This is a genomic window from Streptomyces sp. NPDC051180, from assembly GCF_040689545.1.
In the GTDB taxonomy this organism is placed as follows: domain Bacteria; phylum Actinomycetota; class Actinomycetes; order Streptomycetales; family Streptomycetaceae; genus Streptomyces.
On sequence record NZ_JBFBBC010000024.1, the window covers coordinates 1 to 55,485 of the forward strand.

The window sequence follows — 55,485 nt, forward strand, 5'->3', positions numbered from 1 at the left end:
TGAGGGCGCGAAGGAGGGCGGGGCGAATCCGGGAGGAGCGAAGGCCGGAGGACCCGCGGGCGGCGGGGCGAAGGCCGGCGGCGCGGAGGCCGGAGTGCCCGCCGCGTCGCCGCCGATGACCACCAGTCGTTCGCTCATACGGGAGACGCTACTTCCCGGAGAGCTCCGGGGGCTCCGGTGCCGGGGAGACCCCGGCGGCGTTCCGCACGGGCACGGGCTGACCGGGGCGGGGCACCTGCGCCGTCGCGGGACGCTCCGCGGCCCGGGCGGCCGCCCGGGCGGCGAGACGGGGCCGGACGAGCCGGCGCCACAGGACGAAGCCGACCAGCGCCACCGCCAGCCAGGGCGCGAGGGCGGCCAGCACGACGCCGAGCCAGGCCACCGCGGCGACCAGCGCGTTCCAGCCGCCGCCGAGGGCCTCCCCGAAGCCCGGACGGCCGTCCTCCTCGGCCGCCGCCGAGGGCTTCGCCTTCTCGGTCAGGTCGAGCGTGATCGTCGCCAGGGAGGTGCGGTCCTTCAGCGACGCCTGCTGGGCGAGGAGCGACTCCAGGTCCGCCTGACGGCGGCTCAGCTCGCCCTCCAGGGTCACGACGTCGGCCAGCCGCTCCGCCCGCTGCATCAGCGCCCGGACGCGTGCCACGCTCGCCCGCTGGGTGGCCACCCGGCTCTCCACGTCCACGACCTGCTCGGTGACGTCCTTGGCGTCGGCCTTGCGGGCGAGCAGCCTGCCGGTTCCCGCGAGGCCGGTGAGGACGGAGTCGTACCGCTCCTGCGGCACCCGCAGCACGAGGTGGGAGGTGACGGAGGCGTCGTCGACCCGCTCCGTGGTCTCGTTCTCGATGCGCCCGCCCGCGTCCGCCGCCACCTGCCGAGCCGTGGCCAGCGCCTTCGTCACGTCCGCGACCTCCACGGAGAGCGAGGCGGTGCGGATCACGTGCTGGGGCGCCGGCACCTTCGCCGTCGGCGCCGCCGCGCCCGAGGAGCCGTCGGCGGCGCCCCTGTCCGCGTCCGCCGCCGACCCGTCGGCGGGCTTCGCCGCGCTCAGGTCCGCCTTCTCGTCGCCGGTCGAGTCGGCCCCGGCGCCGCAGCCGGTCAGCACGAGCGAGGCGGCGAGCAGCGCCGCCGCCATCGATCCCGCCCGTGCCGTGGTCCGCGATCTCGCCGTCGTTCGTGCGCTCCGCATGGGTCCCCCCGAGGGTGGTGGGTGAGTGTCGCCGGTTTGACGTACGGGCCGGGGGAACGGGTTGCCCTCCGGCGGTAGCGATGCGGTCACGGTCCGGCCTCGGAAAGGGCGCGGCGGACGCAGCCCGAAGCCGCCCGGCGGTCGGGAGGAAGCGGGCGATTTGAGAGAGTGGTCCCATGAACGCGGACACCACGGGACCCCATGTCGTCGTCGCGGGAGGCGGAATCGCCGGACTCGCGGCCGCCCACCGGCTGGCCCTCGCCGGTCACCGGGTGACCCTCCTCGAAGCGGACGGCCGGGTCGGCGGCAAGCTCCTCGCCGGGGAGATCGCCGGAGCACCCGTGGACCTCGGCGCGGAGTCGCTGCTCGCCCGCCGCCCCGAGGCGATCGCCCTCGCCCGCGCGGTCGGCCTCGGCGACCGGCTCCAGGCGCCCGGCACCACCACCGCGTCCGTCTGGTCCCGGGGGGAACTGGTCCCCATGCCCAAGGGCCACGTCATGGGCGTCCCCGGCGACGCCCGCGCCGTCGAGGGCCTGCTCTCCCCGGAGGGCCTGCGGCGCGTCGGACAGGACCTGGAACTGCCGCCGACCGAGATCGGCGAGGACGTCGCCATCGGCGCGTACGTCGCCGAGCGCATGGGCCACGAGGTCGTGGACCGGCTCGTCGAGCCCCTCCTCGGCGGGGTGTACGCCGGCGACGCCCACCGCATCTCGATGAAGGCCGCCGTACCCGCCCTCTTCGAGGCCGCCCGGGTCCACCCCACGCTCACCGCCGCCGTGCGCGCGGTCCAGCAGGCCGGCGCGGCCGTCCCCGCCGATGCCGCGGGCGCCGCCACCGGCCTGGGCGGCGCCGCCTTCCTCGGCATCGACGGCGGCATCGGCACCCTCCCCGGCGCCGTCGCCGACGCGATCCGCGCCGCCGGCGGGGAGATCCTCACCGGCACGCCCGTCACCGGGCTGCTCCGCGTCGGCGACACCGGCTGGCGGGTCAGGACCCCGGACCGGGTGTTCGACGCCGACGCGGTGCTCCTCGCCACCCCGGCCGGCGCCGCCGCCGCGCTGCTGGAGGACCACGCCCCGGACGCCGCCGCCGGGCTCGCCGGGATCGAGTACGCCTCCATGGCCCTGGTCACCCTCGCCTTCCGCCGCTCCGACGTGCCCGACCTGCCGGGCTCCGGGTTCCTGGTGCCGCCGGTGGACGGCCACACCGTGAAGGCGTCCACCTTCTCCGCCCAGAAGTGGAACTGGGTCGCCGAAGGCGCCCCCGACCTGTTCGTGCTGCGCACCTCCGTCGGCCGGCACGGCGAGGAGCAGCAGGTCGACCGCGACGACGCCGACCTCGTCGCCGCCTCCCTGAAGGACCTGGCCGCCGCCACCGGGCTCGCCGCCCGGCCCGTCGCCGGCACCGTCACCCGCTGGATCGGCGGCCTTCCCCAGTACCCGGTGGGCCACCTCGCCCGCGTCGCCCGTGTCCGCGGGGCGCTCGCCGCCCTGCCCGGACTGCGCGTCGCGGGAGCCGCGTACGACGGCGTCGGCATCCCCGCCTGCGTCGCCTCGGCCCACCGCGCGGCCGACGAGATCGGCGAGGAGATCATCGCCACGTCGAAAAGGACCGACCCCGGTGCGGGGCACTCCTCGTGACGGGCGAGAATAGGCGTATGAGTGCGCCCGAAAAGATCCCGAACGCCGGTAAGAAGGCGAAGGACCTCAACGAGGTCATCCGCTACACCCTGTGGTCCGTGTTCAAGCTGCGCGACGTTCTGCCCGAGGACCGCGCCGGCTACGCCGACGAGGTCCAGGAGCTGTTCGACCAGCTCGCCGCCAAGGACATCACGATCCGCGGCACGTACGACCTGTCCGGTCTGCGCGCCGACGCCGACGTCATGATCTGGTGGCACGCGGAGACGAGCGACGAGCTCCAGGAGGCGTACAGCCTCTTCCGCCGCACCCGGCTGGGCCGCGCTCTGGAGCCGGTGTGGTCGAACATGGCGCTGCACCGCCCCGCCGAGTTCAACAAGTCGCACATCCCGGCCTTCCTGGCCGACGAGACCGCGCGCGACTACGTCTCGGTGTACCCCTTCGTGCGCTCCTACGACTGGTACCTGCTGCCCGACGAGGACCGTCGCCGCATGCTCGCCGACCACGGCAAGATGGCCCGCGGCTACCCGGACGTCCGTGCCAACACGGTCGCCTCCTTCTCGCTCGGCGACTACGAGTGGATCCTCGCCTTCGAGGCCGACGAGCTGCACCGCATCGTCGACCTCATGCGCCACCTGCGCGCCTCCGAGGCCCGGATGCACGTCCGCGAAGAGGTCCCGTTCTACACCGGCCGCCGCAAGAGCGTCGCGGACCTGGTGGCGGGCCTGGCCTGACGGCCGTACGAACCTGGTGGCGGCCCGGCTCCCGGCCGGGCGCGCCACCCCTCGACCCGGAAGATCAGACGGCAGGCGGGCACCATCCGCCGGCCGCTCCAGCGACACCGGGTCCGGCTCCGGGTGCGGCGCGCGTGCGCGCGCCGCACCGGCGTCATTCCGGGGCCTCTCCCCAGGGGCGCCCCGCCCCCTCGCTCCTCACGGCCGGTGCCGGGTGTCGTGTCCCCGGAAGGCCGCGCGGAGCTCCGGCTCCAGGGCCGCCGGCCCGCGCGTCGCCAGGGCCGTGAGCGGATCGGTCGCGCAGAGCCCGGAGAGCAGCCGCTGCCCGGCCGGTGAGGCCCAGCGGGTGTACGGGTAGCGCTCGAACGTCCCGATGAGCAGGCAGAGCCCCGATCCGGTCAGCGGCAGCGAGAACGCGGCGAGCACCAGGGTGCGCTCTGCGGCCGGCACGAGCAGCGCGGAGGCCGCCCCGAGGACCAGGCCCAGCAGGAAACCGGCCTTCACCGTCCGCACGCCGTCCGCGATCTCCCGGCGGCCCGACGCCGGCACCGCGAGCCCCCGGCCGACGAGCCGCTCCTCGACGGCCCGCACCGAGTCGTCCGCGGCGACCACCGGCCGGACGGCGGGCACCGGGCGCTGCCCGGCGGGCCCGATGGCGCCGACCACGGCCCGCTCCAGCGCGTCGCCCGCCGACCCGCCCGCGTCCACGACCGTGGCCCAGCCGGTGTGGGCCAGCAGCAGCCGCCGCGCCCGGTGCATCGTCACCAGCGTCAGGTCCGTGACCCGCAGCGGACCCCCGGCGAGGTACGCCGCCTCGCACAGGGTCAGCTCCGCGCCCGCGTCGGCGTGCCCGTCACCGGGGCGCGGCCGGGCGGCGGCGAGCGTCGCCCGGCAGACCCGCGCGCAGCCGAGCCCCGCCGCGACGCAGGCCACCAGGAAGAGCGGAACCCAGATCATGTCCGAGTTCTACGGCAGGACGGGCGGGCCCGCCACTCGAATGGGCGTGCCCGCCGTGCGGAGAACGGGTCAACTGCTGGAGCTGGAGCACGAGCTCCCGCTGGAACTCGAACACGAGCTGCTGCTGGAGCTGGAGCAGGAGCTCCCGCCGGAGCTGCCGCAGCTCGATCCGCCACCGGAGCAGGAGCCCGAGGAGCAGGATCCCGACGAGCACGAACCGGCCGAACAGGAGCTCCCGCCGGAACCCGTGTCCGACCCGGCGCCGCAGCCGCCGGCGCCCGCGCACCAGGTCGTGGCCAGGCCCAGGGCCGCCGCGTCCGAGGAGGAGTACGAGCCCGTCGACGGACGCCGCCCGCGTCCCCGGCGCGGGGTCCCGTGGACCCGCGCGGCGGCGAGGAGCTGCTCCCGCAGCACCGGGTCCGGCAGCGCCCGCAGCCCGTGCAGTGCCACCAGGTGCCCGGCGTCCGCGAGGTGGCCGTGCCCGCGGCCGTACGCCGACACGGCCCGCAGCCCGGCCGGGGTGATCCGCTTCGCGGAGACCGCCGCGCACGAGATGGCCGCGGCCCCGCAGGCGAGGAGCAGCGGCAGCGTCTTCACGAAGAGCGGCACGGACGCCTCGGTGCTCGTGGCGAAGTCCACGATCGTGAGGACCGCGGTGACGGGGAAGAGCAGGAAGGCGCCGAAGCCGAGCACGCCGCACCACCGGAGGATCGTCCGCCGGCTCGCCGGGTCCACGACCAGACCGCGCCCGGCGAGCCCGTCGCCGATCTCCTGCACGGCGGGGTGCCGCATGACGGCGAGCCGCAGGTGGTGCAGTGCCCCGTGCGGGGCGCTGCCGTGCTCCTGGAGCACCGCGCGCTCCACCGGGTCGTGCGCGGTGGGGCGGACGACGGCCACGATCCCGGGGCCGCCGATCGCCAGCCGGCCGTCGGCCTGCAGCGAGGCGAGCGCGGTGTCCACGACCCGCGCCGGACCGCCCGTCAGGAAGGCCGCCTCGTACCGGTCGTGGACCGGCCCGCCCGGGCCGCGGCGCGAGCGGACGACCCGGGCGACGAGCAGCGCGATGCCGGTGAGCCCGGCCGCGTAGAGGCCGAGGACGACGATGCCCATGGTCATCTCCTGACGAGTGCGTGACGGGCGGCCCGGACCAGCCGGGTCGCGCGGCCGGGCGGGCGGCTGCCGGAACGGTCCTGCCACCACTCCGTGAGCGCGCGCCGCGCCACGGGGTCCTCCGGGCGGTCGGCGAGCAGCAGGTGCTCCACGAAGTCGAGCGCGTCCCGGCGGTAGCCGCCGGTCATGGGGCGGGTCCGGGCGTACGCCAGGAAGGCCGGCCGGAAGCCGCCGCCGAGGATCTCCGGCAGCTCCGGTGCCACCTTCGCCACCACCCCCGCACGCTTCGCCGCGAGCGCCCGGCTCTGGACCCCGATCCGTCGGCTGTCGAAGCCCTCCGGCACCGGCGTCCCCGCCACCAGCGCCGACAGCAGCGACGCCTGGGCGACCCCCACCCGCTGACGGGCGGAGCCGTCGGGCGTGGCAGCCTCGGTCGCGGACCCGGCCCCGGTCAGGACCGGAGCGCTCGGCATCGGGCCGCCCGAGACGCGGGCCCCGGCGCCGATGAGCAGCGGCTGCGCCGCGGACGAACGGGGCGCGATGACGGCGTCCCCGCGCGCGCTTCCCTCGGCCCGGGCGGCCGTACGGGCCCGGGTCACCGTCCTGCGGATCGCCTCCAGTTCACCCGCCAGCTCCGGCGCGGCCGGGAAGTCGTCGTCGCGCTCCAGCAGCACCCCCGGGGGCGCCACCCGCGACGCGAGGTCGCCGAGCACGTCGAGGACCGCGGGCGGCACGGGGTGGGCGTGGGTGTCGTGCCAGACGCCGTCCCGCTCGACCCCGCCCGCCACGTGCACGTACGCGAGGGCGTCGACCGGCAGCTCGGACAGGGCCTTCGCCGGGTCCTCGCCGCGGTTGACGTGGTTGGTGTGCAGGTTGGCGACGTCGATCAGGAGCCGTACCCCCGTACGCTCCACCAGCTCCGCCAGGAACCGGCCCTCCGTCATCTCCTCGCCCGGCCAGGAGATGAGGGCGGCGATGTTCTCCAGGGCGAGCGGCACCGGGAGCGCCTCCTGCGCGATCCGCACGTTCTCGCAGAGCACGTCGAGCGCGTCCCGGGTCCGGGGGACGGGCAGCAGGTGGCCCGCCTCCAGGAGCGGGGTCGCGGTGAGCGGCCCCCCGGCCCGTACGAACGCGATGTGCTCCGTGACCAGCGGCGCCCCCAGCGCCACCGCCTTCTCCCCGAGCGCGGCGAGCCGCGCAGGGTCGGGCCGGTCGGCGCCCCCGAGCCCCAGCGAGACGCCGTGCGGCACGACCGTCACGCCGCGCTCGCGCAGCCGGGTCAGGGAGTCGGGCAGATGGTCGGCGCAGATGTTCTCCGCGACGACCTCCACCCAGTCGACGCCTGACAGCGCCTCCACCGCCTCCGCGATCTCGGGACGCCAGCCGATGCCGATGCCGAGTTCCGTCATGTCCCCCTCCTTCGGTCCCCAGTCCCCCACGTGATGGCCCGGGCGCGGACGTTCGAATCCAGGAAGGGGGACGTTCAGAGCTTCATTTGAGGTTCGCGCCCTCCCGGAGCGGTTTCGGGGGTCCGCGCCTACGGCCGCGGCAGGCGGAGGTGGGGGGCGAAGCGGGGGCTGCCCTCGGCCGCGACGGTCTTGCCGGGGGCGATCTCGGTGAAGCCGGCGTCGCGCACGACCGGGAGGTCGCTCGCCGCGAGGGCGGCCCAGTGCTCGGGGGTGGCGGTGCGGACGGCGAGCGGGAAGCCGGCCTGCTGCCAGGACGCGCGGTCGGCGTCGTCCATGGCCCACCAGAGGAGCTGGGCGCCGTGACCGGTCTGGGCCATCGTCTTGCCGGCCGACATGTCGAGCCCGGGGTTGAGCCAGAGCACGACGGCGCCGTCGGGCACGGGACCGGGCGGGGCGGGGTCGTCGAGGTCGGTGCCCGAGACCTGGAGCTTGGCGAGTTCCTTGGGCCAGCCGTCGAGCGGGACCGGCGGGAAGACCCGCACCTCCGCCTCCGCCCCGTCGACCGAGATGCCCGGGAGGGCGCCCGCGCGCCGCCACTCGGCGCCGCGGGCCCGGCGGACCACCTTGCGGATCCGGGCGTCCTGCCAGTCGGTCATCGCCTGCGCCCACTCCCCGTCGCCGACGGAGCGGTCGTCGGTGAGGATCTCCAGGACGGCCCGCGCGGCGGTCTCCAGGGCGTCGGTACGGGACGGGGGCGCGTCGCGCTCGATGCGGACGACCAGGGGGAGGACGAACTGGGGCTTCTCGTCGCGGAGATCGGTCTCGTTGCTGCTCACCGGGCAAGTCTGCCATCGCCGTGAGGGGTGAATCTTGTGGGAATCATCGCTTCCGGGCCAGGATGCCCCCCATGAAGAGTGATCTTTTCGCCGGCGAGCACCTCGCCGAGACGGCGGACTTCCCGGGGATGACCCTCCAGAACGCCAAGTCGGTCAAGTACACCGTGAACGGCGAGATGCACGCCCGGCAGGGCTCCATGATCGCCTTCCGCGGAGACCTCCGGTTCGAGCGCAAGGCCCAGGGCATCGGCGGCCTCCTCAAGCGGGCCGTCACCGGCGAGGGCCTGGCGCTGATGGCCGTGCGCGGCCAGGGCGAGGCGTGGTTCGCGCACGAGGCGCAGAACTGCTTCATCGTCGAGATCGAGCAGGGCGACGCGTTCACCGTCAACGGCCGCAACGTCCTCTGCTTCGACGCGACCCTCCACTACGAGATCAAGACCGTGAAGGGCGCCGGCATGACCGGTGGCGGCATCTTCAACTCGGTCTTCTCCGGCTACGGCAAGATCGCGCTGATGTGCGAGGGCAGCCCGATCGTCATCCCCGTCACCCCGCAGGCCCCCGTCCACGTCGACACCGACGCCGTCGTCGGCTGGAGCGAGCAGCTGCACACCTCGCTGCACCGCTCGCAGTCCCTCGGCTCGATGATCCGCGGCGGCTCCGGCGAGGCCGTGCAGCTCAAGCTGGAGGGCCAGGGCTTCGTCGTCGTCCGGCCCAGCGAGCTCACCCCGCAGAAGAACACCTCCGGCTGAGCCGGCGGCAGGGGCACGTGCGGACCGGGCGCGGCGGGGCGGAGACGGAACGGGGCGGCGGAGCGGCCGGGGCGGGCCCGCGGCTGGAACGGCTCGGGCGCCGGCACGGCCCGCGCGGGCCGTGGGTCCTGCGCGGGGTCGACCTCGTCCTGCCCGCCGCCGCCCTCGTGCGGATCACCGGTGTCAACGGAACGGGCAAGTCGACCCTCCTCCGGCTCCTCGCCGGAGTGGACGCCCCCACCGAGGGCCGCGTGACGGGCCGTCCGTCCCGCACCGCGTACGTCCCCGAGCGCTTCCCGGCCGCCCTGCCGTTCACGGCCGCCGACTACCTGGTCCACCTCGGGCGGATCCAGGGCCTCGGCCGCGCGGCCGCGAGGACCCGGGCGGGGGAGTGGCTGGAGCGCTTCGGCGCGTCCGGCCACGCGGGTACGCCCCTGGCCGCCCTCTCCAAGGGCACCGCCCAGAAGGTCGCGGTCGCGCAGGCCCTCCTCGCCGACCCCGCCCTCCTCGTCCTCGACGAGGCGTGGACCGGTCTCGACAGCGGGGCCCGCGCCGAGCTGGACACCGCCGTCCGCGAGCGCCTCGCGGCCGGTGCGACCGTCGTCTTCGTCGACCACGACCCGCGCAGGCTCGCGGGCGAGGCGGACGAGGCGTACGCCGTGGAGGCGGGCCGGGTGCGGCCGACCGGGCAGGACCCGGCGGACCCCGGACCGGCCCGTGCGCCCGGCGTGCTCGTACGGATCACCGCGTCCGGCGGCGGACCCCTTCCGGCCCGCCTGCCGGGCGATCCGGTCAGCTCGCCGGCCTCCGGTCCCGACGGCGCCGGTACGCGGGTGCTCACCGTGGACGCGGCGCACTCCGACGCCCTGCTCGGGGCGCTCCTCGCGGCCGACTGGCACATCCACCACCTCGACACCGAAGGCGTACGGGTATGACGGCGCTCCTGCGCTACCAGTCGGGCCTGCTGCTCCGCTCGCAGCGCTGGCTCGCGCCGCTCCTGCTGTACGTGGCCGTCGTCGGCGTCGGTGTGCGCGCGGGCGAGCCCGTGCTCGGCGCGCTCGGCTTCACCGCCGCCGCCGTCCTCCCGGTGGCGGCCTGGTCGGTGCGGATCTGCGTCACGCAGGAGCCGCCCGCCGCCCGGAACGTGGTCGCGGCGGCCGCCGGTCGGGGCCACGCGCATCTGGCCGCGCTGCTCACCGGCGCCGCCTGGCCGGTGGCGGTCGCCGTCGTCGCCGTCCTGCTGGTCACGGCGGCGGGCGACCGGCGGGGCGTCACCGCGTTCGCCGCGGCGTCCACCGGGCTCCTGGCGGCGCTCGCCTGCGCCCTGACGGGCGCGGCGGTCGGCGCGCTGTCCTCGCGCCCGTTCCTCGCGGCTCCCGGCTGGTCCCTGACGGCCCTCGTGCTCGGCTCGCTGCTCGCCCTGGTGACCACCGGGTCGCCGGCGCGGCACGCCGTGACGGCCCTCGTGACCGGGGCCCGCTCGACGACCGCCGACCCGCCGTGGCTCGCCTGCGCCGGCGCCCTGCTCCTCGCCGCGGCGACGGCGGCGCTGTCCTGCCGGGCGACGGCACGCCTGGAATGAGGACGGGCGGGGTGAGTAGGCTCGGTCACATGACCGAGTCCACGCCGTCCACGCCGGCGGAGTCGCCCCCGTCCACCGAGACCTCGGGGGCGTCCTGCGGCACGCCCGCGACGGGTCCGCGGCACGAGCCGGCGGCCGAGGGGCCGTTCGCCTCCTGCGTGCTGTGCCAGGAGCCGACCGAGTACGCGCGGTCGGTCAAGGGCATCACGCTCTGCCCGGTCTGCGAGTGGCAGGAGGCCCAGCGCAACGCCTGCTCCGGCTGACCGCGGTCAGCGGCTCATCAGCTCGGAGACCTTCACGAAGCGGTAGCCGCGGGCGCGCAGTTCCGGGACGATCCGGCGGATCGCCCGCTCGGTCACGGGAGCGGCGCTGCGGGTGCAGTGCATGACCACGAGCGAGCCGGGCCGCACGCCGTCGAGCACCTCGTCGGCGACGGCGTCCGCGTCGTGGGCGAAGGCGTCGCCGCTGACCACGTCCCACTGGACGGCCGTGACGCCGGCGGGGGCCAGGGAGCGCAGGGCGGTGTCGTCGTAGCAGCCCCCGGGGAAGCGGAAGTACGGGACGACGTTGACCGCGCCCGCGTCCCGGAACGCGTCGAACGCCCGCTGGACGTCGGCCGCCATGTCCGGCGCGGAGACCGTCGGAAGCCCGTAGCAGGGCGACGCGAAGGCGTAGTGGCTGTAGGAGTGGTTGGCGATCTCGAACCGGGGATCGCCGCCGATCGACCGGGCCTGTTCCGGGTACTCCTCCGCCCAGCGGCCGGTCATGAAGACGGTGGCGTCCACCTTCAGCCGCCGCAGCGTCGCGATCAGCTCCGGGTTGTCGAACCGCTCGCCCCGCGCCGCGCGCGGCCCCTGATCGGCCGTCATGTCCGCGTCGAAGGTCAGCGCGACGACCTTCTCCGTGCCCTTGGTCCGGCGCTTGAACACGGGAGTGAGCCCGCCGGGGCCCGGTGCCATGGTCGGCGGGGCGGCCGGCACGCGCGCGGGACGGGGTCCGGCGGCGGCGTCGGCCCGGGGCGGCGGGGTGCGCGAGACGGCGGACGGGTCCGCGGAAGGGGTGGGACCGCCCCCGCCGCCCCCGCCACAGCCGACCAGGGTGGCGCCCAACAGACCAAGCACCGCCAGTTTTCGTACAGAGATGTTCACGATCGGAAGTTAACCGATCAAAGTCGCCAGAGTGTGCGACGCGGCAGCAGCGCGGGGCCGCCATGACCGGACTGGCCGTGCGGAGCCGCCCCGCTCACGTCCGCAGCAGCCGCGCCCTGGACTCCGCCACGTCGAAGTCGCCCGGCGGGTAGGCCGGGTCCAGCGCCTCCAGGTGTTCCAGGAGCAGCGTGCTGACGGCCCAGTTCCGGTACCACTTCCGGTCGGCCGGGACGATGTACCAGGGGGCCGTCGGCGAGGAGCAGCGTTCGAGGGCGATCTCGTACGCCTCCTGGTACGCCGGCCAGAGCGCGCGCTCGTCGATGTCGCCGACGTTGAACTTCCAGTGCTTCTCCGGGTTGTCCAGGCGTTCGAGCAGGCGGGCGCGCTGCTCCTCGTAGGACAGGTGCAGGAAGACCTTGACCACCGTGACGCCGTCGTCGGCGAGGGACTGCTCGAAGCGCTCGATCTGGCCGTAGCGGCGGCCGAGCTCCGGACGGGGGACGAGCTCTCGGACGCGGGCGATGAGGACGTCCTCGTAGTGGGAGCGGTCGAAGATGCCGATCTCGCCGGGCTGGGGGAGGGCCTTCATCACGCGCCACAGGAAGGGGTGGTTGCGCTCCTCGGGGGTGGGCGCCTTGAAGGCGTGGATGCGGCAGCCGGACGGGTTGAAGAGCCCGATGACGTGCTTGACGGTGCCGCCCTTTCCGCTGGTGTCCATGCCCTGGAGGACCAGGAGGAGGCGCCTGCGGTCGCCGCCGGTGCTCGCCGCGTACAGGCGGTCCTGGAGGGCGGCGAGACGAGGGGCGAGAGCGGCGGTGGCGGCGACCCCGGCGGCCTTGCCCGCGGGGCCGGCCGGCGTGGCGGAGGGGTCGTACGAGGCGAGGGCTATCCGCTCGCCCTCGGGGGCCCGGAGCACGTCACGGAGCGCCTGCTGCCGGTGCCCGCCGCGGGCCTCGCGCTCCTCCTTCGTGCCGCCGCGCTTCTTCCGCCCGCTGTCCCGCTTCGGCACCTCGCGCCCCTTCCGCCGTCCGGCTCGTGTTCCTTCGATCCTGCGACGGAATCCGGCCGCCCGCGAGTGGTGCGGGGCGCGGGCGGGCGGCCGGGAGCGGAGTCCGCGCGGTTCAGCTCAGCACCAGGGCCCCGTCACCGCGAAGGTCGTGCCGGGCGTGTAGCAGTTGACGTACATCGTGGAGCGGTCCGGGGAGAAGGTGACGCCCGCGAACTCGCCCCACTCCGGGGCCTCCGGCGTGCCGATGTTCTGGGCGCCGCGGGCGACCGCGTACACCTCGCCCTTCCTGCTGACCCCGAAGACGTGCTGTGCCCCGTCGCCGTCCTCGCACACCATGAGGCCGCCGCTCGGGGCGAGGCAGATGTTGTCCGGCGACTCGCCCGGGAGCTTGGTGTCGGTCTCGGGGCCGAAGACGACGACGAGCGTGAGCCGCCGCCGGTGCGGTTCGTACTTCCAGACCTGGCCGAAGTGGGTGGCGGCGGAGCCGTCCCCCTGGCGGGCGAAGGACGAGACGAAGTAGACGGCCTGTCCGCCCCAGTAGCAGCCCTCCAGCTTCTGGGCGTGGGTGATGCCCTTCGGCCCGAAGTCCTGGAGCCTGATGGGCGTCCCGGTGGCCAGGGGATCCGGCACGGGGACCCATGTGACGCCCTCGAAGCGCGCGCCGGTCTCCTGGATCACGGAGAGGTCGGGGACGCCGGGGACCCGCATGGCCTCCAGCGCTCCGCCGGCCCGGAGCGATCCGGTGCCGCCGAGCGGCCTGTGCGGCAGGAAGCGGTAGAAGAGGCCGAAGGGACGGTCGAAGGCGTCCTCGGTCTCGTACACGATGCCGTTCGTCGGGTCGACGGCGATGGCCTCGTGCTGGAAGCGGCCCATGGCGGTGAGGGGGACGGCCCCGGTGCGGCGGGGGTCGGCGCCGTCGACCTCGAAGATGAAGCCGTGGTCCTTGGTGTAGCCGTTGGTCCCGGCCCGGTCCTCGGTCTCCTCGCAGGTCAGCCAGGTGTTCCAGGGCGTGGGGCCGCCCGCGCAGTTGACGGCCGTGCCGGCGATGGCGACCCGCTCGCCGAGGACGTCGTTCCGGCCGTCGAGTTCCAGGACCGTGCAGCCGCCCTTGGCGCCGGGGTCGTACGTCAGCCCGGGGACGGTGGGGACGGCGATCTTGCCGGTGACGCGGTTCTCGTGGTTGCGGACCAGGTGCACGCGGCCCCGGCGGCCGGCGAAGGCGCCCATGCCGTCGTGGTTGCTGGGCACGAGGCCCTCGCCGGAGCGGAGCGGATCGCCCTGGCGGGAGAGGACGCGGTAGCGGAAGCCGGCCGGGAGGTCGAGGAGGCCGTCCGGGTCGGGGACGAGCGGGCCGTAGCCGGCCCGGGCCCCGTCGGCCGCGGCGCTGCCGGCGAAGAGTTCGGAGAGGGCGCCGGTGAAGGCGATGCCGGCGACGGACGCGCCGGTGCGGGACAGGATCTGACGTCGTGTTGCGGACACGAGGCAACAACCCACTTCCTGTTGGCGGACAGGTGGTGTGTGACGTGTGACCCGCATGTGTGTATCACGCACCGTCGTGACACGTGAACCATGCGGGCCACAACGGCCTCGTGTGGCGCGCCGTCCGTCCGGCCGGCGGCCGTACCGGGGGTCAGGCCAGTTCGGCGGTGAGGGTGATCGTCGTGCCGGTGAGCGCCTGGCTGACCGGGCAGTTCTTCTTCGCGTCCTCGGCGATCGCCTTGAACTGGTCCGCGTCCAGGCCGGGGACCTCGCCGCGCACGGTGAGGTGGATGCCGGTGATGCCCTCGCCCGGCTGGAAGGTCACGTCGGCCTTGGTCTCCAGGCGGGTCGGCGCGTTTCCGGCCTTGGCCAGGCCGTTGGAGAAGGCCATCGAGAAGCAGGACGAGTGCGCGGCGGCGATGAGCTCCTCGGGGCTCGTCTTGCCGTTCGGCTCCTCCGACCGGGCGGGCCAGGAGACGTCGTACGAGCCGAGGCCGGACGAGTCGAGGGTGACGACGCCGGAGCCCTTGAGGAGGTCGCCCTGCCAGACGGTGTGTGCGTGACGCACGGTGGCCATGGTGGATCCCTTTCGCTGGGGTACGGCCACCAAGCTACTGCGGGAGGAGGCCCTTCGCGTCGCGGGCGAGCGCGGTGAGCCGGGAGATCGCCCGGAAGTACTTCTTGCGGTAGCCGCCGTTCAGCATCTCGTCGCTGAACAACCGGTCGAAGGGGAGTCCGGAGGCGAGCACGGGTATCTCGCGGTCGTAGAGCCGGTCGGCCAGGACGACGAGCCGCAGCGCGGTCGACTGGTCGGGGACCGGCCGGACGTCGGTGAGGCAGACCGCGCCGAGGTCGTCGGTGAGCGCGCCGTAGCGGCTCGGGTGAACCCTGGCCAGGTGTTCGAGCAGATGCGGGAAGTCGTCGAGGGAGGCGCCGGGGGTCGCGTACGCGGTCTCCGTGACGACCTGGTCGGAGAAGGGCTGCGGGGCCTCGGGCAGGCCGCGGTGGCGGTAGTCCTCGCCGTCGATCCGCAGGGGCATGAAGTGGGCCGAGAGGCCCTGGATCTCGCGGAGGAAGTCGGCGGCGGCGAAGCGGCCCTCGCCGAGCTTGCCGGGGAGCGTGTTGGAGGTGGCCGCGAGCGCCACGCCGGCCTCGACGAGCTTGCCGAGCAGGCTGGAGACGAGGACGGTGTCGCCCGGGTCGTCGAGCTCGAACTCGTCGATGCAGAGGAGCCGGTGACCGCTGAGGGTCCGCACGGTCTGCTGGAAGCCGAGCGCGCCGACCAGGTTGGTCAGCTCGACGAAGGTGCCGAAAGCTTTCAGCGAGGGCTCGGCGGGGGTCGCGTGCCACAGGGAGGCCAGCAGGTGGGTCTTGCCGACGCCGTATCCGCCGTCCAGGTAGACCCCGCGCGGCCCGGTCGGCGCGGCGGGCTTCCTGGCGAACCAGCGGCGCTTTCCGGCACCGGAGGCGTGCGCCCCGCCCAGCCCCTCGGCGAAGGTGCTCAGCTTCTTGACGGCGTCCGACTGGCTGGGCTGGTTCGGGTCGGGGAGGTACGTGTCGAAGCGTACGGAGTCGAAGCGCGGCGGCGGCACCATCTCCGCGACGAGACGGTCGGCGGGGACGTGGGGCTCTCGGGAGCAGAGCGAGAGCGGGGCCGCCTCGGCGGAGGCGGCTTCGGTGAGGGCGCGGGTCGACACAGTTCCCCACTGTAATCGTCATGTCAGACTGCGAGGATGCGACGCCTGCTCCCTGTGACGGACATGACAGCCCCCGAGCCCGCCGCCGGCCCGGCCGACGCCGCCGGCCGCGAGTGGTCGCTCGACGAGCTCGCCGACGCCTACGCGTATCCGGAGGGTGGCAGCGCGTGGCTGCGGGCCAACATGGTCTCGTCGCTCGACGGGGCGGGTCAGCACGACGGACGGTCCCAGCCGCTCTCCTCGGAGACCGACATGAGGATCTTCGGCACCCTGCGCGGGCTCGCCGACGTGATCGTCGTGGGCGCGGAGACCGTGCGCCTCGAGGGGTACCGCCCGGCCCGGGCGCGGGAGGCGTTCGCCGCCCGCCGGGCCGCCGCCGGGCAGGGCGAGGCGCCCGTGATCGCCGTGGTCACGGCCTCCCTCGACCTCGACTTCTCGCTGCCGCTCTTCACCTCGCCGCTGGTGCCGACGCTGATCCTGACCGGGGCGGGGGCCCCCGCCGACCGGGTCGCGGCGGCCCGGGTCGCGGGCGCCGAGGTGCTGGTCGCGGGCGACGGGGCCGGGGTGGACCCGGCCCGCGCCGTGGCCGCGCTCGCGGCGCGCGGACTGCGGCGGCAGCTGACCGAGGGAGGGCCCCGGCTGCTCGGCCAGTTCGTGGCGGCGGGGGTGCTCGACGAGCTGTGTCTGACGGTCTCGCCGACCATGACCGCGGGGGACGCCCAGCGCATCGCGGGGGGTCCTTCGGTGGCCGTCCCGACACGCTTCTCCGTGGCTTCCGTGCTGGAGCAGGACGGCTTCCTCTTCACCCGCTACCGTCGGATCTGACAATCGGCGGAATTTGTCGTTCCGCTTAGCGTCCGCTGGGCACACTTACTGTCGCAGACCCCGTGCGGGCACGGGGAAGGATGGTTTCCGCAGAAGGGCTCCTGAGGTGTTCACAAGCGTTCTGATGATCGAGAAGCCCCTGACGTCCGTCGACGTGGAGTTCGTCACCACCCTGCACGGCGACGAGGGCGTGTCCTTCATCGTTCTCATGCAGCCGCGTGGTGACCAGGCCGATGTACTGCTGCGCGCCATCGACGACGTCGCCATGGGCGAGCTGAAGGAAGCGACCCGAGAGGGCGACGAACCGGAGGGCAAGGCGGCCAGAGGGCCCGCCGAGCAGGGCCTGGAGGTCTCGCTCCAGGCCCTGAGGGCGGCCGGCTGCGAGGCGGTCGGCCAGGTGGTCGAGGACCACCCGCTCACCAGGATGAAGGCGGTGGTCGACGAGGCGGAGGCGGACGAGGTGATCGTGCTCACCGCACCCCACTACGTGGAGGAGTTCTTCCACCGGGACTGGGCCTCCCGGGCCCGGCACAAGGTCGGCGTCCCCGTGCTGAAGCTCTTCGCCCACAGCGACTGACGGACCCCGGCCGGGTCCGCGCCCCGTGCAGGGGGCGCGGACCCGGCCCTCCCGTCCCGGCCCGTACGGCGCCGGGCCCTCCGGTCCCGGCCCACCACGCCCGCGGCCCGGGTCGGCCGCCCCGCGTGGACACGGCCGCACGTCCCGCCGGGGGCGTCCGGCGGAAGCCACTAGGCTGGTGACCTCCAGAACCACCCACCCCGGGGAGAGATCCGCATGGCACCCGCCATCCCTGCCGCCATGGAACGGCCGCACTTCATCGGCATCGGCGGTGCCGGAATGTCGGGCATCGCGAAGATCCTCGCCCAGCGCGGCGCGAAGGTCGCCGGCAGCGACGCCAAGGAGTCCCCCACCGCCGAGGCGCTGCGCGCCCTGGGCGCCACCGTGCACATCGGCCACGCCGCCGAGCACCTCGCCGACGACGCCTCCGCCGTCGTCGTCTCCAGCGCCATCCGCGCCGACAACCCGGAGCTGGCCCGCGCCGCCGAGCTCGGCATCCCGGTCGTCCACCGCTCCGACGCCCTCGCCTCCCTCATGGACGGCCTGCGCGCGATCGCCGTCGCCGGCACGCACGGCAAGACGACGACCACCTCGATGCTGGCCGTCGCGCTCACCGCGCTCGGCCTCGACCCGTCGTACGCCATCGGAGGCGACCTCGCGGGCCCCGGCACGAACGCGCTGCACGGCGCCGGCGAGGTCTTCGTCGCCGAGGCCGACGAGAGCGACCGCAGCTTCCAGAAGTACGACCCCGAGGTCGCGATCGTCCTCAACGTCGAGCTGGACCACCACGCGAACTACGCCTCCATGGACGAGATCTACGAGTCCTTCGAGGCGTTCACCGCCAAGATCCGCCCCGGTGGCACCCTGGTCGTCGGCGAGCACGCGGGCGCCCGCGAGCTGGCCCGCCGGGTCGCCGACCGCGACGGCCTGGACATCGTGACCGTCGGCGAGTCCGAGGACTCCGACGCCCGCATCCTGAAGATCGTCCCGAACGGGATGAAGAGCGAGGTGACGGTCGCCCTCGACGGCACCGAGCACACCTTCACCGTCTCCGTCCCCGGCCGCCACTACGCCCACAACGCCGCCGCGGCCCTCGCCGCCGGCGCCCGCGTCGGCATCGACCCGGCCGAGCTGGCCCAGGCCCTCACCGCCTACACCGGCGTCGGCCGCCGTCTCCAGCTCAAGGGCGAGGCCGCCGGCGTCCAGGTCATCGACTCGTACGCGCACCACCCCACCGAGATGACCGCCGACCTGGAGGCCATGCGCGGCGCCGCCGGCGCCTCCCGCCTCCTCGTCGTCTTCCAGCCCCACCTGTTCTCCCGCACCCAGGAGCTGGGCAAGGAGATGGGCGACGCGCTGGCCCTCGCCGACGCCTCCGTCGTCCTCGACATCTACCCGGCCCGCGAGGACCCGATCCCCGGGATCACCAGCGAGCTGATCATCGCCGCCGCCGAGCGCGCCGGCGCCGACGTGAGGCCCGTCCACGACAAGGACGCGGTGCCGGACGTCGTCGCGGGAATGGCCGGCCCCGGCGATCTCGTTCTGACCATGGGCGCGGGCGACGTCACGGACCTCGGTCCGAGGATCCTGGACCGGCTCGCCCGCCCGTCGAGCTGAGCCGAGGGAGCGGAACGATGGCGTACGAGGTCGAGAAGACCGACGAGGAATGGCAGGCGCAGCTGAGCCCGTCGGAGTACCAGGTGCTCCGGCTGGCCGGCACGGAGCCTGCCTTCCGGGGTGAGTACACGGACACTAAGACGCAGGGCGTGTACTCCTGCCGTGCCTGCGGCGCGGAGCTGTTCACGTCGAACGAGAAGTTCGAGTCGCACTGCGGCTGGCCGTCCTTCTTCGACCCGAAGGACACCGAGGCCGTCGAGCTGATCGCCGACACCTCCCACGGCATGGTCCGCACCGAGGTCCGCTGCTCCCGCTGCGGCTCGCACCTGGGGCATGTCTTCGAGGGCGAGGGCTACCCGACCCCGACCGACCAGCGCTACTGCATCAACTCGATCTCGCTGCGGCTGGAGGCCGCGGAGTAGCGGCCCGGCACGACGAACGGCGCGAGGGGCCCACCCGGATCCGGTCCGGGGCGGGCCCCTCGCGGCCGGTTCCGGGCGCCCCGCGCCCACACACCCCCTCGGAAGGCCCAGGAGCCCCCGTGCCCCGTCCCGAACGCCCCGCGGACGTCGACGCCTGGTTCGGCGAGCACGGCTGGTACCCCGGCCGGAACGTCGCCGAGCAGGCCGCGGCGTTCGTGGCGGAGGTGGTCGAGGAGAGTCGCAGGAGCGGCCACCCGGTGGAGCCGTTCGCCGCCGCCACCGAGTTCCTGACCGAGCACGCCGGCCTCCGCGTGACCCACGAGGTGCGGAGACAGGAGCACCTTCACTTCACGCCCAGCACGAGGCCATGATCGGGCTCTTCGACCCGCCCATGAAGGACGCCGAGGACTTCTTCGTCTGACCCGGACGGGTCGTCAGCCGCCGCCTGTGGTAGGAATATTGCGGATTGCAAACAGCCGACACGGGGGGCACGACATGGCTGTCACGATTCCGGACTGGGCGGACACCCTTCTCGATCTGATCGGGGTCGCCTGGCCGAACGTCGACGAGGACGCGTACCGCGAGATGGCGGACGCGCTGCGGGAGTTCGCGGACGACCTGGAGGACGACGGGCAGCTCGCCAACAACCACTTCGAGCGGTTGCTGTCGTCGAGTCAGGGCGAGTCGATGGACGCGCTGAACGAGCACTGGTCGAAGATCAAGTCCAAGCACATCAAGGACATCTCCGGGGCGGCGCGGACGGTCGCGGGCGGCCTGGACACGGCGGCCGGCGCGATCGAGGGCATGAAGCTCGCGGCGCTGGTGCAGCTGGGCTACCTCGCCTCCGAGGCCGGTATCGCGCTGTCGCTGATCCCGGTGACCGGCGGTCTGTCGGCGCTGATCGGCGCGGGTGCGATGCGCGCCACGCAGGAGGTGATCAAACGGCTGATCAAGGAGTGCGTGGAGGAGGCCGTCGGCTACATCGTGGCGGCGATGACCGAGCCGGCGGTGGCCGCCCTGGAGGGCATGGCGGCGGACCTCGTCGTGCAGTTGGGCGCGGTGGCGATCGGCCTCCAGGAGGAGGTCGACCTCGGGCAGACCAAGGACGCCGGCAGCCAGGGGTTCAAGGACGGGGTGCAGTCCGGCAAGGAGGCCATGCACCTGGCCTCGGCCGGCGGCGGGGGCGGCGGCTCGAAGAGCGGCGGCCTGAAGAACCTGCACATCGAGCATGCGGAGCACACCCACGCGTCGACGCAGCTCAACTCGGTGAGCGTGGGCATCCACGGCAGGACGACGGGCAAACTCACGAAGGCGAAGACGGCCCACGGCCGCACCCGCGGGCGTGACTCGATCGCGGACGCCATCGACCCCATCGCCGACAAGGCGATGGAGGCCCTCACCAAGGCCGCGAAGAACATGGGCGACCACGTCGGCCAGACCCTGCCCAAGGTCGTCAAGCAGATCTCCACCGATCACAAGAACACCGACGACGACCTCCGCGACCGCTTCGCCCGCCAGAACAAGGGCGACCACGACAGCAACAAGGGCGGCGGTGGCGGCGGAGGCGGCGGTGGTGGCGGTGGCGGTGGCGGCGGGAACGGCGGCTCCGGCGACAACCCCGGCGGCAACCGCATCACGCCCGCTCCGCCCTGGCACGGCAGCTCCGCGGGCAACATGCGGCACCACCGGACGGACCCGCTCGACGTCAGCCACCTCACGCCCGAGCAGCAGCGCGCGGCCCTCGTCCAGGAGGCCCGCGACCTCGCGAACCAGGCCCGCAAGGCCGACCCGAAGAACCCCGACGACCCCAAGCACAAGATCGACCTGGCGAAGACCCACTTCCCGCCGGGCACGAACCTGCTCGACGGCTCCTGCTCCGGGAGTCTGCTGCACGACGGGGTGGTCACCAGCCACTCCAGCGCCACCAAGGGAGCCGGCCAGAAGACCCCTGACCTGCATCCCGCCATGCAGTCGATCTATGATCAGGTCGAGCAGCAGCTCAAGGCGGACGGCGGTGTCCCCGGCGCCGGCCACGGCAAGTGCGCCGAGGCGAACCTCGTCTCGGACCGGCTCCGGCAGCTGGACCCCGACGGGACCGGGATCTCCTCGGTCGACCACGTCCGCGACGCCATGAAGGGGTCGCAGGTCTACAGCGTCCAGATCGGCGAGCAGATCAAACCGCACCCCCTCGGCCACGGCGCGTACAAACCGCCGTGCCGGTCCTGCGCGATAGCCATGGACATGGCCGGAGTCACGGCGTACGCGGGATAAGGAGCGCAGCACATGCCGCAGTTGAACACCCCTGAGGACGTCGACGTCTGGTTCCGGGACCACGGGTGGTTCCCGGGCCGGGACGTGACCGACACCCTGCCGGCGATGGTCGACGAGATCACCGGGCAGTACCGGGACGCCGGTCACCCGGTGGAGCCCCTCGACACGGCGACGGCCTTCCTCGCCGAGCACGGCGGGCTCACCCTGACCATCGACGCCGCGCGCGAGGACCACCTCTACTTCACCCCGTACCTCGGCTACGGCTCGGCCCCGGCCGACGTCGCGGAACTCAGCCGCGACCTCGGTGTGCGGCTCTTCCCGATCGGCCTCGACGGCTCGGAGGGCTCGCCCGTCCTCATGGACGAGCGCGGCCGGTTCTTCTACCTGCACCACACCGGTGCCTACTACATGGGCGCCGACAAGTACGAGGCCATGCTCGCCCTCGCCCACGCCCCCATGCAGGACGCGGAGGACTTCTATGTCTGACCTGATCCCCGGTACGGCCGCCTCGCTGCTCATCCACGGAACCATCACCAGCCACACCAACCTCACCGGTGACGGTGAGCCGCAGCTCCACCCCGCCGTGCGGGAGTTCTTCGACGGTCTCCCGCCGGCCCTGCGGGAGCCGTTCGTCGGCTACTGCGCCGAGTCCGCGCTCGTCTCCGACGAGCTCCACGGCTTCGACCGGCAGCGGGGCGACGGCCGCGCCGCCACCCTCGACGAGGCGGCCCCGCACTTCGCGGGCGCGGCGATCGTCGCCCGCAAGATCCGGCCGCACGGCGACCCCGAGCACGGCACCGAGGCGGAGGTCTGCCGCTCCTGCACGGCGCTCCTCGACCGGCTGGGCGTCATGATCCTCCACGAACAGGCATGACCGGCGTCCTGACGGACGCGGGCTGGCGACCGGGGCGGGACGCCGGCGACGCCGCCATGCTCGCGGTCCTCGTCACGGTGACCGTCGGCGCGGAGCTGTTCCCCGCCGCCGAGCGGGCCCTGCGCGAGTTCCACGGCCTCACCGTCCGGCCCGCCCCGACCGGCGGCCGGGAGGTCGCCGCCATCGGCAGCGTCGTCGACCCCCGCGAGGCGCGCCACGACATCGCGTCCCTGAACCGGCTGGCCGGATCCCTCGGCGCACGGCTCTTCCCCTTCGGCCGTACGGACACGGACGCGCCGCTCGCGGTCGACGAGCACGGCCGGCTCCTCATGCTGGGCCCGGGCGGGCCCTGGCTGCTCGGCGAGACGGTCGCCGACGGTCTGACGCTGCTCGCCCACGGCATCGCCCCGGTACGGCTCCGCCCGCCCCGCCGGCACCACCCGCTGCCCGGCGGCGCGCACGATCTCGGAGCGGCGGTACGGGCCGCGCTCGTCGCCGTCTACGTCCTGCACAGCACGGGCGTGTTCGGCGCCCGGGCGCTGCACCTCCGGGCCACCACCCTGCGGGGGATCGGCGTCGTGGCCGTCGACGAGGAGTTCCCGCTCCGCCCGGGCGCCCTGGAGGACAACGCCGGGCCGCTCGCCGAGGCGATGACCGCCCGCGTCGAGGCGGCCGGGGCGCGGCCGGGGTCCTGCGAGCTGACCCTCACGGTGTCCGCCCCGCCCGGTACGGAGGGCCCGGCGTCGACGGTGACCTGCGCCGTGACGGTGGGCGGCGAGACCGAGGGACCGGCACTGATCCTGGCGGCCGGGCTCTCCGCGACGGTCGGCGCCACGGCGAAGGCCCTGGACGCCTGCGCCGCGGCCCTTGCGGACTGGGCGGCGTCACCCGCGGCCTGAGACCGTGGGCGCCGCCGCCTGACGATCCCCTAGTGGACGGAGAACCCGCCGTCCACGAACAGGGACTGGCCGGTGACGTACGCGGAGGCGCCGCTCGCCAGGAAGACGGCGGCGCCCGCGAAGTCCTCGGCGAGGCCGTTGCGGCCGACCATCGTGCGGGCCGCGAGCGCGGCGACCTTGTCGGGGTCGGAGGAGAGGCGCCGGTTGAGCGGGGTCATCACGAAGCCGGGGACCAGGGTGTTGGCGGTGACCCCGTACGGGGACCACGCCTCGGCCTGGGAGCGGGCGAGGGACTCCAGGGCGCCCTTGGAGACGCCGTACGCGCCGCTCTGCACGAACGCGCGGTGCGCCTGCTGGGAGGTGATGTGGATGATGCGGCCGAAGCCCCGCTCGGCCATGCCGGGGCCGAAGCGCCGGCCGAGGAGGAACGGCGCCTCCAGGTTCACCGTCATCGTGGTGTCCCAGACGTCGTCGTCCAGCTCGCCGAAGGGCGGACGCAGGTTGATGCCGGCCGAGTTGACCAGGATGTCGGGCTCGCCGAAGACGGCCGCGGCCTCCTCCGCCCCGGCCTTGATCCCGTCACGGGTGGACAGGTCGGCGCTCACCCAGGCCGCCTCGCAGCCGTCGGCCGTCAGCTCCCCGGTCGTCGCGACGAGCTCGGCCTTCCCGCGCGCCACGATCACCACCCGCGCCCCGGCCCGGGCAAGCGCACCCGTGATGGCCCGGCCGATGCCGGAGCTGCCGCCCGTCACCAGGGCCGTACGCCCTTCCAGGGAGAAGAGCCCGGAGAGGTAATCGCCGGGTGTGGTGCTCATGGTGTCGCTCCTCGTCTCGTGCGGCACCTGCCGTTGCCCCTGCGGATGGCGGGCAGGTACACGCATCCTGGCACACGTGTGCGAGGCGCGGATCGACGAGGGAGGCGGTGCCGTCCGGTTCCGCGGGGACGGGGCTCGACGGGCGCCGAGGCGTATCCCGGTCCTCAGGCGGGCCGTTCGCTCCCGGAGCCGGTGCCTCCTGCCCCCGGTGGCTCCGGCGCGGCTCCTCGCGGGAGGAACTCCACCAGGAGCAGGGCGGAGTCGTCGTCGGGCGGTGCCCCGGTGAAGGCCGCGACGTCGGCGCGCAGCCGGTCGAGGACCTCCTCCGGATCGCCCGCGCCCATCAGGGGTCCCGCCCGCTCGTCCACCGGGTAGAACCGCCCCGCGCCGTCGCGTGCCTCGCTCAGCCCGTCGGTGTAGAAGAGGAGCCGGTCGCCGGGGCCCAGGGTCAGCCGTGTGATGCCGTCGAGCCGGTCACCGGGGTTCACCAGTCCTGTCAGGCCGAACGGCGGCGCGGGCTGTTCCGGTTCGACGAACGCGACCCGGCCCTCCGCGGTGAGCAGCAGGGGAGCGGGGTGACCGTGGTTGAACATGACGAGCCGCCCGGCCGGGCTCACCTCGGCGACGATGCCGGTCACGAACCGCAGGCCGTCCGTCCTTCGTTCCAGGGCGGTCTCGATGCGTCCGTCGACCTCCGCCAGGTCGTCGAGATCGTGGCCGGCCTCCCGGAACGCGGCCAGCACCACGGCCGCGCAGCGGATGGTGCCCAGCCCCTTGCCCTGGACGTCGGCGACCACCAGGCGGACCCCCCGGGGCGAGGGCACCGCCTCGTACAGGTCGCCTCCGACCCGGGTGGCGCGGCTCGCGGAGACGTACGAGGCGCCGAGACGGACGGGGCCGATCGCCGGGGGGAGCGGCGCGAAGAGCACGTCCTCCAGTGTCTTGGCCACCTCCTCCACGTCCACGAGCCGCCTCTCGGTCCTCAGCCGGGTCCACGCCGCGTAGACCGCCGCGAGCGTGACGTAGGCGATCGCGACCAGCGCGACGTACATGCGCAGCTCGCCGAACCGCTCCGCCTTCGCGGCGAACAGCAGACAGAGGACGACCGCCACGCCCCCCATCGCCAGGACGTTCCGCACGCTTCCGCGAGCGGCGGCGATCGCCGGACCGGCGGCGTACACGGGCAGCAGGTTGTACTCGGGGCCCGTCGCCGCGTCCACGATCGCGACTCCCAGCATGACGGCCAGGGGCAGCGCGCTGGGTGCCCGTGCCACCGTCCTCGCCCGTCGGCGCCACTCCACTCCCGTACCTCCCGCGCTCATCCACCCGAGACGTGCGTCGTCCGCCCGGCTCAGGATGACGCGGAGCGGCTGAGGCCGGCCGAGGCGGTGACCTGGCCCCGCCTCGCAGATCAGCCTAGGAAGGGCGCATCCGATGTGCGAGCCGGAGCGGGCGAACCGGTGCCTCCGCCAGGCCGACCGGACCCCGGTCGCGGCGGCCGTACGGGCGTAGCCGGTGAAGTCCCGCTGCGCGCGCCCCAGGGCACCGGTCGCGGCGGGACAACAGGACCGGTCGCTCGACCCCGCGAGCGGCTCCACGGCAGGCCCGCCCGCCCCTGGACCGTCACCACGCTCGCCGAGGCCGTCGGCGTCTCCCGCGGCACCGCCGGGCTCCCGTGACCCGCCACGCCACGGGCGGGCGTCAGAACCAGTGCAGGCAGTGCGGCGGACGATCGGCGCGGAAGAGCGCGTCGGCGACCGCAGCCGCCTCCGGGCGGTGCGCCAGCACGTGCCCGGCGCGCACCAGCCGGCTCGGCTCCGTGCCGCCCAGGTAGATCGCCCCCAAGTCGCTGATGTCCAAAGACAGATCGGGCTCCCGCTCCGTCGCGGCGCACTCCGCCTTCCCGTCCCGGACGGTCAGCAGCCACCGGCCGCGCTCGCCGAGGAACGGGTCGTCGACGTCGAGGACCAGCTCCCCGTCCACGAACCAGCCCCGCGACGTCAGCGCGCGCGGGACGTCGAGCAGCCGCACCCACAGCCCGTCGGTGTCACCGGTCACCTCCCCGCCCCGGAAGTCCTCCAGCTGCCACCGCAGCGGGTGATCGGTCGGCACGTGCTTCAGCACGACCCGCTCGACCAGGTCGTGACCGATCAGGAACCGCACCAGCGCCGTGTACACCGCGTCGTCGGCGGTGATGATCTCGTCGACGGTCATGACCCCCGCCTCCACCGCGTAGCTGGCGTACCCGTCCGCGACCCCCTCGGCGTCCCGGTGCACCGCGATGTACCGCGGCGCCTCGGCGACCGGCGGCTGCCCCGCCCGCAGCACCCACCAGCCGTGCGGCCGCGACACCGCACCCGGCTGCGCCCGCCGGTACCGGTCGTAGACCTCCTCCAGGACCTCGACGCACCGCGACCGCCGCACCACCTCGACCGAACCGGCCGCCGCCTCGGCCGCTCCCCGCGCCCGGGGGACCGCCAGCGCACCCCGGTGCCTCTGCACCGTCAACCGCGCCGTGTACGTCGCCGGCCCGTAACCGAACCTGCGATAGATCACCGCCTCGGCCGCCAGCAGCACCGACAGACACTCACCGCGCTCCCGGAACGACCTCAACTGCTCCCGCATCAGCGCCGTCAGCGCCCCACGCCGCCGGTGCGACGGCAGGACACCCACGGCCGTCACCCCGGAGGTCGGCACGATCGCCCCACCCGGCAGCGTCAGCTCGAAGGAGTACGCCCCCGCCGTCCCGACGGCCCTCCCGCCCTCCGCCGTCGCCAGCAGATTCCGGTCCATCTCGTACGCCGCCCAGAACACCCCGCCACCGTCCTCCGCCGGTGTCATCGGGTGCATCGCGAACGCGGCGTGCACCGTGTCGACGAACACCTCTCGGTCCTGCTCGGTCGTGTGACGAATCTCCATCGCTGCCGCTGCCTCCCTGGATGAAGGGACGCCACGGCCCGTGAAGTCCCGCCACAGTCCAGCGCCCCCGGCAGGCCAGAGCAACCGGATTACGACGCACGGCTCTTGGGTGCCGGATCCCGTCAGACCAGCCGGGTGAGGAACTCCGTCCAGGTGGCGGGGGCCAGGGCCAGCTGCGGACCGGCGGGGTTCTTGGAGTCGCGGACGTGGACGGTGGAGGGGCAGGCGGCGATCTCTACGCAGTCGCCGTCGCCACCACTGCTGTAGCTGGACTTGTGCCAGGAGAGGGCTACCTCGACGCAGCTGTCGCCGCTGTCGCCGCTGTAGCTGCTCTTGAACCAGGCAAGGTCTGTGACGCTCATGGTGCTCCTCGCATCTCCCGCAACAGACTCACGGACTCCTCGAAGGAGAGAGCCTGTGCCCGCATCCTGGCATACCGCTTCTGGAGGATGCTGACCACTTTGGGGTCGGGGATGAGTAGCCCGTTCTCCTGTCCCTCGCAGTAGGCGTACCACCTGTTCTCCGATGTCTCGAGAAGCTGTATGGGGCCGTTGAGCCCCACGTGATACCCCCGTGATTGGGGCATGATCTGGAGCTCGATGTTGCGTCGGGCGCACGTATCGAGGATGTGCGTCGTCTGCTCGCGCATGACGTCACGGCCGCCGGTCTGGCGGCGTAGGACGTGCTCCTCGACGATGAAGCTGTAGATCGTGTGAGGGCGGTCTGTCAGCAGTTTCTTGCGTTCGACTCGGGCCGCCAGCAGCGCTTCGATCTCGTCGTCGTCCAGTGTTGGGATGCGCTCTCCGAACAGCGTCCTCGCGTACGCCGGAGTCTGCAACAACCCCGGCACCAGCCGGTTCTCATACGTGTAGAGCGTCGCCGCCTGGCTTTCCAGCCTCGCCCACTGCCGAAACCATTTCGCCAGCCCGGGCTTGCGCGCCAAGTGCTTTGCCGCCGCCCGGATGACCCCGAACGCGTCGAGCACGTCCTCGGCCCGGTCGACGAAGTCGGAGGAGGGTAACCGTCGGCCCTGCTCGATCGAGGCGACCGTCGGCACCGAGTACCCGACGAGCGGGGCGAAGGTTTCCTGGGTCAGTCCGGCCCGTTTGCGGAACGCCTTGACCACCTCTCCGAACGCCTTCAGGCTGTCCGACGTCTCCGGTTCGCTTCCGCCTGGACCCTCGTCCGGTACCTCGTCCGTCACTCCGGCCACCTCTCGCACCCGTGCGCTCGTGCTGAACGGACCCATGCTCACGGGTAGTTACCGGTACCGTCCAGAGCGTGAACCCGTACGCTGTCGCAGCGTACGGGTCGCTGACCTGGTGACGGGTCTCGCGCGACGCCACATTGGCCTCATGAACTCCCCTGCGACTCACGAAGTCGCCGTCACCGTACGTGTGTTCAGGCAGCGCTTCAGTTCGACACCGCGTGGCGCCCGCCTGGCCCGCCGCCTCGCCCTCCATCAGCTCGACCGGTGGCGTCTTCCGTACGGCTCGGAGGTCTCGGACACCACCGCGCTCCTCGTCGCCGAACTCGCCGCCAACGCGGTGACGCACGGGCGGGTGCCGGGGCGGGACTTCGAGCTGACGCTCTCGTACACACCCGGCAGGCTGCTCCGGATCGACGTCGCCGACACGCGAGGCGAGCGGCGCCCCGCCCGCAGCGACCCGGGAGCCCTCGACGAGGGCGGGCGCGGCCTGCTCCTCGTCGAGGCGCTGGCCACGCGGTGGGCGGTACTCGATCGCGTACCGGTCGGGAAGACCGTGCGGGCGGAGCTGGACCTCGGCACGTGAACTCGTTTCGTGGCTCCGGCAGTCCTGACGGCGCAGATGTGCTGACCTCCCCCCCCACATTTGCGCTGGGACCCCGTGCCTATCGTGCTAGGGCGACGAACGAAGCGGGTGGGTGCACCGGGCGCCACGATGAACGAGGGCGGGAGAGCCCTGGAGCCGTGTGTGGGTCTCACCATCGGGCTGGTCCTCGCATTGCTGCTGGCCGCCCTGTCGGGCCTCGTGCGGCTTCCGGCGGCGCAGCACCTGCGCTCTCTCCAGGACGGCCGACAGGCGTCCGCCACCTTGGTGGCCGCCGGCTCGGGGTGCTTCCTGGGTGGATGCAAGGTCCGCTTCGAGACCAAGAGGCGGACGGTGGTGGCGAACCTCCCGGTGGGGAGCGGACACGGCAGGAGCCCGGCCGGTACGGCTCTGACCGTCCAGTACCGGGAGGGTGACCCCCAGGTGGTTGCCGCCGAGAGCGACGTCCGCGGCAGCGGGGCCGACGTGGCCGCGGTGATGTTCGGCTCCTTCTCCGTGTTGCTCCGGCTGATGACAGCCTGGGGGGAGGTCCGTGTCCGGCGGTAGCCGCGCGCAGATCCGCCCCGGGCGTTCTGCGGACACGGTGGACCAGCTGCCGCCAGACTGACGGGTGAGCGGAGGGAAGTGGCTTCACGGTGACGGATGACACGGAGAAGGCGCGGGCCTATCTGTGGGAGCTGCAGACGCAGATAGCCGAGGCGACCGGGCTGAGGTACCCCAAGCCGGGGACCGGCATGGAGAAGGTCTTCATCGCGATAGCGAGGACACAGGGCTTCTCGGACGAGCAGGTGGAATGGTTCGCCCGGACAGGAGTGGCGGAGCTGGATCACTGGCCGCCTTGCGGGCCTGACGAGCATCGCGTGGGGTACTCGTTGATCCACTCGCTGGCGGACCGCCTGGAGGAAGTTCTTGCCGGCCCCTTCACGCGACCGGTGCTTGGCATGCTTTCCACGGGCGAGGTCAACGCAGTGACTTTGCTCGCCCCCGACTCTCCGACGCATATCGTGGCCTTTGAGAACGAACTTCTGAACTTCGCCAACCTCTTCGCCAAAGCCGTCGCCTTGGCGATACCCCACGAGATCGGGGACGATGGCTGGTACGCGTTCCACCCGGACTCGGACGATGTCCATCGCCACTTGCGGGACTCGCCGCTAGCCGTTCGCCGCTTTCGCGACGTTGTGCTCGCCTATCTCATCGAGGGCAAGCCGAGCAAGGCTCCCGCCTATATGCCTTCTGAGGCCGTTGGTGCTTTGAGCTCCGTCTTGCGGGACGGCATGGAGCTCTTCGTCCTCGGTCATGAGTACGGCCACGTCGCTGCCGGGCACGTCGCAGACCGGAGGGTGCCGCGTCGAATGCTGGGCATCGGTAGCGTTCCCGTTGCCGAAATCGCATGGAGACGGGAACAGGAAGCCGAGGCCGACGTCATCGGCTGGTCACTGTGCCTGGCGGCTTTGGGCAGAGGATGCGGCCTGGAGCTGTCCCATGCAGGTGTCGAACTCTTCTTCGCGGCCTGTGAAGTCCTGAACCGATCAGTTTCCTTGCTGATGCAGGGAGCGAGTGCTCCACTCCCTGCATCCTCAACCCATCCGCCAGCTGTTGTCCGACGCGACCTCCTGCGCGAGCACGCCGAAAAGATACTCGGCGAGAAGGCGAGGCCACTGCTTGAATACGGCACTCTGATCCATGAGATCGTCGACGTCCTCTGGGAGCAGACCGCCCCAGTTATCCTCGACCTCCACCGTCAAGGCGTCGTCCCCGACGCTCGCTGGACGGCCAACCTCCAGTAACCCCCTACGGGCAGCTCGCCACCGACTTGGCCGACGCGATCAGACCAGAAGGCACCCGCCGGTCCACGCCCTTCACGCGCAGTCGCATCCCCTTCGCGTCCACCCCGACGAGCGTGCCGCACAGCGCGCTTCCGTCGGTCCGTACGATCTGCACGCCCGGCTCACCGGGGCGCGGGCCGTACCAGGTGAGGCCGATGGCGGCGGTGACCATGGCCAGGGAGAGGAAGCCGGCGACGACGGCGCGGCGGAGGTCGCGGACGGCCCGGTGTGTGGTGAGCCGCTCCCGGGTGAGCAGGTCCTCCAGCGAGGCGTCGGCGACGCGGCGCTTCGGCATGCCGAACGCGGCGCGCATGGCGAAGAAGGCGCCGGCCGCGGCGAGCAGGAGGCCGCCGAGGAGGAGGACGCCCACGGTGCCGCGAGCGCCGCCGGACAGGCCCTGGATCGTGTCGGGACCCTTGACGATGCCGACCGCCGTGAGGAGGCCGAGGAGGGCCGCGAGGCCGTTGCGCCAGTTCTCGGCCTGGGCGCGGACCCGGGTCAGTTCGCTCGCCAGGAGGGTGCGGGACTCCTCGGCGTGGGCCCGACTGGCCGGCGTGCTGGCTCTGCCCGGCGTGACGTCGATCCGCATCAGCCACTCCACTCGACGTGGAGGACCCAGGAGGCACCGCAGCCCTTCTGTTCACCGGCCTCGGGGTGGGTGGTGAGGCAGGCGCAGATGACCTCGACCTCGCGTGATCCGGCTTCGACGGCCCGGCGGTGCAGCAGGCGGGACAGCACGCCGGAGGCGCCGAGCGCGCCGGCGTACGAGACGAGCGGCTCGGTGTGCACGGTCGCGTGGGTGCAGCGCGGGCACGGCCCGCTGACCACGATGAACTCGGGTGACCTGTCGTCCGGATGCAGGGTGACGTGCGCGGTGCCGGCCGCCACGATGTTCCAGGCCGGGTCCGACTCCGCTCGGTAGAGCCCATCCTGCTGGTTCGTCACTTTTCCCCCTTGCGTCCTTTTCCATCAACCTAACTGCAACGCATGGGAGTTGACGACGGCGCGCCGGTGTCACGCGGCAGCGCGCCGGCGCGAGGTCCGGGCCGTGGGGTCGCCACGGCCCGGACCACGCCGGTTCACACCGTCAGGCCCTGGGGTGCGGGGGCGTACCCCGCCGGACGGGTCGTGAAGGTGCCCCGGCCCTGGGTGCGGCCCCGGAGGCGGGAGGCGTAGCCGAAGAGCTCGGCCAGGGGCACGGTCGCCTCCACGACCGCCGTGCCGGAGCGGGTCGTCTGGTCCGTGACCCGGCCGCGGCGGGCCGCGAGGTCGCCGAGGACGGAGCCGACGGACTCGGCCGGGACGGTGACCGTGACGTCGGCCACCGGCTCCAGGAGCGTCATGGCGCTCGCGCGGAGCGCCTCGCGCAGCGCGAAGCGGCCCGCCGTGCGGAACGCCATCTCCGACGAGTCCTTCGGATGCGTGGCGCCGTCCGTGAGCGTGACCCGGACACCCGTCACCGGATGGCCGCCGAGGGGACCCTCGACGAGGGCGTCCCGGCAGCCGGCCTCGACCGCGCGGACGTACTCCTGCGGCACGCGGCCGCCGGTCACCGTCGAGCGGAACTCGAAGTCGGCCTCGGAGCCGGTGGGTTCGACGTCGACGACGACATGGGCGAACTGGCCGGAGCCGCCGTCCTGCTTGACGTGGCGGTACAGCAGCCCGGTGACGCCCTGCGACACCGTCTCCCGGTAGGCGACCTGGGGACGGCCGACGGTCACCTCGACGCCCCGGTCGCGCCGGAGCTTCTCCACCGCGACCTCCAGGTGCAGCTCGCCGAGTCCGGACAGGACCGTCTGGCCCGTCTCCGGGTCGGACCGCACGACGAGCGAGGGGTCCTCCTCGGAGAGCCGGGCGAGCGCCGTCGCGAGGCGGCCGGTGTCCGTGGCGCGGCGGGCCTCCACGGCGACCGACACCACCGGGTCGGCGGTCGTCGGCGGTTCGAGGAGGACCGGCGCGTCCGGGGCGCACAGCGTCGCCCCGGCACGGGCGGACTTCGGTCCGACGACGGCGACGATGTCGCCGGCGCGGGCCTCGTCCACCTCCGTCGCCCGGTCGGCCTGGACGCGCAGGATGCGGGCGATCCGCTCCGTCCGTCCCGCGCCGGTGTCCAGCACGGTGTCCCCCTTCCCGATCGTGCCCGCGTAGACGCGGACGTAGGTCATGCGGCCGGTGGCCGTCGCGCTCACCTTGAAAGCGAGCGCGGTGAACGGCGCCGCCGGGTCCGCCGGGACCTCGCCGCGCACCGGCGGCATGTCCGACGGGGCCGGGAGGTACGCGACGACGGCGTCGAGCAGCGGCTCGACCCCCCGGTTGCGGTAGGCCGAGCCGCACAGGACGACCACGCCGCCGCCCGAGAGGGTGAGGTCCCGCAGGGCGGCCGCCAGCGTGGCGTCCGTCAGCCCGTCGTGCGCGCAGAACTCCTCCAGGGCGCCCGGATGCAGCTCCGCCACCGTCTCCTCCAGGCGTCGTCTGCGGTGCCCGGCCTCGTCCCGGAGGTCGTCCGGGACGGGCTCGTCCGCGTAGCTGTCGGCCCCGTCGGCCCACACGTACGCCCGCATCCTGACCAGGTCCACGACGCCGGTGAAGGCGTCCTCGCGGCCGATGGGGAGCTGGACGGGCAGCGGGACCGTGCCGAGCCGGTCGCGGATGGACGCGACGGCCGTGTCCAGTTCCGCGCCGGCCCGGTCCAGCTTGTTCACGAACGCGAGGCGCGGGACGCCGTGCCGGTCGGCCTGCCGCCACACGGTCTCGCTCTGCGGCTCGACGCCCGCGACGGCGTCGAAGACGGCGACGGCGCCGTCGAGGACGCGCAGCGCGCGCTCGACCTCGTCGGAGAAGTCGACGTGGCCGGGCGTGTCGATGAGGTTGATCCGGTGGCCCGCCCAGTCACAGCTGACCGCCGCCGCGAAGATCGTGATGCCCCGGTCCCGTTCCTGCGGGTCGAAGTCGGTGACGGTGGTGCCGTCGTGGACCTCGCCGCGCTTGTGGATCGCACCCGTCAGGTACAGGACCCGCTCGGTGACGGTGGTCTTGCCCGCGTCGACGTGGGCGAGGATGCCGAGGTTGCGGACGGCGCGGGTGTTCAGGTCGGTACGCACGGTGTCGTGCCTTTCGCTGCTGCTGGAGTACAGGGCAGCGCGATTCCCGGACGGATCCCGGAGAGAAGGGGATCAGGACGTCACGGGTCGGCGATGGCGGGCGCGCAGCCGCCACCGGCCGGGGCGAGAGGCGAGGATCACGTCGAAGCGGTCACGGAGCGCCGGCACGGCGGCGGTGATGTGGCTGCGCACGGTCGGCTCCCCTCGGTCCACGCGACGGCACGGCCCACCGGTCGGTGCGCCGTGCCGCGAGTGTAGGGAGCGCGGCCCCGTCGGCGACACCGGTTTTACGCGGGGCGACGGGCGGCCCGCGGACCGCCCGGGTCCGTCGCGCCGCCGGCGCCCCGGGACGGCCGGCGTCCCGGCGTCCCGTGCGGCAGACGCCCCCGTGTCCCGTGCGACCGGCGGCCGGTGCTCCCGGCGCCGGCGCTCCTCGGCTCCGGTGCTACCCGGCGGGCTGGAGGAGGTCCCAGCGGTTGCCGTAGAGGTCCTCGAAGACGGCGACCGAGCCGTACGGCTCGTGGCGCGGCTCCTCCAGGAACTTCACCCCGGCGGCCGTCATCCGGTCGTGGTCGCGGGCGAAGTCCTCGGTGTGCAGGAAGAAGCCGACCCGTCCCCCCGTCTGGTTGCCGACCGAGGCCGACTCGGCGTCGTTCTTGGCCCGGGCCAGCAGCAGACCCACGTTGCCGAGACCGCCGACACCGGCGGCGTTGCGCGGGCGGACCACGACCCAGCGGCTCCCGTCGCCCCGGTCGGTGTCCTCGACCAGTTCGAAGCCGAGAGCGTCGGTGTAGAAGGCGATGGCCTCGTCGTATTCACGGACGACGAGGGTCACAAGTGCGATGGACGGCATTACCCCAACGTAATACGCGGAACCGGAGGGATCTATCCGCGTCGACCCGCGTCGCCGTCCGTCCGACCCTCGCCGGATCGAGGGTCGCACCGAGGGTAGGGGGAGGGGCGCGGACGAGGGTCGGGCCCGCGCCCCCGGCCGGCCGCGGTGCGACAATGCCCCGCATGGACGCACAGGGGTTCGACCGGCTCGTGGCCCGCGCGCGAGGGCTCGCCGCACCCGGCCGGCGCCGGGTCCTCGGGCTCGCCGGAGCCCCCGGAGCCGGGAAGTCCACGCTCGCCGCCCGGCTCGTCGAGCGCCTCGACGGCCTCGCCGTCCTCGTCCCGATGGACGGCTTCCACCTCGCCCAGGCCGAACTGGAGCGACTCGGCAGAGCGGACCGCAAGGGCGCCCCCGACACCTTCGACGCCGCGGGGTACGCCGCGCTCCTCGCCCGCCTCCGCGCCCCCGAGCCCGGCACCACCGTCTACGCCCCCGCCTTCGACCGCGCCCTGGAGGAGCCCGTCGCCGGGTCGATCGCGGTCCCGCCCGACATCCCCCTCGTCGTCACCGAGGGCAACTACCTCCTCCACGACGAGCCCCCGTGGTCCGCCGTCCTCCCCCTCCTCGACGAGACCTGGTACCTCGACCTGGATCCCGCCCACCGCGTCCCCCGGCTCGTCGCGCGCCACATCCGCTTCGGCAAGGACCCCGACCACGCCGCCCGCTGGGTCCACGACTCCGACGAGGCCAACGCCCGCCTCGTCGCCCGCGGCCGCCACCGCGCCCACCTCGTCGTGCCGATGGACTAGGGCCTGTCGTCAAATTCCCCTCTGCCCCGCGACGCCTGGCACGCGCTCTCGCCGCACCGGGCGAAAGCGCGAGTACGCCCAGTACGAGCACTTCCACCCGGCACACCGAGAGCACGCACCAGACGCCGCAGGGCCGCCCTTCGGGCAACGAGGGGATTTTGACGACAGGCCCTAGCCCGCCGCGTGCTCCGTCGCCGCCACCGCCAGGGCGCGGACGAGGGGGTGGGGCCGGGTGCCGTCGCCGGCGAGTTCGGGCTGGAAGAGGGTGGCGAGGAAGAAGGGGTGGGAGGGCAGTTCGGCGATGCGGACGCCGCCCTCCTCGTCGGCGCCGGTGAAGCGCAGGCCGTGGGCGCTCAGCGTGTCGAGGTGGCGGGTGCCGGGGCCGTACGCGCAGTGGTAGCGCTCGGACGTCCGCTCGGCGCCGAGGGCCCGCTCGGCCAGGGAGCCGGGGGAGACGCGGACGACGCCCTCGTGTCCCACGAGGGAGCAGGCGAGGGGCGCGACGAGCAGGTCGCCGGGGTCGGCGGCCGGGTCGTTCTCGGCGTGCGCGGCGCGCTCCAGGCCGCAGACGTTCCGCGCGTACTCCAGGAGGGTGTGCTGGAAGCCGCCGCAGGTGCCGAGGAAGGGCACGCCGTCCTCGCGGGCGCTGCGGATCGCCGCGAGGGCGCCCGCCTCGCTCGCGTACGGGCTGCCCGGGAGGACCCAGACCGCGTCGAAGCCCGTCACCGCGCCGTCCGCCGCCGCGTCGGGGGTCGGGATCCAGTACGCGTCCAGGGCGAGGCCGTCGCGCTCGGCGAGGGCGTCGAGGAGGACGGGGACGCGGACGTGCGAGCGGACGTGCGGGGAGCGGTCGCCGACCAGGGCGATCCGGGGCGTGCGGACGGGGCGGGGAAGCGGAGTGGTGTGCATGGCCACCATGCTGTGCGGCGGCCCTCGTTCACGTCCAACGATGATTCCTGCATCGTCCATCACGAACGCTGATGCACGGCTGGATAGGGTGGCCGCATGACGAACGATCAGGACTGGGAGCGCCGCGTCGCCGCGCTCTGGGAGCGGCTCGACGCGTACGAGCCCGCCGACTTCCGGGCACGGGTCGCCGCACTCGCCGCCGAGCGCCCCGCCGACGACCCCGCCGCCCTCTTCGAGCAGGGCGCCGCCCACGACTCCACCGGCCTGCCGGAGCAGGCCGTCGCGCTCTACCGGCGTGCCCTGGACGGCGGGCTCACCGGACTGCGCCGCCGCCGGGCCGTCATCCAGCTCGCCAGCAGCCTGCGCAACCTCGGCCGGCCCGACCGCAGCGTCGAACTCCTCACCGCCGAGAGGGACATCCCCGCCGACCGGCTCGACGCCGACGAGACGGCGCTCGCCGGCGCCGTCGACGCCTTCCTCGCCCTCGCCCTCGCCGACACCGGGCGCGACCGCGAGGCCGCCTCCCTCGCCCTCGGCGCCCTCGCCCCGCTGCTGCCCCGCTACAACCGCTCGCTCGCCCACTACGCCCGCGCCCTGCTCACCGCCCCCGACGGGTCCTGAGCCGCCGCTCCGATGGATCCGCACCTGCTCCGCACCTACGTCGCCGTCACCCGGCTCGCCTCCTTCTCGGCGGCGGCGCGCACCCTCGGCTACACCCAGTCCGCGGTCTCCCAGCACATCGCCGCCCTGGAGGCCGACCTCGGAACGCCGCTGCTCACCCGGCGGCCCGTCGCACCGACGCCGGCCGGCGAACGGCTCCTGGAACACGCCGGGGCGCTGCTGCTCCGCCTCGACGCCGCCCGGGCCGACCTCGGCCGGTTCGCCGCCGCGCCCCGCGCGACCCTGGACGTCGCCGCCTCCCCGCTCGCCCTGCACCCCCGTGCCCTCGCCGCGCTGCCCGCCACCGGCGTCACCCTGAGGAGCCTGCCCCGGGACCGGGTGCCCGCCGCCGTCGCGACCGGCGAGGCCGACGCCGGACTCGTCGACGGCATCGCCGCCCCCAGCGACCCGCTGCGGCTGCCCGACATCGCCCCGCTCGCCTCGGCCCGTGTCGCCGAGGAGCCGCTCGCCGTCGTCCTGCCCACGGACCATCCGCTCGCCCGGCGCACCGGGCTCCGACTCGACGACCTCGTCGACGCCCGCTGGCTCGACGCCCCCGCCGCCGGTGTCCCCCTCGACCTGCTGCGGGCCGTCCACGCCGGACCCGCCGGCCGGGGCTTCCGCACCGCCCTGCGCTACGAGGGCACCGACCCCCGCACCCTCACCGCACTCGCCGCCGCCGGCCACGGACTGGTGCTGCTGCCGCTCCCCGCGGCCGGCGGGGTCCCCGGCGCCACCGCCGTGCCCCTCGTCTCACCCCGGCTCGTCCACCGCACCGAACTGCTGGTCGCGGCGGGCGCGCACGGCGAAGCCGCGGGGCCGGTGGCCGAGTTCACCCGACGGCTGGGGAGCTGACATCCGCAGTCGCTACCCTGTGCGCAACGGCGACGGAAGGCGGGCAGGCGTGGGGTGGCTGCGACGAGGACCCAGGCGGGACGGCGACGACGCACCGAGGGACCCCGAGTTCGCGTACTTCTCCGAGCGCGAGGCCGCGCTCTTCCGCGGCCGGGTGCGACAGACCTTCGCCGAACTCGGCCTGGAGGTCACGGTCTACGCCGACCACGTCATCGACGACAAGGGCCGCCGCTTCGGCCTGGGGAACCTCGCCGCCGTCTGCCACCAGGACCGGCGCGGCCCGCGCGTCTGGCCCGGCACGATCGAGCGGCACATCGGCCTCGTCGTCCGCGCCATGGACGGCCCCTCCGCCCTCGACACCCTGCCGCCCGAGCAGATCCGCGCCCAGCTCTACCCCCGGGTCGTCAGCGGCGACGGCATCGACGCGGCCGCCTTCGGCTACGCGAGGACGGTCGCCCCCGGGCTGTACGAGATCCTCGCCCTCGACCTGCCGGAGAGCGTCATGATGCTCACGGACGAGGCGCTCGAACGGCTCGGCGACCACGCACAGCTCCGCGACCGGGCGCTGCGGAACCTGCGCGGACTGCCGGTGGAGGAGCACGAGACCGTGCGCGACGCCGACGGCATGTGCTTCGAGATCATCCTCGGCGACTCCTTCTACACCGCCAGCCGCGTCCTCGACCTCGACGGGGTGGTCCGGCGCACCACCGGCCTGCCGATCGGCGAGCACGGCGCCCTCGTCGCGCTGCCGTTCCGGCACCAGCTCGCCTTCCACCCCATCCGCGACACCTCGATCATCCCGGCGCTCGGCGCGATGGCCTCCTTCGCCGCCTCCGGGTACGAGGACGTGCCCGGCGCCATCAGCCCGTACGTCTTCTGGTGGCGCGGCGGCACGCTCACCCAGCTCAGCGAGCACGACGAGGAGCGGGGCGACCTGCGGATCGTCGTCGGCGACGACTTCCAGGACCTCCTGGAGCGGCTCATCGCCCAGGGCCCGGACCGCCGCTGACCCGGGTCGCGGCCGGCGGCGCCTCCCGGCAGGATGCTGGGGGACGAGTACGTCGCCGGACGCAGCGGAAGCCGAGGAGAAGCCCCATGCCGAGCACCGAAGCCGCCGAAGAGGTCGTGCCCTTCACCGCGGACGACTACCGGGCCCGGATGGCCCGCGCCGCCGAGTCCGCCGCCGACGCCGGGCTCGCCGGGGTGCTCGTCGCACCCGGCCCCGACCTGGTCTACCTCACCGGCTACCAGCCCACCGCCCTCACCGAGCGGCTCACCGTCCTGGTCCTCGCCGCCGGGCAGGATCCGGTCCTCGTCGTCCCCACCCTGGAGGCGCCCGACGCCGAGAAGGCCACCGGCGCCTCCGCGCTCACCCTGCGCGACTGGACCGACGGCAAGGACCCGTACGCCGTCACCGCGCCCCTCCTCGACGTCGACGGCCGCTTCGGCGTCAGCGACAACGCCTGGGCCATGCACCTCCTCGGCCTCCAGAAGGCCCTGCCCGGCACCTCGTACGTCTCCCTCACCGAGGCCCTGCCGATGCTCCGCGGCGTCAAGGACGCCCACGAGCTGGCCCGGATCGCCGCCGCCGGTGCCGCCGCCGACCGGGCGTACGGCGAGATCCTCAAGGTGCGCTTCGCCGGCCGCAAGGAGACCGACGTCGCCGCCGACCTCGCCCGGCTCCTCATGGAGTTCGGGCACTCGCAGGTCGACTTCACCGTCGTCGGCTCCGGCCCCAACGGCGCCAACCCCCACCACGAGGCCGGCGACCGGGTCATCGAGCACGGCGACATGGTCGTCCTCGACTTCGGCGGCCTCAAGCACGGCTACGGCTCCGACACCACCCGCACCGTCCACGTCGGCGAGCCCACCGACGAGGAGCGGCGCGTCCACGACCTCGTCCGGGAGGCCCAGCAGGCCGGCTTCGAGGCGGTCCGCCCCGGCGTCGCCTGCCAGGACGTCGACCGGGCGGCCCGCAAGGTCATCACCGACGCCGGGTTCGGCGAGTTCTTCATCCACCGCACCGGTCACGGCATCGGCGTCACCACCCACGAACCCCCGTACATGATCGAGGGCGAGCGACTGCCGATCGTCCCCGGCATGTGCTTCTCCATCGAACCCGGCGTCTACCTGCCCGGCCGCTTCGGCGTCCGCATCGAGGACATCGTCACGGCCACCGAGGACGGCGCGGGCCGCCGCTTCAACAACACCCCCCACGAGATGGCGATCGTCGAGTAGCCACCCGTCAGGGGTGTACGAGCGCGGCGATCCGCTCCGGGAACTCCTCCACCACCAGATGGCCCGCACCCGGCAGGACGCCGAGTTCCAGGCCGTCCAGGCGGCGGCGGACGGCCGGCCGCAGGCGCCCCGGCGGCAGGAAGACGTCGTGCTCCCCGGTCGCCACCGTCACCGGCACCTTGCGGGCACGGGGTTCCGCGCGTCCCGGCGCCCCGCTGGAGCGCGTGTTCCGGGCGACGAGCGTCATCCACTCCACCAGCTCGGCCCGGGGCTCACGGCCCGGCGCGTGCAGGGCGCGCAGCAGCCTGGCGCTGCGCGCGGGGGTGGGACGCAGGTACCAGGCGGCCGAGACGGCGAGCAGAGCGGGCGGCAGACGCAGCGCGCACAGGCCGCCGGGGGAGACGAGGACCAGCCGCTCGATGCACGTCGAGGAGGCGGACAGGGCGATGGCGGCGCCGAAGGAGTGACCGAGGACCGTGACGGGCCGGCCGCCGCCGACCTCGGCGACGGCCTCGTCGAGCCAACGGCCGTACCAGCTCAACCTGCCCTTCGCCAGGTCGCGTTCGTCGGAGCTCAGACCCGGCTGGCCGGGCACGTCGAGCAGCGCGACCCGGTGGCCGGCCGCGAGCAGGGCGTCGGCCAGGGGCAGGGACGCGGCGGCGTTGAGGTTCGTGCCCGGGACGAGGACGACCGTCGTCCCCTCCGGGCCGGGGGACCCCGCGGTCACGACGTGCGTCCCGGCCCCTCCCGCGTGGAAGACGTCCTGCTCGTGCGGCACCGGCCAGGCGTCGAGCCGGGCGAGGCACCAGTCCCGTATCCGTTCCCTGCCCGCTCCGGTGCGGTGGATGGAGGTCATCCGCCGAGTATCCACCGGGGCGGGCGCCGACCGGTCAGCCGTCGGTGAGGACGATCGCCGACTCGCCCGGCAGGTGCAGCAGTCCGTCCGCGCCGGGGGCCTCGACCGGGTCCCAGGCGGCCAGGACGCGGTCGCGTCCGTTGGTGCCCAGGGGGATGACCGCGGTCTCCCCGCCGAGGTTGACCGCCACGCGCAGGTCGCCGCGGCGGAAGACCAGCCAGCGGGCCTCCTCGTCGAAGGCGACCTTCACCCCCGCCAGGTCGGGGTCGGTGAGGTCGGGGAGGGTGCGGCGCAGGGCGATGAGCTGGCGGTACCAGGCGAGCAGGCGCTTGTGGGGGTCGCGTTCGCGTTCGGTCCGGTCGAGCACGGACCGGTCGCGGGTGGCCGGGTCCTGGGGGTCGGGCACGTCGTTCTCGGACCAGCCGTGCTCCGCGAACTCCCGCCGCCTGCCGCGCCGCACGGCCTCGGCGAGCTCCGGGTCGGTGTGGTCGGTGAAGTACTGCCAGGGCGTCGTGGCGCCCCACTCCTCGCCCATGAAGAGCATCGGCACCGAGGGGCCGGTGAGCACCAGGGTCGCCGCGCAGGCCAGCAGGCCGGGGGAGAGGGAGGCCGAGAGCCGGTCGCCCAGGGCCCGGTTGCCGATCTGGTCGTGGGTCTGGGAGTAGCCGAGGAACCGGTGGGCGGGGGTGCGCTCCCGGTCCACCGGCCTGCCGTGGTGCCGGTCGCGGAACGTCGAGAACGTCCCGTCGTGGAAGAAGACATGGGTGAGCGTCTTGGCGACCGCCGCCATCGGCGCCCGCGCGAAGTCCCCGTAGTACCCCTGGGACTCGCCGGTCAGAGCGGTGTGCAGAGCGTGGTGGAAGTCGTCGTTCCACTGTGCGTGGACACCCAGGCCGCCGAGCGTGCGCGGCGTCGTCGTCCGCGGGTCCCCCAGATCGGACTCGGCGACCAGGAAGTGGTGGCGGCCCTGCTCCTTGGCCAACTCGTCCACGGCCGAGGAGAGTTCCTCGATGAAGGTCAGCGCCCGGGTGTCGGCCAGCGCGTGCACCGCGTCCAGCCGCAGCCCGTCGATCCGGTAGTCCCGCAGCCAGGCGAGCGCGCTGCCCGCGAAGTAGGCCCGCACCTCGTCGGAACCGGGCGCGTCCAGGTTCACGGCGGCGCCCCACGGCGTGTGGTGGCTGTCGGTGAAGTACGGTCCGAAGAAGGGGAGATGGTTGCCGGACGGGCCCAGGTGGTTGTGGACCACGTCCAGGACCACGCCCATGCCGAGGCCGTGCGCGGTGTCCACGAACCGCTTCAGGGCCCCCGGGCCGCCGTACGGCTCGTGGACCGCCCACGGCGCCACCCCGTCGTACCCCCAGCCCCGCACCCCGGGGAACGGGCACAGCGGCATCAGCTCCACATGGGTGATGCCGAGCCCGGCCAGCTCCCCGAGGCGCGCGGCCGCCGCGTCCAGGGTCCCCTCCGGGGTGAAGGTGCCGACGTGCAGCTCGTACAGGACGGCGCCGCGCAGCCGCAGCCGGGGGGACTCGTGGTGCCAGGCGTACGCGGAGTGGTCGACGACCGCGCTCAGGCCGTCGGGCCCGTCGGGCTGGCGGCGCGAGCGCGGATCGGGCAGGACCGGGTGGTGGTCCAGGGCGAAGCCGTACCGGTCGCCGTCCTCGGCGGGGACGACGCCGGTCCACCAGCCCTCCCGCTCGGCGTCTCTTTCCAGGGGGTGGGCGACGCCTTCCAGCGCCAGCACCACCCGGTCACGGGCGCTCGGCGCCCACACCTCGAAGAGCACGGGAATCCCCTCGTCGACGGCCCAGTCACTCCACCACGGACTACCGCGACCATCCTGGCAGTCAGGAACCCGGCGCGCCCGGCACGTCCCACACGTAGTTGATCGCGCGCTCGAAGTTCACGTAACCCGCCCGGGCGAACGCCGCCGCCATCGGGACGTTCCCCAGGTCGGTCGCCGCCCGGACGCGCGGCACGTCGACGGCGGCCAGGACGCGGGTGCCCTCCGCCAGGATCTCGTCGATGTGCCCCTGCCCGCGGTGCGCCGGCAGGACGCCGATGTACGCGATCGTGTGGTGGTAGTTGTTCCGCGCCGGGATGACGAAGCCGACCGGCTCCCCGCTCTCCGGCAGGAGGGCGACCCGCCACCAGGCGCGGGGCGAGGAGTAGTGCGCGAGCTCCTCGTCGAAGTGGAGCTCCGCCGCCTCCCGCACCGACAGACCCGACGCCAGGTCCGCCCGGCCGTGGGCGTCGAGCGTCCCCTCCATCACCGGAGTCATCAGGGCCACGAGGTCCTCGCGGTCCCGCACCGGCCGGAAGTCCAGACGCCCGGTCGGCTCCGGCACCGGGGTCCCGGGGCGCCACTCCAGACGGAGCCGCTCGACCAGGGCCCGGGCCCCCGTGCGCTCCAGGACGCCGAAGACGGATGCGAGCAGGGAGCGGACCTCCGGCACGTCGCGCCAGTCCGCCGGCATGTACCGCTCGAACTCCGGGCGGCGCGTGCCCGCCGGGATCACCGCGGCCGTGGCGGTCTCCAGGAGCCGTACGCCGACCTCGACGCGCTCCTCGTGCGACAGCTCGGGGGAGAGGTCGAGGAAGTCGAGGGCCTGCGGCGCGGAGCCGGCTGCCTTCGTCCACCAGGAGAGCCTGCCCAGGAGCCGGTCGCCGTCGAGGGCGACCCACATCCACTCCGGCAGCCGGCGGCCGGTGGCGAGGTCGTCGGCGAGTTCGTGGTCGAGCGAGTAGGAGAGGCCGAGGAACAGGTCCAGTTCCCCGGGGCCGGTGAGCGGGCGGACGACGAGGCCCTGCGGGGCCGGGGAGGCGGGCGAGGAAGCGGTCGGAGAAGAAGCGGTCGAAGACGTGGTCACGTCGGGATTTCCCCCTGGGGATCCGGGTTGCGAGGACGGCAGACCGTAACAGGGGCGCCCCCGCGGCCGGTAGCGAATTCCCAGGCCACGGGGGCTTCTGGACACTGCGGGCCCGGCGGGCCGACAATCGACCGTGTGACGACCCCTTTCGAGCTTCCGGCGAACTCTCCTCGGCTGACCGACGCCGAGCGGGACCGTGCGCTGGTGCTGCTCCGTGAGGGCGCCGCTCAGGGCCGCCTCTCGCACGACACGTTCCTCTTCCGGATGGAGCGCGCGCTCCAGGCCCGGCGGCCGGACGAACTCGACCTGCTCACGGCGGACCTGAGGACCGAGGGAACCTGGACCCGGCGGGTGGTGGGCGCGGTCGAGCGGATGTCCGCGTTCACGGCGCGCCTGGGCCGCGCCTGGCACGCGGAGCGGCTCCCGAAGCTGCTGATGCCCCGCCCGGGACCGCATCCGCTGCGGATCGGCCGCGACCCGGTCAACGGGCTGCGGCTCAGCCACGAGACGGCCTCCCGGCTGCACGCCGAACTCTCCCTCCAGGGCGGGATGTGGGTGCTGCGCGACCTCGGCTCGACGAACGGCACCACCGTCAACGGCCGCCGGGTGACCGGCGCCGTGGTGGTGCGGCCGGGCGACGTGGTCGGCTTCGGCCAGATGGCCTTCCGCCTCTCCCACGACTGACCCCCGCCCGACACCGCGGGCGTTCACCCGTTCGGCGGTACGCGGCGGGCGGCGGGGCCCGGCCGATGGTGGGCTGGGGGGACCCGCGCCGCCTTCTCCGGCCGCGGCACCCACCGCCGATCGACAGGGGGCGCCATGAGCGACGAGCCGAACCGCGGCATAGGGGCCGACCGGCCCCGGGCGGCCGACGACCCCTGGAGCCGCATCCCGTCCATGGCGCCCGCCGTGCCGTCGGACGCGGGCGCCGCCTCGCACCGGGCCGGCGCCCCGCCCCGTACCCCCGGCGCCGTGCCGGGCCGGGTGCGGACCGCCGTCGACCCGGTCGCCCCCGGGCCGGGCGGGCCGACCGGCCGGACCGTCGCGCCGAGCCCCCTCGACCCCGGCGCCTCGCGCGACCCGCACCGCATCCACCGGGTCCTGCGCGAGGAGTTCCCGCTCACCTACGACCCGCTGCTGCGCGCCTGGGTGCTCAGCCGGTACGCGGACGTCGCCGCCGCACTCACCGACGCCCGCTTCACGCACGGCCACCGGCCGGGCGACCCGCCGTGCGACGACGCGCACGTCGACATCGGCGTCGCCGCGCTGGGGGCGGTCGCGGAGCGCACCGCGTTCGTCCTCGCCCGCCGGATCGCCGAGCGCGGCCAGGCCGATCTGGTCGCCGACTTCTGTCACTGGCTGCCCGCCGGGACGGTGGCCGCCGCCGTCGGCGTGCCCTATCGGGACATGATGCGGCTGGTGCGCGGGCGGGCGGCCGGAGCGCTGGCGGGGGAGTGCGGCGGTCAGATCGCCGTACGGGAGAAGGCGCTCGCGTCCTTCCTCGCCAACGTCCTCACCGACCCCGACCTGGTCGCCGCCCTGCGTGACGCGCCCGCGGGGCTGGTGGCCCGCGCCTGGACGGAGTCGCTGCGGCGCGATCCGCCGGTGCAGATCGCCGTGCGCCGCACCCGCGCGGAGGTCCCGGTGAGCGGCGGCACCGTCCCGGCCGGCGCGGCGGTGGCGCTGCTCATCGGGTCGGCGGGCCGCGATCCGGAGCGCTTCCGCGACCCCGACCGCTTCGACCCGTTCCGCGACGACGGCGACCAGCTCACCTACGGCAGCGGCCGCTGCCCGGCCGTCATCCTCGCCGGGCTCGAAGCCGAGTACGCGCTGCGCGCGCTCTTCGCGGCCATGCCCCGGCTCCGTCTCGCCGACGGCTTCCGCCCCACGTACACCGGCCTGATCACCCGGGCTCCGCGGAGTCTGATCGTCCGTCCGGGCGGCTGAGCCGGGACGGAGGCGGGCGGAGGGTCCCACGACCGCTGTTAGGGTGACGTGCGCTCGTCAAGAAGCGTATGTCTTACCACTTTCAACGGGGATTCAAACATGAAGATGCGTCATGTCCGCGCCATCGCTGTCTTCGGCATCGCGGTCGTCGCCCTCACGGGTGCCCGCGGCTCCCACGGCGGCAGCTGCGGCGGCAGCAGCTCCGGTGGCAGCAGCTCCAGCAGCGGCGGCAGCAACCACAGCGACAACGACGGCACCTCGGGCAGCAGCTCCGGCGGCTCCGTCACCGGCGGCTCCGGCAGCTCGAACAAGGCCGTCCGCGACGTGACCATCGACGAGTGCACCTACGACGCCGCGACCAAGAACCTCGTCGCCCGCGTCACCGTCAAGAACGACGGCGTGCTCGACTACGACTACAACATCACCATGCGGTTCACCGGCGACGCGGGCGGCACCGCCGTCCCCGCGACCGCGACCAAGACCGCCATCGCGGTCAAGGCCGGGGCCTCCGAGCGCGCCGAACTCGCCACCCCCTACCCGGGCTCCGGCGACGCCTCCGAGTACACCAAGTGCGAGGTCTCGCGCGTCTCCCGCTCCTGACCCGCGCCGGGCGGGCGGCTCACCCCGCCCGCACCAGGAGCGCCACCGGCCGGTCGGCGAACAGCTCGGCGAGCTTGAGCTCGGTCGCCGGCCCGCCGGTGAACTCCCGTACACCGTCGAGGACATCGGCCCAGCGGCCGTCCGGCAGGACCAGTTCCGTGTCCTGCCAGCCACCGGCCTCGGCCAGCCGGAGCGACAGCCGGGTCACCGCCGTCACCACCGCGCCCGAGCGGGCGAAGGCGAGACAGTGGTCGGCCGCCGGACCGCTCGCCGCCAGCGGGACGTACGTGCCGCCGGGGCCGAACACCTCCGGCCGGGCGCGGCGCAGCGCCAGCGCCGCCCGGACCAGGGCCGTGCGGTCGTCGTCGGGGCCGACCGCGAACGGGGCCCGGTTGTCCGGGTCGACCAGGGCCCGGTACTCCCGCTCCGTGTTCTGGTAGAGCTCCGGCACCCCCGGCATCGTCAGCTGCGCGAGGACCGCGCCCAGCGCGTGCGCCCGGATGTGCGGCTCCAGTGCGAAGGCGGCCTCCGAGGCGGACCGCAGCGGGAGCCGGCCCGGTCCGGCCGCGGCGAAGTCGGCGACGGCCCGCTCGTACCCCGCGTCCGGCTCGGTCCAGCTGGTCCGCAGCCCCGCCTCCCGCACGGACTTGAGGATCGCGGGCACCAGCCGCTCCGCGTCGGGCGCGCCGAAACCGAAGGCCGTCTGCCAGGCGTTCCACGCCACGTGCGGGTCGGGGGCGGGCACCCCCGCCACCTCGGCGAGGAGCTCCTCCCACACCCGCGGGCACTGGGCGAGCACCGCGATGGCGGCCCGCACGTCGGCGCTGCGCTTGGTGTCGTGCGTGGAGAGCACGGTCCCGGCGGACGGCCAGTCCCGGGCGATCCGCCGGCAGTACGCGTGGAACTCCTCCACCGGCACCGCCGGGCGCCCCGCGTCGCCGCCCACCTCGTTCGCGGACAGCAGCGGCGTGTACCGGTAGAAGGCTGTGTCCTCCACCGACTTGGCCCGCAGCGCGGACGAGGTCTGCGCGAACCGGGCCCGGAACGAACGGTGTTCGGGGCCGTCTCCGCGCAGGCCGAGCGCCAGGTCGCGTACGGTGTCGACCGCCGCCGCCTCCTCCGGCACCGCGAACGCGGCCTTCGCGCCGCGCGCGGCCTCCGCGGTCAGCACCTCCTCGCCGCCGCTCCGGTAGGGGCGGTAGACCGGCACGCGGACCAGGAGTTCGCGGATCGCGGTGGCGAGCGCCCAGGGGGCGTGATCGCGCAGCGCGGGATCGGCGGCGCAGATCCGGCCCGCGATCCGGGTCAGCGCGGCCGTCTCGGAGGCCAGGTCGTGGGTCACCACCTCGTACGCCGCGCGCCGCGCGGTGGCCTCCCACCGCCCGCCCCGGTCCGCGGCCTTGCCGACGAACTCCCGGTAGAGCTCGGCGAGTTCCTCGGAGCCGGCCTGATCGGTGAACACGCCGTCGAGCTGCCGGAGCGCGTCGTACCCGGTGGTGCCGGCGACGGGCCAGGCGTCGGGCAGCGTCTCCGCCCCCGTGAGGATCTTCTCCACCACCGTCCAGCACCGCCCGCCGGTCGCCGCCGCCAGGTCCTCCAGATACCCCTGGGGGTCGGCGAGCCCGTCCGGGTGGTCGATCCGCAGGCCCTCCACCACACCGTCCGCGACCAGTTCCACGATCTTCGCGTGGGTCGCGGCGAAGACCTCCGGGTCCTCCACCCGCACCCCGATCAGCTCGGAGACGGTGAAGAAGCGCCGGTAGTCGAGCTCCGTACGGGCCAGCCGCCACCATCCGAGCCGGTACCACTGGGCGTCGAGCAGCTCGTCCAGCGGCAGGCCCTCCGTCCCCGGGCGGAGCGGGAACTCCTGGCCGTCCAGGTGCAGCGAGCCGCCGGCGACCCGCATCCGGTCCCTGACCTCCGGGAGCCGCGCCGGCAGCACCGGAAGCAGCATCCGGCCGTCCCCGGCCCGCCAGTCGACGTCGAACCAGCGGGCGAACGGCGAGTCGGGTCCCTCGCGGAGCACCGCGCGCAGCGCGTGGTTGTGCCGGGGGTCGGCCGCCATGTGGTTGGGCACCAGGTCCACGACCAGGCCGAGCCCGTGCGCCCGGGCGGTCGCGGCCAGCGCCCGCAGCCCCTCCTCGCCGCCCAGCTCCGCCCGCACGGACCGGTGGTCGGTCACGTCGTAGCCGTGGGTCGAGCCGGGCACCGCCTCGAGCACCGGCGAGAGGTGGAGGTGCGAGACCCCCAGCCCGGCGAGGTACGGCACGGCCCGCTCGGCGGCGGCGAAGGGGAACTCCGGCTGGAGCTGGAGGCGGTAGGTCGCGGTGGGGACGGGAGCGGCGGCGGACGCGGCGGACCGGGTGGACGGGACCGGGAGAGAGGTCATGCGAACGTACGTACCCCGCCGGAGGGCTTCTGTGTCATCGCCTCATGCACCCGTTCGTGTGCATCGCGTTACGTTCGCCTGATGCTCCGGATGTATCGCGACACGCTGTCCCTGCTCGGCCCGGTCCTGCCGGTGGTCTCCTTCCTCGGCCGGCTGCCGACCGCCATGTGCCAGCTCGGCAGCCTGCTCCTGGTCGCCGAGACGAGCGGCTCCCTCGCCGTGGCCGGGCTCGCGGGCGGCGCGCTCGCCGCCGGACAGACCGTCGCCGGACCGCTCGTCGGCCGTCTCGCCGACCGGCACGGCCAGCGCGGGGTGGTGCTCGCCGCCTCCCTCGCCAACGCCGTCGCGGTCACTGCCCTGGTCCTCGCCGCCCTCGACCGGTCCCCCACCGCCTGGCTGATGGCGCTCGGCGTGCTCGCCGGAGCGACCGTCCCCCAGGTCGGGCCGCTCGCCCGGACCCGCTCGGTGGCCCTCGCCCGCCGCTCCGGGGCGGACGACCGGGTCGTCGGCGCCGTGCTCTCCTTCGAGGGGACCCTCGACGAGGTGTCCTTCGTCCTCGGCCCGGCCTTCGTCGGTCTCGCCGCGGCCCTCGCCCACCCTGCCGCCGCCCTGCTGGCCGCCGCTCTCCTGCTGCTCGTCTGCGGCTCCGCCTTCGCCCTCCACCCCACGGCCCGGGCCACCGCCCCGGAGACGACCGCTTCCACCCGGAAGAGTGCCGCCGAACGGACGCGGCTGCCGGCGTCGGCGTACGCCCTGCGGGGGACGATGGTCCTCCAGGGCGCCATGTTCGGCGCCTCGCAGGCCGGGATCACCGCGCTGACCGAGCGGCTCGGGGCGCCCGCGCAGGCCGGGCTCGTCTACGCGGCGATGGGCGTGATGAGCGCGGCCGTCGGCCTCTCGATGGCGGCCGTGCCCGCCCGCGTCGGGCTGACCACCCGCTGGCGCGCCGCCACCGCCGGGCTGGTCGTGCTCTCGGTCCCGCTGCTCGCCGTCGGTTCCCTCGGCGCGCTGTACGCGGTGGTGATCGTCCTCGGCGCCGCCTACGCCCCCCATCTGATCACCGTCTTCGGCCTCACCGAGCGGACCGTGCCCGCCGGCCGGCTCGCCGAGTCGATGGCCTTCCTCACCAGCGGGATCGTCGGCGGCCAGGCCCTCGCCCTCGCGCTCTCCGGCCGGCTCGCCGAGGGCCACGGCGCCCCCGCCGCCTTCGCGGTGGCGGTGGGGGCGGCCGTGGCCTGCGCGGTGCTGTCCTGGACGGTACGGATCCGGATGCCGGAACCGGCGACGCCGCAGGACGCCGGCCTCAGGCCGGCCGGCGCAGAACGGTCAGGCTGAGCGGCGCGAGCGTCACCCGTTCGCCCGCCGCGAGCTCCGGGCCCTCCTGCGGCGGCATGCCCTCGGGGTCGGAGGTGTCGACGACCGTCCGCCAGCAGCGTCCGTGACTGTCGGGCACCGCGAACTCCAGCTCCTGGGACGAGGCGTTGAACATCAGCAGGAAGGAGTCGTCGGCGATCCGCTCGCCCTGGGTGCCCGGCTCCGAGATCGCGTTCCCGTTGAGGAAGACGGTGAGCGCCTGGGCGTGCGCCGCCTGCCAGTCGCGGGACGTCATCTCCTCGCCCTCGGGGGTGAACCACGCGATGTCGGTCAGCTCGTCGTGGGTGCCCTCCACCGGCCGCCCGTGGAAGAACCGGCGGCGCCGGAAGACCGGATGGTCGTGCCGCAGCCGGACCATCGCCCGGGTGAACCGCAGCAGGGTTCCCTCGGCCTCGCTGTTCTCCTTCGGCCACCGGACCCAGGACACCTCGTTGTCCTGGCAGTACGCGTTGTTGTTGCCCTCCTGCGTCCGGCCGAACTCGTCGCCGTGGCTGAGCATCGGCACGCCCTGCGACAGCATCAGGGTGGCCAGGAAGTTGCGCGTCTGGCGGGCGCGCAGCTCGGCGATCCCGACGTCCTCGGTCTCGCCCTCCACCCCGCAGTTCCAGGAGCGGTTGTGGCTCTCGCCGTCCCGGTTGCCCTCGCCGTTCGCCTCGTTGTGCTTGTCGTTGTACGAGACGAGGTCGCGCAGGGTGAAACCGTCGTGGCAGGTCACGAAGTTGACCGAGGCGAGCGGGCGCCGGCCGTCGTCCTGGTAGAGGTCGGAGGAGCCGGTGAGCCGGGAGGCGAACTCGGCGAGGGTGCGCGGCTCGCCCCGCCACAGGTCCCGGACGCAGTCGCGGTACTTGCCGTTCCACTCGGTCCACAGCGGCGGGAAGTTGCCCACCTGGTAGCCGCCCTCGCCGACGTCCCAGGGTTCGGCGATGAGCTTCACCTGGCTCACCACCGGGTCCTGCTGCACCAGGTCGAAGAACGACGACAGCCGGTCCACCTCGTGGAACTGGCGCGCCAGGGTGGCCGCCAGGTCGAAGCGGAAGCCGTCCACGTGCATCTCGGTGACCCAGTACCGCAGGCTGTCCATGATCAGCTGCAGCACGTGCGGGGAGCGCATGAGCAGCGAGTTCCCCGTGCCGGTGGTGTCCATGTAGTAGCGGGGATCGTCCGCGAGCCGGTAGTACGAGGGGTTGTCCAGGCCCCGCATGGAGAGCGTGGGGCCCAGGTGGTTGCCCTCGGCGGTGTGGTTGTAGACCACGTCGAGGATGACCTCGATGCCCGCCTGGTGCAGGGCCCGGACCGCCGACTTGAACTCCAGGACCTGCTGGCCCCGGTCGCCCCAGGACGCGTACGCGTTGTGCGGGGCGAAGAAGCCGATCGTGTTGTAGCCCCAGTAGTTCGACAGTCCCGAGTCGACCAGGCGGTGGTCGTTCACGAACTGGTGGACGGGCATCAGTTCGAGCGCCGTGACGCCGAGTTCCTTCAGGTGGCCGATGACCGACGGGTGGGCGAGCCCCGCGTAGGTGCCCCGCAGTTCCTCCGGAAGGTCCGGGTGGAGCATCGTCAGGCCCTTCACATGGGCCTCGTAGATGACCGTGTGGTGGTACTCGGTGCGCGGGCGCCGGTCGTCGCCCCAGTCGAAGTACGGATTGACCACGACCGAGGTCATCGTGTGCGGGCCCGAGTCGAGGTCGTTGCGCGCGTCCGGCCGCCCGAACGGGTAGCCGTACACCGCCTCGCCCCACTTCACCTGCCCCGACACCGCGCGCGCGTAGGGGTCGAGGAGCAGCTTCGCCGCGTTGCACCGCAGCCCGCGCTCCGGCGCGTACGGGCCGTGCACCCGGAACCCGTAGCGCTGACCCGGCATCACACCCGGCAGGTAGGCGTGCCGGACGAAGGCGTCCGTCTCGCGCAGCTCCACCGCCGTCTCCGAGCCGTCGTCGTGGAGCAGACACAGCTCGATCCTGTGGGCGGCCTCCGAGAAGACCGCGAAGTTGGTGCCCGCTCCGTCGTAGGTGGCGCCCAGGGGGTACGCCTGTCCCGGCCAGACTTGCATGGATTCGACTCTTCCTCTTCTGTCCGGGTTCTGGAGGTGTTCTTCGGCCAGATCCTGCCCGAAACTGGGGCAACCTCCTAGGACTTAGCCCCGTCCTACCGGGTGACCGCAGACCAAGAGGGGGATGGAGGGGGAAGTGTGTACGAAATAGCGCGCCGCCACCTGGGGAAGGTGGTGGCCGGAGCGGCCATGGCGGTGACGGGAACGGCCGTCGCGGTCGCGATCGCCCTGCCGGGGGCTTCCGTGGGGGCGACTCCGCCCACGCCGGCGGGTGCCACCGCGCTCGGCGGGGCGAACGGCGGGGGCGGGGCGAACGGGCCGGCGGAGGACGGTGCCGTGCAGGCCGCCGGCGCCACGCCCGGACCCGCGACCGTGGCACCGCGGGTCCCCGAGGGGGCGAAGGGCGTGGGCAGCGACCCGCTCACCGACGACGAGCTCGCACGGGCCGAGGCGCTGGCGCTGACCCCGCCCGCGGCCGCCGCCCTGGAGAACGTCGAGGGCGGCCGCGGCCCGCAGCACCTGGGCACCGAACTCTCCGACCCGCAGCCCGGCGACGACACGCGCCGCGCCGACGTCCGGTTCTACGACTACGGGCGGGACGAGCTCATCACCCGGACCGTCAACCTGGTCACGGGGAAGGTCGAGAGGTCGGCCGCCCAGCGCGGGGTCCAGCCCTCCGCCCACCCCGAGGAACTGCGCGAGGCGATGGAGCTGATCCTCGCGAGCCCGCTCGGCCAGGGGGTCAAGGAGGACTACGCGGACGCCACCGGCACGCGGCTCACCTCGCCCGCCCAGCTCTGGTTCAACGGCGACGTCTACCGGCCCTACCGCGAGGCGAACGTGCCCGCGCAGCTGGCCCGTTGCGGCGAGCACCGGTGCGTCCGGCTGGTCACCAAGGTCCTCAACGGGGCCTGGATCGACACCCGCGACCTGATCGTCGACCTCTCCGCAAGGACCGTCACCCGCGTCGGCTGACCACCGCCGCACCGGTTCCCACCCGCGTTCGTACGAGGGAGTACGTCCCCATGTCCACCCAGCCAGACCGGCGCGGCCGCCGGCGGGGCGCCGCCCTGACCGTCGGCGTCCTGCTCGCCGGCGCCACCGCCGCAGCGGGCCCCGCCACCGGCGCCACCGCCGCACCCGCACCGCCCGCCCCGACGCGCACCGCGACCGCCGCCCCGCCCGGCTGCTCCGCCGCGTACCACATCATGCAGAAGCTCGACGGCGGCGCCACCTGGCGCATGTGCTGGCGCTACAGCACCGACGCGGGCCTCACCCTGGACCGCGTCACCTACCAGCCGCCCGGCGCCGCCGCCCCCATCCGGGTCCTCACCAGCGCCCGGCTCGCCCAGATCCACGTGCCGTACGACGACGGCGGTGCCGAGTACGACGACCTCACCGGCGCCGGCTTCGGCTGGGGCCTGCAGAACCTCAAGCCGGCCGAGTGCCCCGGCGGCACCCTGACCACGGTCAAGGTGCCCGAGGTCGGCCAGATCAAGGGCCTGTGCACCACGACCCGGGCCCGCGGCCACGCGTACCGCATGGCCAGCGACGGCGGCGAGAAGGTCTACCAGGCCCAGGCCAAGGACCTGCTCGTCTACACGGTGAACAAGGTCGGCTGGTACGAGTACATCTCCGAATGGCGCTTCTCCGCCGATGGCACCATCGGCGCCAACGTCGGTGCCACCGGCAGCCTTTCGCCGGTCGACTACAACGCCACCGACGGCCGCGGCTGGCCCCTCGGCAAGGGTGCCAAGGACTACGCGACCAGCCACGCCCACAACGTCTTCTGGAAGCTCGACTTCGGCCTGGACGGCACCACCAACGACCGGATCGAGCAGTACGACTCCACCGTCACCCCGCCCGCGGCCGGCGGCGGCGGACCGACCGTGAAGACCCAGCGCACCCTCGTCACCAAGGAACTCGCCGGAGACGCCAAGAACATGCGCTGGTGGCGGGTGGTCAGCGGCACCGGGAAGAACGCCGACGGCCACGCCCGTTCGTACGAGATCGTGCCCGGCCACACCGACACCCACGCCGGGCGCGGCTTCAGCAAGCACGACGTGTACTTCACCCAGGCCCGCGCCTGCGAGCAGTACGCCAGCAACAACATCGGCAACTGCCCGGCCAACGCCGGTGACAGCGTGGACAAATGGGTCAACGGGGAGACTCTGACCAAACCGTCCGTGTGGGTCAACATAGGGTTCCACCACGTCGCCCGTGACGAGGACCAGCAGCCGATGCCGGTCCACTGGCAGGGCTTCCAGCTCGCGCCCCGGGACGTAACCGCTATGAATCCGCTCACTCCGCCCGATCTCGCCTCCGAGAACGGGCAGCCCGATCTGGGGAGTTGAGCAAGGAGCCTGACGATCCTGCTGCACCGCCTCCCGCTCGCGGAGTACCCTTCCTTGATCGTTGTCGGAGTGGTCGAAACGGGCTTCCAGGAGCAGAAGGCGGTGCACGGGTGAGCTCGGGAGGTCTGGAGCTGCCCCCAGGTGACGCGGGTCACGAAGGGGGGCCGGCCGACCCCGCCGAAGCGCCGGCCGGAGCCGTCGCGCCGCCCGGTGCGGTCACCGTCGCCCGGCCGGTGGAGATCGGCGCGGAGCTCGACTGGGGCGCCGAGGCATGGAGCGAGGTCCGCACCCGCGCCCAGCGCGCCGGCCGCGCCTACATCTGGCTGAACCTCGTCGAGCAGCGGCTCCGCGCCGTGGTCGCCGCCGTCCTGCGGCCCGTGTACGAACCCGTGCACGGCGAGGAGTGGGTGGTGGCCGCGGCCGGACCCGCCGGCCAGGAATGGGTGCAGCGGGCGGTCGCCGTCCGCGAGGTCTCCCGGCGCAAGGGCTACCTCCTCGACCCGGCCGACGACAACGTCCTCAGCTTCCTCACGCTGCCGCAGCTCCGCGAGCTGATGGTCCAGCACTGGCCGTGCTTCGAGCCCTACTTCGACGACCGGCGCGAGGTCGAGCTCGCCCTCGACGAGCTGGAGGTCACGCGCAACGTGGTCTCCCGCAACCGGGCCCTGTCGCTCACCGTCCTCGCCCAGTCGGAGCGGGCCTCCGCCCGCATCCTGGAGATCCTCGGCAGCGGCGCCGGGGTGCCCTCCGCCGACCGGCTGCCCGTCGACGCCGTCGAGGACCTCGTCGGCGACCGGTACGCGGACGTGGTCTCCGTCCACCCCGACCGGGTCCGGCTCCAGCGGCAGCTGCCCGCCGAGGACCTCTTCGGCGGGGCCCGCCGCCTCGACGCCACCGGCATAGGTCTCAATCTGCTCGTGCAGAACTTCTCCGGCCGGCGCATGGTCCGCCTCGCCGAGTCCGGCTGCCGGACCCGGCTCCTCTTCCTCAACCCCGCGAGCAGCGCCGTCAAGCGGCGCGAGCGCGAGCTCGGGCTGAAGAAGGGCGAGCTCAGCCGCTCCGTGGAGATGAACATCCTGCACATGCGCCGGGTCCGCTCCAAGCTGCGCGACCCGGGCGCCTTCCAGATCCACGTCTTCGACGAGACCCCCCGCTTCACCGCCTACCTCGTCGACGGCGACGGCCCCGACGGCGTCGGCGTCGTCCAGTCCTACCTGCGCCGCGCCCGCGGCATGGAGGCACCGGTCCTCGT

The 55,485-nt window shown here is 73.9% G+C and carries 54 protein-coding genes and 1 pseudogene (1 of these 55 only partly in view); 30 read left to right on the plus strand and 25 right to left on the minus strand.

Annotation, left to right across the window (positions count from 1 at the left end; all coding sequences use genetic code 11):
• Positions 1-148: 148 nt before the first annotated feature.
• Positions 149-1,183: a DUF4349 domain-containing protein gene (locus AB0424_RS29125; RefSeq protein WP_366309563.1), complete on the minus strand. Its 1,035-nt coding sequence runs from the start codon at positions 1,181-1,183 to the stop codon at positions 149-151.
• A gap of 176 nt (positions 1,184-1,359) precedes the next feature.
• Here AB0424_RS29125 and hemG point away from each other — a divergent pair, with 176 nt between their 5' ends.
• Both hemG and hemQ read left to right on the plus strand, forming a co-directional pair.
• Positions 1,360-2,823 (plus strand): protoporphyrinogen oxidase, encoded by a 1,464-nt coding sequence (hemG, locus tag AB0424_RS29130; protein WP_366309565.1) that lies wholly within the window; start codon positions 1,360-1,362, stop codon positions 2,821-2,823.
• A gap of 17 nt (positions 2,824-2,840) precedes the next feature.
• Positions 2,841-3,554 carry a hydrogen peroxide-dependent heme synthase gene (gene hemQ / locus AB0424_RS29135; protein ID WP_366309567.1) on the plus strand — a complete coding sequence of 238 codons (714 nt, stop codon included), beginning with the start codon at positions 2,841-2,843 and terminating at the stop codon, positions 3,552-3,554.
• Positions 3,555-3,752: 198 nt separating this feature from the next.
• Here hemQ and AB0424_RS29140 read toward each other — a convergent pair whose 3' ends face one another.
• From AB0424_RS29140 to AB0424_RS29155, 4 genes are all read right to left on the minus strand, one after another.
• Positions 3,753-4,511, minus strand: coding sequence for a TIGR04222 domain-containing membrane protein (locus tag AB0424_RS29140; protein WP_366309569.1), 759 nt, complete (start codon positions 4,509-4,511; stop codon positions 3,753-3,755).
• A 69-nt stretch (positions 4,512-4,580) separates the two neighbouring features.
• Complete coding sequence (locus tag AB0424_RS29145; protein ID WP_366309571.1) at positions 4,581-5,621, minus strand: TIGR04222 domain-containing membrane protein; 1,041 nt, start codon at positions 5,619-5,621, stop codon at positions 4,581-4,583.
• A 2-nt stretch (positions 5,622-5,623) separates the two neighbouring features.
• Complete coding sequence (locus AB0424_RS29150) at positions 5,624-7,030, minus strand: DUF692 family multinuclear iron-containing protein (RefSeq protein ID WP_366309573.1); 1,407 nt, start codon at positions 7,028-7,030, stop codon at positions 5,624-5,626.
• A gap of 128 nt (positions 7,031-7,158) precedes the next feature.
• Positions 7,159-7,866, minus strand: coding sequence for a peptidyl-tRNA hydrolase (locus AB0424_RS29155; protein WP_366309575.1), 708 nt, complete (start codon positions 7,864-7,866; stop codon positions 7,159-7,161).
• Between the two features lie 71 nt (positions 7,867-7,937).
• Here AB0424_RS29155 and AB0424_RS29160 point away from each other — a divergent pair, with 71 nt between their 5' ends.
• The 4 genes from AB0424_RS29160 (at position 7,938) to AB0424_RS29175 (ending at position 10,460) form a co-directional block, all read left to right on the plus strand.
• Entirely contained in the window at positions 7,938-8,615 is a 678-nt protein-coding gene (locus AB0424_RS29160; protein WP_366309577.1) for an AIM24 family protein, read from the plus strand.
• 83 nt (positions 8,616-8,698) lie between these two features.
• Positions 8,699-9,550, plus strand: a complete 852-nt coding sequence (locus tag AB0424_RS29165) for an ATP-binding cassette domain-containing protein (RefSeq protein WP_366309679.1) — start codon at positions 8,699-8,701, stop codon at positions 9,548-9,550.
• Positions 9,547-10,197 carry an ABC transporter gene (locus tag AB0424_RS29170; protein ID WP_366309579.1) on the plus strand — a complete coding sequence of 217 codons (651 nt, stop codon included), beginning with the start codon at positions 9,547-9,549 and terminating at the stop codon, positions 10,195-10,197. Before AB0424_RS29165 ends, AB0424_RS29170 begins: the two co-directional genes overlap by 4 nt.
• A 29-nt stretch (positions 10,198-10,226) precedes the next feature.
• Complete coding sequence (locus AB0424_RS29175) at positions 10,227-10,460, plus strand: hypothetical protein (RefSeq protein ID WP_366309581.1); 234 nt, start codon at positions 10,227-10,229, stop codon at positions 10,458-10,460.
• A 6-nt stretch (positions 10,461-10,466) separates the two neighbouring features.
• Here the strand turns inward: AB0424_RS29175 and AB0424_RS29180 are convergent, their stop codons facing one another.
• The 5 genes from AB0424_RS29180 to zapE all read right to left on the minus strand — a co-directional run bounded on the left by AB0424_RS29180 (position 10,467) and on the right by zapE (position 15,530).
• Positions 10,467-11,324, minus strand: a complete 858-nt coding sequence (locus AB0424_RS29180; protein WP_366309681.1) for a polysaccharide deacetylase family protein — start codon at positions 11,322-11,324, stop codon at positions 10,467-10,469.
• Between the two features lie 115 nt (positions 11,325-11,439).
• Positions 11,440-12,261, minus strand: a complete 822-nt coding sequence (locus tag AB0424_RS29185) for a PPK2 family polyphosphate kinase (RefSeq protein WP_366309683.1) — start codon at positions 12,259-12,261, stop codon at positions 11,440-11,442.
• A 210-nt stretch (positions 12,262-12,471) separates the two neighbouring features.
• On the minus strand, positions 12,472-13,890 hold the full coding sequence (locus AB0424_RS29190) for an alkaline phosphatase PhoX (RefSeq protein ID WP_366309583.1): 1,419 nt from the start codon (positions 13,888-13,890) through the stop codon (positions 12,472-12,474).
• A gap of 94 nt (positions 13,891-13,984) precedes the next feature.
• A complete protein-coding gene (locus AB0424_RS29195; protein ID WP_366309585.1) occupies positions 13,985-14,410 on the minus strand; it encodes an OsmC family protein in 426 nt (141 codons plus the stop codon).
• A 34-nt stretch (positions 14,411-14,444) separates the two neighbouring features.
• Positions 14,445-15,530, minus strand: a complete 1,086-nt coding sequence (gene zapE, locus AB0424_RS29200; RefSeq protein ID WP_366309587.1) for a cell division protein ZapE — start codon at positions 15,528-15,530, stop codon at positions 14,445-14,447.
• A 36-nt stretch (positions 15,531-15,566) separates the two neighbouring features.
• Between zapE and AB0424_RS29205 the strand changes: the two genes are divergently transcribed.
• The 9 genes and pseudogenes from AB0424_RS29205 (at position 15,567) to AB0424_RS29245 (ending at position 23,015) form a co-directional block, all read left to right on the plus strand.
• Positions 15,567-16,355 (plus strand): pyrimidine reductase family protein, encoded by a 789-nt coding sequence (locus AB0424_RS29205; protein WP_366309589.1) that lies wholly within the window; start codon positions 15,567-15,569, stop codon positions 16,353-16,355.
• 106 nt (positions 16,356-16,461) lie between these two features.
• The gene (locus AB0424_RS29210; protein ID WP_366309591.1) at positions 16,462-16,932 is read left to right on the plus strand and encodes an indole-3-glycerol phosphate synthase; all 471 of its coding nucleotides are present in this window, start codon (positions 16,462-16,464) and stop codon (positions 16,930-16,932) included.
• Between the two features lie 216 nt (positions 16,933-17,148).
• Positions 17,149-18,549 (plus strand): UDP-N-acetylmuramate--L-alanine ligase, encoded by a 1,401-nt coding sequence (gene murC, locus AB0424_RS29215; protein ID WP_366309593.1) that lies wholly within the window; start codon positions 17,149-17,151, stop codon positions 18,547-18,549.
• A 17-nt stretch (positions 18,550-18,566) separates the two neighbouring features.
• On the plus strand, positions 18,567-18,971 hold the full coding sequence (gene msrB, locus AB0424_RS29220) for a peptide-methionine (R)-S-oxide reductase MsrB (protein WP_366309595.1): 405 nt from the start codon (positions 18,567-18,569) through the stop codon (positions 18,969-18,971).
• Positions 18,972-19,090: 119 nt separating this feature from the next.
• Positions 19,091-19,342: an SUKH-3 domain-containing protein gene (locus AB0424_RS29225; protein WP_366309597.1), complete on the plus strand. Its 252-nt coding sequence runs from the start codon at positions 19,091-19,093 to the stop codon at positions 19,340-19,342.
• A gap of 124 nt (positions 19,343-19,466) precedes the next feature.
• A pseudogene (locus AB0424_RS29230) lies at positions 19,467-21,188 on the plus strand (YwqJ-related putative deaminase); the annotation flags it as partial.
• Positions 21,189-21,254: 66 nt separating this feature from the next.
• Positions 21,255-21,728: an SUKH-3 domain-containing protein gene (locus tag AB0424_RS29235; protein WP_366309599.1), complete on the plus strand. Its 474-nt coding sequence runs from the start codon at positions 21,255-21,257 to the stop codon at positions 21,726-21,728.
• Positions 21,721-22,116, plus strand: coding sequence for a YwqJ-related putative deaminase (locus tag AB0424_RS29240; RefSeq protein WP_366309601.1), 396 nt, complete (start codon positions 21,721-21,723; stop codon positions 22,114-22,116). Before AB0424_RS29235 ends, AB0424_RS29240 begins: the two co-directional genes overlap by 8 nt.
• Positions 22,113-23,015, plus strand: a complete 903-nt coding sequence (locus AB0424_RS29245) for an SUKH-3 domain-containing protein (RefSeq protein ID WP_366309603.1) — start codon at positions 22,113-22,115, stop codon at positions 23,013-23,015. Before AB0424_RS29240 ends, AB0424_RS29245 begins: the two co-directional genes overlap by 4 nt.
• A 29-nt stretch (positions 23,016-23,044) precedes the next feature.
• On the opposite strand, the gene AB0424_RS29250 is transcribed toward AB0424_RS29245, so the two are convergent.
• The 5 genes from AB0424_RS29250 to AB0424_RS29270 all read right to left on the minus strand — a co-directional run bounded on the left by AB0424_RS29250 (position 23,045) and on the right by AB0424_RS29270 (position 27,953).
• Positions 23,045-23,830, minus strand: coding sequence for an SDR family oxidoreductase (locus AB0424_RS29250; RefSeq protein ID WP_366309605.1), 786 nt, complete (start codon positions 23,828-23,830; stop codon positions 23,045-23,047).
• Positions 23,831-23,994: 164 nt separating this feature from the next.
• The gene (locus AB0424_RS29255; protein WP_366309607.1) at positions 23,995-25,104 is read right to left on the minus strand and encodes a PP2C family protein-serine/threonine phosphatase; all 1,110 of its coding nucleotides are present in this window, start codon (positions 25,102-25,104) and stop codon (positions 23,995-23,997) included.
• Between the two features lie 427 nt (positions 25,105-25,531).
• Complete coding sequence (locus AB0424_RS29260) at positions 25,532-26,749, minus strand: GNAT family N-acetyltransferase (protein ID WP_366309609.1); 1,218 nt, start codon at positions 26,747-26,749, stop codon at positions 25,532-25,534.
• A gap of 122 nt (positions 26,750-26,871) precedes the next feature.
• Positions 26,872-27,111 (minus strand): DUF397 domain-containing protein, encoded by a 240-nt coding sequence (locus AB0424_RS29265; protein ID WP_366309611.1) that lies wholly within the window; start codon positions 27,109-27,111, stop codon positions 26,872-26,874.
• Positions 27,108-27,953, minus strand: a complete 846-nt coding sequence (locus tag AB0424_RS29270; RefSeq protein WP_366309613.1) for a helix-turn-helix transcriptional regulator — start codon at positions 27,951-27,953, stop codon at positions 27,108-27,110. Before AB0424_RS29270 ends, AB0424_RS29265 begins: the two co-directional genes overlap by 4 nt.
• 151 nt (positions 27,954-28,104) lie before the next feature.
• Here AB0424_RS29270 and AB0424_RS29275 point away from each other — a divergent pair, with 151 nt between their 5' ends.
• From AB0424_RS29275 to AB0424_RS29285, 3 genes are all read left to right on the plus strand, one after another.
• Entirely contained in the window at positions 28,105-28,542 is a 438-nt protein-coding gene (locus AB0424_RS29275; protein ID WP_366309615.1) for an ATP-binding protein, read from the plus strand.
• Positions 28,543-28,704: 162 nt separating this feature from the next.
• Positions 28,705-29,106 carry a hypothetical protein gene (locus AB0424_RS29280; protein WP_366309617.1) on the plus strand — a complete coding sequence of 134 codons (402 nt, stop codon included), beginning with the start codon at positions 28,705-28,707 and terminating at the stop codon, positions 29,104-29,106.
• 89 nt (positions 29,107-29,195) lie between these two features.
• On the plus strand, positions 29,196-30,347 hold the full coding sequence (locus tag AB0424_RS29285; RefSeq protein ID WP_366309619.1) for a hypothetical protein: 1,152 nt from the start codon (positions 29,196-29,198) through the stop codon (positions 30,345-30,347).
• Positions 30,348-30,351: 4 nt separating this feature from the next.
• Here AB0424_RS29285 and AB0424_RS29290 read toward each other — a convergent pair whose 3' ends face one another.
• The 4 genes from AB0424_RS29290 to AB0424_RS29305 form a co-directional block, all read right to left on the minus strand.
• A complete protein-coding gene (locus AB0424_RS29290; protein WP_366309621.1) occupies positions 30,352-30,975 on the minus strand; it encodes a hypothetical protein in 624 nt (207 codons plus the stop codon).
• Positions 30,975-31,331 (minus strand): hypothetical protein, encoded by a 357-nt coding sequence (locus tag AB0424_RS29295; RefSeq protein ID WP_366309623.1) that lies wholly within the window; start codon positions 31,329-31,331, stop codon positions 30,975-30,977. The genes AB0424_RS29290 and AB0424_RS29295 overlap by 1 nt, the downstream gene beginning before the upstream one ends.
• Before the next feature lie 134 nt (positions 31,332-31,465).
• Positions 31,466-33,487: an elongation factor G gene (gene fusA, locus AB0424_RS29300; protein WP_366309625.1), complete on the minus strand. Its 2,022-nt coding sequence runs from the start codon at positions 33,485-33,487 to the stop codon at positions 31,466-31,468.
• Positions 33,488-33,932: 445 nt separating this feature from the next.
• On the minus strand, positions 33,933-34,340 hold the full coding sequence (locus tag AB0424_RS29305; protein ID WP_366309627.1) for a VOC family protein: 408 nt from the start codon (positions 34,338-34,340) through the stop codon (positions 33,933-33,935).
• A gap of 164 nt (positions 34,341-34,504) precedes the next feature.
• On the opposite strand from AB0424_RS29305, the gene AB0424_RS29310 reads away from it, so the two are divergent.
• A complete protein-coding gene (locus tag AB0424_RS29310; protein ID WP_366309629.1) occupies positions 34,505-35,131 on the plus strand; it encodes a nucleoside/nucleotide kinase family protein in 627 nt (208 codons plus the stop codon).
• A 171-nt stretch (positions 35,132-35,302) separates the two neighbouring features.
• Here AB0424_RS29310 and AB0424_RS29315 read toward each other — a convergent pair whose 3' ends face one another.
• Positions 35,303-36,040 (minus strand): hypothetical protein, encoded by a 738-nt coding sequence (locus AB0424_RS29315; protein ID WP_366309631.1) that lies wholly within the window; start codon positions 36,038-36,040, stop codon positions 35,303-35,305.
• Between the two features lie 96 nt (positions 36,041-36,136).
• On the opposite strand from AB0424_RS29315, the gene AB0424_RS29320 reads away from it, so the two are divergent.
• The 4 genes from AB0424_RS29320 to AB0424_RS29335 all read left to right on the plus strand — a co-directional run bounded on the left by AB0424_RS29320 (position 36,137) and on the right by AB0424_RS29335 (position 39,793).
• The gene (locus tag AB0424_RS29320) at positions 36,137-36,661 is read left to right on the plus strand and encodes a tetratricopeptide repeat protein (protein WP_366309633.1); all 525 of its coding nucleotides are present in this window, start codon (positions 36,137-36,139) and stop codon (positions 36,659-36,661) included.
• Positions 36,662-36,673: 12 nt separating this feature from the next.
• The gene (locus AB0424_RS29325) at positions 36,674-37,555 is read left to right on the plus strand and encodes a LysR family transcriptional regulator (protein ID WP_366309635.1); all 882 of its coding nucleotides are present in this window, start codon (positions 36,674-36,676) and stop codon (positions 37,553-37,555) included.
• 49 nt (positions 37,556-37,604) lie between these two features.
• Entirely contained in the window at positions 37,605-38,564 is a 960-nt protein-coding gene (locus tag AB0424_RS29330) for a hypothetical protein (protein WP_366309637.1), read from the plus strand.
• Positions 38,565-38,650: 86 nt separating this feature from the next.
• Positions 38,651-39,793 (plus strand): aminopeptidase P family protein, encoded by a 1,143-nt coding sequence (locus tag AB0424_RS29335; protein WP_366309639.1) that lies wholly within the window; start codon positions 38,651-38,653, stop codon positions 39,791-39,793.
• 7 nt (positions 39,794-39,800) lie between these two features.
• Here the strand turns inward: AB0424_RS29335 and AB0424_RS29340 are convergent, their stop codons facing one another.
• From AB0424_RS29340 to AB0424_RS29350, 3 genes are all read right to left on the minus strand, one after another.
• Positions 39,801-40,649 (minus strand): alpha/beta hydrolase, encoded by an 849-nt coding sequence (locus AB0424_RS29340; protein WP_366309641.1) that lies wholly within the window; start codon positions 40,647-40,649, stop codon positions 39,801-39,803.
• 34 nt (positions 40,650-40,683) lie between these two features.
• Positions 40,684-42,435 (minus strand): malto-oligosyltrehalose trehalohydrolase, encoded by a 1,752-nt coding sequence (gene treZ / locus AB0424_RS29345; RefSeq protein ID WP_366309643.1) that lies wholly within the window; start codon positions 42,433-42,435, stop codon positions 40,684-40,686.
• A gap of 61 nt (positions 42,436-42,496) precedes the next feature.
• Positions 42,497-43,414, minus strand: a complete 918-nt coding sequence (locus AB0424_RS29350; protein ID WP_366309685.1) for a GNAT family N-acetyltransferase — start codon at positions 43,412-43,414, stop codon at positions 42,497-42,499.
• A gap of 240 nt (positions 43,415-43,654) precedes the next feature.
• Between AB0424_RS29350 and AB0424_RS29355 the strand changes: the two genes are divergently transcribed.
• The 3 genes from AB0424_RS29355 to AB0424_RS29365 all read left to right on the plus strand — a co-directional run bounded on the left by AB0424_RS29355 (position 43,655) and on the right by AB0424_RS29365 (position 46,066).
• On the plus strand, positions 43,655-44,203 hold the full coding sequence (locus AB0424_RS29355; protein WP_366309645.1) for a DUF1707 and FHA domain-containing protein: 549 nt from the start codon (positions 43,655-43,657) through the stop codon (positions 44,201-44,203).
• Between the two features lie 135 nt (positions 44,204-44,338).
• The gene (locus AB0424_RS29360; protein WP_366309647.1) at positions 44,339-45,466 is read left to right on the plus strand and encodes a cytochrome P450; all 1,128 of its coding nucleotides are present in this window, start codon (positions 44,339-44,341) and stop codon (positions 45,464-45,466) included.
• 99 nt (positions 45,467-45,565) lie between these two features.
• Entirely contained in the window at positions 45,566-46,066 is a 501-nt protein-coding gene (locus AB0424_RS29365) for a hypothetical protein (protein ID WP_366309649.1), read from the plus strand.
• Positions 46,067-46,085: 19 nt separating this feature from the next.
• Here the strand turns inward: AB0424_RS29365 and treY are convergent, their stop codons facing one another.
• Complete coding sequence (gene treY, locus AB0424_RS29370) at positions 46,086-48,455, minus strand: malto-oligosyltrehalose synthase (protein ID WP_366309651.1); 2,370 nt, start codon at positions 48,453-48,455, stop codon at positions 46,086-46,088.
• A gap of 90 nt (positions 48,456-48,545) precedes the next feature.
• On the opposite strand from treY, the gene AB0424_RS29375 reads away from it, so the two are divergent.
• A complete protein-coding gene (locus AB0424_RS29375) occupies positions 48,546-49,790 on the plus strand; it encodes an MFS transporter (RefSeq protein ID WP_366309687.1) in 1,245 nt (414 codons plus the stop codon).
• On the opposite strand, the gene glgX is transcribed toward AB0424_RS29375, so the two are convergent.
• Positions 49,759-51,879, minus strand: coding sequence for a glycogen debranching protein GlgX (gene glgX / locus AB0424_RS29380; protein WP_366309653.1), 2,121 nt, complete (start codon positions 51,877-51,879; stop codon positions 49,759-49,761). The genes AB0424_RS29375 and glgX overlap by 32 nt on opposite strands.
• 189 nt (positions 51,880-52,068) lie before the next feature.
• On the opposite strand from glgX, the gene AB0424_RS29385 reads away from it, so the two are divergent.
• The 3 genes from AB0424_RS29385 to AB0424_RS29395 all read left to right on the plus strand — a co-directional run.
• On the plus strand, positions 52,069-52,854 hold the full coding sequence (locus AB0424_RS29385; protein WP_366309689.1) for a Tat pathway signal sequence domain protein: 786 nt from the start codon (positions 52,069-52,071) through the stop codon (positions 52,852-52,854).
• A 50-nt stretch (positions 52,855-52,904) separates the two neighbouring features.
• The gene (locus tag AB0424_RS29390) at positions 52,905-54,233 is read left to right on the plus strand and encodes a copper amine oxidase (RefSeq protein ID WP_366309655.1); all 1,329 of its coding nucleotides are present in this window, start codon (positions 52,905-52,907) and stop codon (positions 54,231-54,233) included.
• A 110-nt stretch (positions 54,234-54,343) separates the two neighbouring features.
• A protein-coding gene (locus AB0424_RS29395) for an SAV2148 family HEPN domain-containing protein (RefSeq protein ID WP_366309657.1) crosses the window boundary here: on the plus strand, positions 54,344-55,485 show its 5' portion. 127 nt of this gene lie beyond the right edge of the window; only the first 1,142 of its 1,269 coding nucleotides appear in the window; it begins with the start codon at positions 54,344-54,346; the stop codon falls past the right edge of the window.

Excerpts from the sequence above, each read along its gene's own strand:
- AB0424_RS29170 (WP_366309579.1), top strand. The coding sequence starts at position 9,547 with ATGACGGCGCTCCTGCGCTACCAGTCGGGCCTGCTGCTCCGCTCGCAG.
- AB0424_RS29245 (WP_366309603.1), top strand. The coding sequence starts at position 22,113 with ATGACCGGCGTCCTGACGGACGCGGGCTGGCGACCGGGGCGGGACGCC.
- AB0424_RS29250 (WP_366309605.1), bottom strand. The coding sequence starts at position 23,830 with ATGAGCACCACACCCGGCGATTACCTCTCCGGGCTCTTCTCCCTGGAA.
- AB0424_RS29235 (WP_366309599.1), top strand. The coding sequence starts at position 21,255 with ATGCCGCAGTTGAACACCCCTGAGGACGTCGACGTCTGGTTCCGGGAC.
- hemQ (WP_366309567.1), top strand. The coding sequence starts at position 2,841 with ATGAGTGCGCCCGAAAAGATCCCGAACGCCGGTAAGAAGGCGAAGGAC.
- AB0424_RS29260 (WP_366309609.1), bottom strand. The coding sequence starts at position 26,749 with ATGGAGATTCGTCACACGACCGAGCAGGACCGAGAGGTGTTCGTCGAC.
- AB0424_RS29315 (WP_366309631.1), bottom strand. The coding sequence starts at position 36,040 with ATGCACACCACTCCGCTTCCCCGCCCCGTCCGCACGCCCCGGATCGCC.
- AB0424_RS29205 (WP_366309589.1), top strand. The coding sequence starts at position 15,567 with ATGCGACGCCTGCTCCCTGTGACGGACATGACAGCCCCCGAGCCCGCC.
- AB0424_RS29365 (WP_366309649.1), top strand. The coding sequence starts at position 45,566 with ATGAAGATGCGTCATGTCCGCGCCATCGCTGTCTTCGGCATCGCGGTC.
- AB0424_RS29310 (WP_366309629.1), top strand. The coding sequence starts at position 34,505 with ATGGACGCACAGGGGTTCGACCGGCTCGTGGCCCGCGCGCGAGGGCTC.
- AB0424_RS29325 (WP_366309635.1), top strand. The coding sequence starts at position 36,674 with ATGGATCCGCACCTGCTCCGCACCTACGTCGCCGTCACCCGGCTCGCC.
- AB0424_RS29195 (WP_366309585.1), bottom strand. The coding sequence starts at position 14,410 with ATGGCCACCGTGCGTCACGCACACACCGTCTGGCAGGGCGACCTCCTC.
- AB0424_RS29275 (WP_366309615.1), top strand. The coding sequence starts at position 28,105 with ATGAACTCCCCTGCGACTCACGAAGTCGCCGTCACCGTACGTGTGTTC.
- AB0424_RS29340 (WP_366309641.1), bottom strand. The coding sequence starts at position 40,649 with ATGACCTCCATCCACCGCACCGGAGCGGGCAGGGAACGGATACGGGAC.
- AB0424_RS29175 (WP_366309581.1), top strand. The coding sequence starts at position 10,227 with ATGACCGAGTCCACGCCGTCCACGCCGGCGGAGTCGCCCCCGTCCACC.
- AB0424_RS29375 (WP_366309687.1), top strand. The coding sequence starts at position 48,546 with ATGTATCGCGACACGCTGTCCCTGCTCGGCCCGGTCCTGCCGGTGGTC.
- hemG (WP_366309565.1), top strand. The coding sequence starts at position 1,360 with ATGAACGCGGACACCACGGGACCCCATGTCGTCGTCGCGGGAGGCGGA.
- AB0424_RS29335 (WP_366309639.1), top strand. The coding sequence starts at position 38,651 with ATGCCGAGCACCGAAGCCGCCGAAGAGGTCGTGCCCTTCACCGCGGAC.
- glgX (WP_366309653.1), bottom strand. The coding sequence starts at position 51,879 with ATGCAAGTCTGGCCGGGACAGGCGTACCCCCTGGGCGCCACCTACGAC.
- AB0424_RS29320 (WP_366309633.1), top strand. The coding sequence starts at position 36,137 with ATGACGAACGATCAGGACTGGGAGCGCCGCGTCGCCGCGCTCTGGGAG.
- treY (WP_366309651.1), bottom strand. The coding sequence starts at position 48,455 with ATGACCTCTCTCCCGGTCCCGTCCACCCGGTCCGCCGCGTCCGCCGCC.
- AB0424_RS29140 (WP_366309569.1), bottom strand. The coding sequence starts at position 4,511 with ATGATCTGGGTTCCGCTCTTCCTGGTGGCCTGCGTCGCGGCGGGGCTC.
- AB0424_RS29390 (WP_366309655.1), top strand. The coding sequence starts at position 52,905 with ATGTCCACCCAGCCAGACCGGCGCGGCCGCCGGCGGGGCGCCGCCCTG.
- msrB (WP_366309595.1), top strand. The coding sequence starts at position 18,567 with ATGGCGTACGAGGTCGAGAAGACCGACGAGGAATGGCAGGCGCAGCTG.
- AB0424_RS29305 (WP_366309627.1), bottom strand. The coding sequence starts at position 34,340 with ATGCCGTCCATCGCACTTGTGACCCTCGTCGTCCGTGAATACGACGAG.
- AB0424_RS29160 (WP_366309577.1), top strand. The coding sequence starts at position 7,938 with ATGAAGAGTGATCTTTTCGCCGGCGAGCACCTCGCCGAGACGGCGGAC.
- murC (WP_366309593.1), top strand. The coding sequence starts at position 17,149 with ATGGCACCCGCCATCCCTGCCGCCATGGAACGGCCGCACTTCATCGGC.
- AB0424_RS29125 (WP_366309563.1), bottom strand. The coding sequence starts at position 1,183 with ATGCGGAGCGCACGAACGACGGCGAGATCGCGGACCACGGCACGGGCG.
- AB0424_RS29150 (WP_366309573.1), bottom strand. The coding sequence starts at position 7,030 with ATGACGGAACTCGGCATCGGCATCGGCTGGCGTCCCGAGATCGCGGAG.
- AB0424_RS29145 (WP_366309571.1), bottom strand. The coding sequence starts at position 5,621 with ATGGGCATCGTCGTCCTCGGCCTCTACGCGGCCGGGCTCACCGGCATC.
- AB0424_RS29360 (WP_366309647.1), top strand. The coding sequence starts at position 44,339 with ATGAGCGACGAGCCGAACCGCGGCATAGGGGCCGACCGGCCCCGGGCG.
- AB0424_RS29385 (WP_366309689.1), top strand. The coding sequence starts at position 52,069 with ATGGCGGTGACGGGAACGGCCGTCGCGGTCGCGATCGCCCTGCCGGGG.
- AB0424_RS29290 (WP_366309621.1), bottom strand. The coding sequence starts at position 30,975 with ATGCGGATCGACGTCACGCCGGGCAGAGCCAGCACGCCGGCCAGTCGG.
- AB0424_RS29240 (WP_366309601.1), top strand. The coding sequence starts at position 21,721 with ATGTCTGACCTGATCCCCGGTACGGCCGCCTCGCTGCTCATCCACGGA.
- AB0424_RS29190 (WP_366309583.1), bottom strand. The coding sequence starts at position 13,890 with ATGCGGGTCACACGTCACACACCACCTGTCCGCCAACAGGAAGTGGGT.
- AB0424_RS29265 (WP_366309611.1), bottom strand. The coding sequence starts at position 27,111 with ATGAGCGTCACAGACCTTGCCTGGTTCAAGAGCAGCTACAGCGGCGAC.